This window comes from Streptomyces sp. NPDC034103, assembly GCF_055575395.1.
Window position 1 is genome coordinate 1 of record NZ_JBVISS010000016.1, and the last position, 57671, is coordinate 57671.

Sequence of the window (57671 nt, forward strand, 5' to 3'; positions counted from 1 at the left end):
GACGCCAGCAGGTCATACCCGAGCCGAAGCCCAACTCCTGCGGCAGGTACTCCCATTGGATGCCGGTGTGCAGCACGAACAGGATCCCGCACAACGCTTCCCGGTCCGGCACTCGCGGCTGGCCCGCCACCAGTTTCGGACCCGGTTCGGGCAGCAACGGCTCGATCAATGACCACAGTTCATCCGAAACAATCCATGGCTTCGGCTGGTGCTTCCCCACGACTGCACCAACGAGCCATCGCAACGACAGTCACATGATCAACTCACTTCTGTTAGGACCCCTAAGAGGGCATCTGATCAGGACTCAGGCCGATGTGGGTGGGATGTCCGTTTCGATTCGCCAGGTTGGTGTGGATTCTCCGGTCAGTTCGCGGGATATTTTGTTAGCCATGGCCCAGTGGATCATCGTGCGGGATCTCTGCGGCAGGGCTTCGTAGTCCCGGGCCAGGCGGCGGTGCTGCATCAGCCAGCCGAAGGTCCGCTCGATCACCCACCGCTTCGGCAGCGGTTCGAACCCCTTCGCCCGTGGCCGCTGAACCACCTCGACATCGATGCCCAGACCGGCGCCGTGGTTGAAGATGCTGTTCTGGTAACCGCCGTCGGCCCAGACCTTGGACACGCTGGGTGAGCCGCAGCCAGGTCATCGAGCAGGAGCTTGCCGCCGGCCGTGTCGTGCACGTTCGCGGCGGTGACCAGGACGGCCAGTACCAGACCGAGCGTGTCCGTGATCAGGCGCCGTTTGCGACCTTTGATCTTTTTGCCGGCGTCGATGCCCTGGCTGGTCTCAGCGACGTTTGCCGAGGTCTTCAGGCGCTTCTCGCGCCGGTCGAGCTCGGCGGGCAGATCGGTGTCCTTGCCGTCCGTGCCGGAGCTCTGGTCCTCGGCGGTGTCGGTGGCTTCGGCGTCGGCCAGCAGAGCCTGGGCCTTGGCCTCCAGGGCGGCGATCTCGGCTTCGATCCGCTCCTCCTTGTCGACCAGGCGGCCGTAGCCCATCGCCTTGTGCTTGGAGGCGTTCGCTTCGAGCTTGGTGCCGCCCAGTGCGACGCGGCCCATCTTGACCATGCCGAGCTTGGTCGCCAGGTGCAGCGACTGGGTGAACAGGTCGGCGAGGGCGTCCAGGTGGCGGTGGAACCGGGAGATGGAGCGGAAGTCCGGGGCCTGGTCGGCGGCCAGGAACCGGAACGCGATGTCGTCGGCGCACTTGCGCTCGATCGCCCGAGAGGAGCAGACCCCGGTGGTGTAGCTGTAGATCAACAGACGCAGCATCAGTCTGGGGTCGTAGGGCGGTAGCCGCGCTTCTCGGTGTAGTCCGCCAGGACAGGTCCCAGGTCCAGGACCTCGTCCACCAGGTCGGCGACGAACCGGGCCAGGTGGTCCTCGGGCAGCCAGTCGTCCAGCGACGGGGGCAGCAGGCGGCAACAACAGCTCCGAGTTGAGCGAGGAGCGCACACCGACAGCGCCGCGAAAGTCCACCGGCATCTCGAAGGTCGTCGACACGATGCTCTCCTGCCCCTCGTACCAAGTGGCTCCGGGGAGCACGGTCGTCGACATGGGCACCGAGAAATCGGCCGCGCCGGACCTCGGCGACGAGCAGTGGAGCCAGCTACTCACCCTCTCCGCAGGCGGGCAGCGCAGCGTCGTCAAGCAGACGGCGATCCGCACCGGCAACCTCCTGGTCATCGTCTTCGGCTCGCCGGGCCTTGTGGACACTCACCTGGACAAGGCGCTCACCAAGGCACGCACCGCCAGGGCCTCGCTCAGCGTCTGCCACTCCTCACGCCCGAGCCGCCGCCACACCCTGCCCGCGGCCCCGGCCGGGTCGGCGGTGATCCGCTCCAACTCCGTGACGACCACGGGCACCGCCGGGTGGTAGTCGACGGCCGTGAACCCGGCCCACGGGTACGGGGTGCCGGCGAAGTAGCGGCGTGCGGCCTGCTCCAGGCGCCGCATCCGGCTCGCCCGCTGCGCGGCGGTCTTCCCCGTGAACACGAACGCCACCGGCACATAGCCCTCCCGCCCCGTCGCCGGGTAGATCCGCGACCACAGCCGGAAGTCGTGCACGGCCGCACCCTGCCGACGGGCTGCCCGCTCACGGTCCTTGTCGGCCTTCGGCGCCAGGAGCTCGAACCAGTCGCTGTAGTGGCGCGGCTTCGCCGTCAGGTCGTCGACGGGCTTGTTGACGCGGTCGACCTCCAGGAGCATCGCGGGTACCCCGGCGTCCGGGCGCGCACCCGGTGATGTTCCGCACCGCGGACCGGTTCGGCTGCCAGGAGTGGATCCACGTTTCAGGGTTTCAGGCTGCCGCAAAGGCCAGGACCGTGTTGTGTCCGCCGAAGCCTAGGGAGTGGCTGAGGGCGAGACGGACGGGTTGCACCCGGGTGGTCGCCGTCACGATGTCGATGCCGGTGGTGGTGTCGTCCGGTGCTGTGAAGTTGGCGGTCGGTGGCACGGCGCCGTTGACGATGCTCAGGACGGTCAGGGCGGCCTCGATGGCGCCTGCGGCCCCCATGGTGTGTCCCAGAACTCCTTTGGCGGACGTGACCGATGGTGGTCGGCGGGGATAGAGCTTCCGGATCACGGTCGCCTCCACGCTGTCGTTGAGGGGGGTGCTGGTGCCGTGGGCGTTGATGTGGTCGACGTCGTCCGGGCGGGCTCCGGCCTGTTCGAGGGCTGTCAGGGTCGCGGCTCGCAGTCCCGCTCCTTCCGGGTGCGGTGCCGTGGGGTGGTGGGAGTCGCTGGTGCTGCCGTGGCCGGCGAGCAGGGCCAGCGGACGGGCTGCGCGGGCGACGGCGTGCCGCTCGCGCTCCAGGACGAGCATCCCGCAGCCCTCGCCGAGGACAAAGCCGTCGCGGTCCTTGTCGAAGGGGCGTGAGGCGCTGCCGGGGTCGTGGCTGCGCAGGGACAGTGCGCCCATCTTGGCGAAGGCGGCGGCACACAGGGGGGTGACCATGGCGTCGGTGCCGCCCGCGAGGGCGATGTCGCAGGCCCCGGACCGCAGGAGCAGACAGGCCGTGATCAGGGCCGTCGCTCCCGAGGCGCAGGCTGTGGAGGTCTGCAGGGAGGGGCCGGTGACGCCTAGTTCGAGGGCGAGATGGCCGGCGGTCATGTTGGGGAGGAAGGCCGGCAGCGTCATGGGCGAGAGGACGCCGGGGCCTGTGGTGAGCAGTTTGCGGTGTTGGGTTTCGAGGGTGCCGATGCCGCCCGCGGCGGTGCCGACGACCACGGCCACGCGCGCGGGGTCCCATGCGGTGGGGTCCAGGCGGGCCGCGTCGAGGGCTTCCCGGGCAGCGATGAGCAGGAAGCGGGTGCCAGGGTCGAAGCGCCAGAGCCGTCCAGGCCCGGGTTCCAGGCCTGGTACCCGGCAGGACATGGTCACCGGGCCGCCACTGAGAGAGGAGTCGGCCTGTGCGGTGGGGCTTCCTGCGCGCACGGCTTTCCAGGTGGCCTCGGTTCCGACACCTGCGGGTGTCACCAGGCCGATGCCTGTGACCGCGATCGTCTCGCTCACTGCGCGGCCTCGTGCCCGGGCGCGGATGCCGGCTCGTCCAGCAGCGCGGTCACCGAGAAGGCCACCTCGGCGACGGTGAGGTCGGCACTGGCGGTGGAGTCGTCGAGCGGGATCTGCCACTCCTCCTGAAGCGTGACGTACAGCTCCACCACGGCGAGGGAGTCCAGCTCCAGGTCGCCGAGGGTGGCTTCGGGGCCGATGCGTTCGGCGTCGACCTCGAACTTGTCGGAGAGGAGGGTCACGAGGTGCTCGTAGACGCGGTCCACGGGTGGCTCCTTGAGAGGTCGGGGGTGCACAGGGGCGTGGTGTCCAGGCCGGCGGGCGGTGGTTCGGACCGGGGGACGGCGGCGGGCCAGTTCAGCGCAACGGAGGCCCAGGTGAGTCCGCCGCCGAAGGCAGTCAGCAGTGACCGTTCACCGGCGGCGACTGCTTGATGTACGGCGGGGTCGGCCAGGACCAGCGGGATGGAGGCGGCCGCGGTGTTGCCGAGTTCGCCGATGTTGCCGAACCGGTGGGCGGGGGCGATGCCCAGGCGGTCGCCGACGGAGTCCAGGATGCGCTGGTTGGCCTGGTGGCCGACGAAGGCCCGTACGGTTTCCGCTGCCCACTCGGCCTGGCGGAGGGCGGATCCCGCGGACTGCGTCATCCGGCGGACCGCGTGGGCGTAGACCGCACGGCCCTGCATGCGGAAGCAGCGGGCGTCCGGTTCCGGCGGCGGCAGGCGCTGCGGGTGACGGGACCCGCCGTACGGGACGGTGATGAGGTCACTGCCGCTGCCGTCTGCTCCGAGGTCGACGGCGGTGACGGCTCCCGGTTCGTCCGGGGTGCCCGGCGCCAGCAGCACGGCGCCGGCGCCGTCACCGAAGATCGGCGCCGTCTCCCGATCCGCGGGATTGACGATGGTGGTGTAGGTGTCGGCGGCGATCACCAGGACGGTGGGGCAAGTGCCGCTGCGGACGAGGGCCGTCCCCGTGGCCAGCGCGTACAGGAAGCCGGAGCACACCGCGGAAATGTCGAAGGCGGGGATGGTGCCCAGGCCCAGCCGGTGGGCGACCGCAGGAGCCGTGGCGGGGCAGGGATGGTCGGGTGTGCCGGTGGCCAGCACGAGCATCTCGGGGCGGTGGTCTGGGGCGGAGGTGAGAGCCGCCCGCCCCGCGCCGACGGCCAGGTCGCCGGTGCTGGTGCCGGGGTCGGCGTGCCGGCGGCGTGCGATGCCGGTGCGGTCGCGGATCCAGGCGTCGTCCGTGCGCAGGGCCCCGCGCGCGACGACCGTGTCGTTGTCGACGACGCGCGGCGGGAGACAGGCGCCGATTCCGGTGATGACCGCGGTGGGCGGAGCCGGGCGCATGAAGGTCCTCTCGTGGGCGTTCACGCCGCGGCGAACGGCGAGGCCGGTTTCGGGTAGCCGGCCAGGCCGCCGTCGGGTACAGCCAGGCCGCCGTCGACGACGAGCGCGTGCCCGGTCACGTACGACGAGGCCGGGGAGGCGAGGAAGACCGTGGCGCCGACCACCTCGTCCGCGGTGGCCCACCGACCGAGGGGGACATGGCTGGTCAGCCAGTCCGAGAGGGGGCCGGGCCCGCTGGCGAAGGCGGTCATGTCGGTGCGTGTCCAGCCGGGGCACAGCGCGTTGACGCGGATGCCCTGACGCGCCCAGCCGACCGCGAGGCTGCGGGTGAGGGAGAGCTGGGCCGCCTTGGTGGCGGCGTACGCCTCCATCATCGGGGTGCCGACGAGTCCGGCGACGGAGGACATCAGGATCAGGCTGGCGCGGTCCGAGGCGGCCAGGTGGGGGTGGGTGGCCCGGCACAGCGCGGCCGTGGCGTTGAGGTTGACGGTGACGACGGTGTCCCAGTCCTTCTGACGGGCGTGCTGGAGCGGTGCCAGCAGAGGGTTTCCGTCCTCTGCCGTCGGGAGGGTGCCCGCGTTGTGGACGACGATGTCCAGGCCGCCGAGTGCGGTAGCCGCCCCCTCGACGAGGTCCGCGGCGACGCCCGGCTCCGCGAGGTCCCCGGCGAGGGCCACGGCCTTGCGGCCCCGGTCCTCCACCGCCCGCGCGGTGCCCTCGAGGGCGGGCAGCGTCCGGGCGGTCACCGCCAGATCGCAGCCCGCGTCGGCCAGGGCCTCGGCGACGGCCTTGCCGATGCCCCGGGAGGCACCCGTCACCAGCGCGCGGGCGCCGTCCAGGCGGAACAGGTCCATAGCGTTCATCGAACGACTCCTTCGGTTTCGGACGGCTGTGCGATCAAGGGTGCGGTCGTGGTGGCGGGCGTTACACCGGTCGCCTCCGAGGCGATGGCGTGCGCCCCGCTCCAGGTGAGGAATACGCTTCCCCAGGTCATGCCTGCGCCGAAGACGGCCAGGAGGACACGGTCGCCGGGCTTCAGCTGCCCGCGGGCCGCGGCTCGGGCGAGCGCGTACGGCGTGCTGGCGGCACCGATGTTGCCGACCTCGTCGCCGACGACGACCAGACGGTCGGCGGGGATGCCGAGATCGGCGCCGATGCGCCTGAGCAGTACGGGGTTGGGCTGGTGGGCGACGACGCAGTCGACGTCCTGGATGCCCAGCCCACACCGTTCGAGGGCATCGGTGATGAGCTGGGGGAAGACGTCGGTGATGAATCGGCCGATGGTGCGGCCGTCCATACGGATGCAGTGGTCGCGGGCGGCGAGCGTGGCCCCGCTGGCCGGCCGGCGGCTACCGCCCGCCGGGATGAGGACGCGGTCGGCGAGGGCTCCGTCGGAGCCGAGGCTGAAGTGGGTGAATCCCTGCGCGTCGGCCACCGGTCCCAGGATGGCTGCGGCAGCCCCGTCGGCGAACAGCACGGCGGTACCCCGGTCGGCCGGGTCGAGGAACTTCGAGTACGTCTCGACGCCCACCACGGCCGCGTACCGAATCTCCTCGCCGCCCCGCAGCCAGTCGTGCGCCACCTTGGCCGCGAAGAGCCAGCCCGAGCAGGCGGCGCTGACGTCGAGGGCGACGGCGCCGGAGGCACCCACCAGGGTCTGGATCCGGCAAGCGGTCGACGGTCCCAGTTCGTCGGGGGTCGAGGTGCCGCAGACCAGCAGGCCGATGTCGGTGATGGCGACACCGGCGGCCTCGGCCGCCGCCCGGACCGCGCGTGCGGCCAGGTCCGAGGCCGCCTCATCCGGTTCGGCCACATGGCGCTTGAGGACACCGGTGCGTTCGCTGATCCACTCCGCCGTCACGCCGGCGCCTTCCGCGACCTCGGCGTTGGTGCGTATCGTCGGCGGCAGGTGGGTGCCCATGCCGATGACGCCGATACGGCGCTCGCCCGTCATTTTGTGCCTCCTCGGGTCCAGGTGAGCGTGGCGTGCAGCGCGGTGTCGTAGTCCGTGGCGGCCAACGGGGCGCACACCACGTCGCCGGGATGGGCGAACGCCTCCGTCAGCAACGGCAGATGGGGCCCGACCGCGTCGCACAACTCGTCCGCGACCGCGGACAGCGCCCGGATGTCCTCCGCTCGCAGCGACTCGTGGGCGAGCAGTGAACCGGACCAGCGGCGGGCGGCCATGACACCGTGCAGGGCCGCCAGCGGCCGCAGGGCCTGGGCCAGGTCGTGATCGCGTATCGCGTCCAGTGTCCGGGTGACATCCTCGGCCACGAGCGCGTGCGCGTAGACCTCACCGAGCCGGCCGACGTCCTCCAGCAGCGGATTCCAGGCGTCGAACGGCGTGCTGGGGTCCGTGGTGCGCAACTGCTCCGCCAGATGCCGGGCCAGGCGGTTCTGATGCCGGCGTACGGTCACGGGCCACCAGTGTGGAGAGGCGGGTGGTACTGAAGGGGGTGCCTCTGACGGCTGTCCCCCCTCTTCGACGAGGGCGCGGCCGACGTCGTAGAAAATGAGCTGGCTGTCCCCGCCGGCAGCGTCGAAGGCGTGGTGGAAGCCGTGGTACGCGGCCAGGCCATTCACATCGAGGTGCCCGGAGAAGCCGCAGCGGCTCTGGCAGTCGGCCGCGACGCCAGCGGCCAGCCGGACCGTGGCGGCCTTGTACGCGGCCAGCGGCCGGTGGACAGCGGCCCACGGTGTGAACCCCATCGCCTCGGCCCCATTCTCGGCCCGATCCGCAGGGGCCGCGAGGGACCGCGTCCACATGGTGCGGGCCCCCTCGGCGGCGCACGTCAGGGCGAACGCGTCGGCCAACGCCCCCAGTACGGCGCGCTGCTGGGTCCGGTACGCGAGCAACGGGACACCGGGAGCCAGCCTTCCCTGAGTGCGGCGCTGCCGCGCGTAGTTGACGGCCTGGACGGCCGACTGGCGCGCGGTCGCGGCCGCGACCGAGGGGATGGTCGCCCACAGGCCCTGCCCCACCCGCAGGGTGCGCTGCAGGCGTCGCTCGCTCGATCCGGCCGGATCGTGGAACGAGCCGTCGGCTCCGATGCCCGCACCGTCGGCCAGCCAGTCGGCGTACGGCACCCGGACGTGATGGAAGCGCACCAGGCCGTAGTCGAGAGGCAGCGCGCCCAGCCCGAGCGGCGAGGAGACCTCGACGCCGGGAAGCAGTCCGTCGTCGCCGGTCAGGTCGACCACGAACGCGAAGACCCCGCAGTCGGTGCCGTCCGTGACCAGACGTGCGAGCACCACGGCCGTCTGCGGTACGTCCAGGGTTCCGGCGCTGCCGAACTTGGCGGCCTGCAGGTCCGGCGTGTGCAGGACGAACTCTCCCGTGGCCCGGTCGAGTTCCGCGCGCGTCCGGGTGGCGAGGTGGCTGTTGGCCTGGCCTGCCTCGGTGATCAGGTAGACGCCCTTGGACCGGCCTGCACGCAGCGCCTCCATCCGTGGCCTCAGGTGTTCGCCCTGACCGTCGGCGAGTTGGGCCATGGACCCCAGGCAGAGCAGATGGTGGACCAGGGCCGCCAGGCACAGGGACGGGTCGGCGACGGCAGCCCAGGCGTGGACAGCGGCCAGTCGCGCCGGATCGTCGAGGAGGAGGTCCGCCGTCGGCAGGGTTCCGCCCAGCAGCCCCAGGCGGTAGAGCAGTTGACCGCCGTCGTGGTCGCCTGTCCCGGCATCGGGGCCGTATCCGGCGGTGAGGGCCTTGTGCAGTGAGGAGAGGAAGGAGGAGTCGCAGGGGCCGTGGAGGAGTCGTCGTATCTCATCACGGGTGGCCGCAGGCAGGGACGCGAGGGGCATCGCTGGTTCTCCAGGTCGGGGAGCGGGGGTCACCAGGGGAAGTCGGGTTCCGAGAGAGGCGCGTGGACGGGTGGCGCGGTGTCCGCGGGCAGCACCCTGCGGGCACTGGTGGCCAGGGCGTCGCCGGTACCCGCTTCGAAGAGGACGTCCGGCAGCCGCCCGGCAGCCTGGCGCAGGACAGGGGGCACGACGGCGGGCCGCACCAGGCAGTCGGCCAGGCGCCTGGGCAGGTCGTCGTCCGGGCGGTAGCAGCGTCCGGCCACGGCGGAGTACACAGGGAAGCGGCCCTCGGACCAGGTGCGGGCGCGCAGCGACGCGGCGAACGCCTCGGCCTGAGGGGCGAGCGACGGGTGGTGGGAGGAGAACGGCAGGCGCAGCCGCGCGGTGGGCACGTCCGAGTCCGCGGCCGCCTTCTCGACGCGGACCAGGTCCGGTACGGGGCCGGCGACCACCACTGACCGATCGTCGTTGACCACGGCCACCACCGCGTCCGCCGCCCCCGCCCGCTCCAGCAGACGGCGGGCGGCGGGCTCCGAGCAGGAGAGAAGGGTCAGGCCGCCGGGGCAGGAGGCGAGCACGAGGGAGAGGTCATGGGCCGCGCGTGCGCCGTCGTGGACGGTGAGCACTCCGGCGGCGGTCAGGGCGGCAATTTCGCCGAAGCTCACTCCGACGACAGCCGACGGCGCTCCATAGGCATGGCACAACGCCCGGTGCACCGCCACCGACGCGCCGAACAGCGCGAGTTGAGCGACCCCGGTGGCCGCGTGGGCGAGCTCCCGGCCGCTGGGTGGACGCGGTCCCAGCAGCCACGGGCCGAGCGGAGGCAGACCGCGTTCGACCGCGATGGCGTCGACCTGTCGGAAGACCTGGCGGACGGCGGAGAGCACCCCGCCGTCGGCGCCGGCCGTGCGCAAGAGAGAGCTGACGGAGAAGTCCCCTTGTCCTGGGAACAGATGGACCGAACGCCTCCAGTCGGACGGACGACCCGGTCTGAGCGCGGTGCTGGTGTGCATCTCACACCCTTCCGTTCGGACAGGTCAGCTGTGCACAAGGGGCGTACGGCTGCACCGTGTGCTCGACCGGTGCGCACTGTGCACGGCCGCCAATGGAGCCACACCCTGAGCCTGCACGACCGAAAGCGCTTCCAGCGCGTATGCGGGAGGCAAACCTGTTGAACACATGCGCGTGTTGAACGCCAGCACTGACGAACGGTCGAGCGGGACAGGAAGAGCAGCGTGCGATCGCCCCGTACACCGAACCAGGCCCTGCGCGTCCTCCTGAACGAGGCCGGGTGGACCGGTGCCCACCTGGCGCGCCAGGTCAACTCGCTCGGCGCCGCCCAGGGAACCCCACGTCACTACGACCGCACCGCGGTCGCCCACTGGCTGGCCGGCAGCCGCCCACGCCCGCCCGTCCCCGACCTCGTCGCCGAAGCCTTGTCCCGGCACCTCGGCAGACCTGTCCGAGCGGAGGACACTGGTCTGCTCGGCCCCGGCCAGTCGGACCACGTCGTCGGGACGCCATCAGGCGAAGGGAGCGCCGTGGAACGCCTCGACCGGATACTGCGCGACACGGGTCGGCGCAGCGTCGCGCTCCTGGGCGTTTACTCTCTGGCGACGCTGGCCGTACCGCACGGACCGCCGTCCAGCACAGGCCCGTGGGCGTCCGCGTCCGAGCCGCTGACCCGCGTCGGCATGGCCCACGTGACCTCCGCGAGGGAACTGCTCACCCTCTTCTCCCGAGCCGACGCCTCCTTCGGGGCCGGACCGATACGCGAGCCCCTGCGCCAGTTCCTCTCGACGACGCTACTGCCCTGGCTCAGGTGCGACATGAGACCCGCCGTCCGACGCGAGCTGTTCACCGTGGCCGCACAGCTCACCTATCTCTGCGCGTTCGCCCACTTCGACATGAACCTCCATGCCGCCGCGCAGCGCCTCTACCTCACCAGCGTGGACCTCGCCCGCGAGGCAGGTGACCCGGTCGGACACGCGCTCGGCCTGCGCGGACTGAGCGTGCAGGCCCACGCTCTGGGACACTTCACCGAGGCCCAGCGTCTGGCCGAAGCCGCCGTACGCACGGGCGCACGCCATGTCCCACCACACCAACAAGCGTTTCTCTATGGCCAGTTGGCCGTCACCAGAGCGGGGCTCGGCGACGCCCACGCCACCACCCGTCTGTTGGCCACGGCCGAGCGGTGCCTGGAGAGGTCGTCGAGCGGCGCCTCACCGGTCGGAGCGTTTCATCACGGCTCCCTGGCTCTTCAGCACGCCGCCGTGGCCAGGGGCGGGAACGACAACCACGCGGCCGCCCGGGCGCTGGACCTGTCCTTAAGGTCTCGTCCGGCCGACGAACGCCGCTCCGGCGCCCTCGTCCTCGCCGAACTGGCCGAGGTCCAGCTCGCGGCCGGCCACCTTGAGCAGGCATGCCTGGCCTGGCACAGCTTCCTCGATGCATACCCCCACATACACAGCGCTCGCGCCGACGACCGGCTGCGTACCTTGACCTCCACACTCCGGCCCCACGCCTCACACCCCGCGGCCAGGGCGCTGCTCGCACGCACACGTCGGATGCGCTCAGGCGCCAGTGGCGGCGACCGGGGGCGTCGCCCCGGTCCCACCCTCTGAGCGCCTGCGCGGAGTGCCGCGCCCTCTTCGGCACTGCCCCAGCAGGGTGAAATCAGAAATCAGGGTGGAAAGGGCATGATTCGGGCCTGTTGGATGGTGATGCGGCCCGCACCTTTCCATCCTTCCTCCCACGACCGTGCTACTGACCACACCAGGAAAATGAACCGAAGCGTCCTCTTTGAAGCACTCCACGCCACCAGCCTGCCCGTCACTCCGGGTGCGCTGACAGTGGCCAGAGCCTTCAGGCACCCCACACGCGGCCTGGTCGACTGCCCGGCGCACCATTTGCTCGCCGAGCGCGCCCGGCGAGCGGGCTTCATCGCCGACAGCCTTTCGTTATCGAGCACGGACCTGTCGGACGCCCGACCGGCGGCACCGACCACGGTCTTCACCGTCTCCTACGAGAAACCGGAAGGTGGACATCGCGGACTCGCCCTCGCGGCGCACAGCCGCGACCCTGCCGCGATCGCATTCGCGTGCCGGGAGATCGAGTCCTGGCGGGCCGTACTTCGCACGCGCCGACTGCTGTACGTGGTCGCTCCCACCACCGTGGGCGCCGCCGACGGCGCTGGCAAGCCGGGTCCCCCTCTGCCGTCACAGACAACCAGCGCCCACGGCCCATGGCAGCCGTGCGGCTGCCCTGCCGACGCCGCGTGCCCCGCGACCGGGAACGCCCAGCGCGCGCTGCGCCGCTTCCTCGACCGGGGCGACGAAGTGGTTGTCACGGGAGTACCGGTCGCCGGCTCCGGGACATGGCCTTCGCAGGCCCTCAGGGGTGGCGCGGTCCTGCTGCGGACCCAACGGGAAGCAGAACTCCTCACCGTCACCGACCCTGACCGTGTGGCGTTCGTCGTCGCCCCCGGCGCCACCGTGTCGGCGGTGGCCGAGATCCTGCGCGTACTGCGACAGCGCTATCCCCGCCTGCGAGGCCAGCACCCACGGGAATGGTGCTACACCATGGACGATGTGCACACGGTCGTCGCCTCGGCACTGACCCAGTCCGACATGCTGCTGGTCACCGGCCAGAAATCCGCTCCCGTGGTCAGGACCGCGGTCACACAGGCCGCCCTGCTCGGCGTACGAGTCCGCGACGTGACCGACCTGGCGAATCTACGTCCCGGCGACATCGACGGCGCGACGGTCACCTTGCTGGACGCGACACCGGACGGGCGCGGGCGGCGGGAGATCGGCCAGGCGCTGGACGGTCTGGGGCCGGCGAGCCACGTCCGCCGAGAGGTGCGCTCATACACCGAGCCGTCGCACGAGGCCGCCCGCCGGATCACCGCGAGATGAAACGCTCGCGGCCACGGCCCGGATGCGGGAAAGGGAACAAGTTCACGTCAGTCAAGCTTGGTCATCTGTTGCCCTTCGCGTAGTGAGCAGTTACCTGTCCGAACCGATTCCCCCGGCATCGATGCGCGGTCGCGCGAGCACATCGGCTCCCCAGACCTGCCGTGCCTTCCACCCGGACCACAGTGACCGTGCACTACGGGCGGCGGATGCCGCGGCACCTGCCGCCCGTGCGTCTGTCCGTCGCACCCGCGGGCAATAGCCGGAGCCACGCGGCACCCGCACCCGTCTGGCGACCGCGACGAGCAGTCCCGCACGGCGCGCGGGGCCGCTCGTCGGTCGTCATCGTCCTGCGTGCACGTGGGACGGCGGCAGTGGGGTCCGGGCGTCGGACGAGTCTCGCGAGCAGGCCGTGGCGGGGTGCGAGACACCAGGTAAGGGCGAACAGGCCGGTGAGGACCGCGACCACCGAGCCGCCCGCGGCCAGGTCGTACGTGTACGAGACGTACAGGCCGGTAACATGCCGTAGCCGCGCCGAATACCCGCTACGTCGGCGACATCACCTGTCTGGCCGACGGTGGGGGCCAATTCCTACACCTAGTGACGGTGTTGACCGGTACTTGAAGCGGCTGTGGGCTGGCCCATCGCTCCCCACATGCGCACGGAGCTGGTCACGAACGCGCTCAAGGCCGCCGCGGCGATTCGGGGCGGATGCCTGGACTGGGCGGTCTTTCCTGTCAACCGAGCGCGATACGCCGCGAGGGACTTTGCGCAGTCTGCGAGGAGCTGGACGTGGTCCGCTCCCGCGCCGCGGTGGGGACCAGCGCGAACAATGCCGCCGCGAAATCGTTCAACGCGAGCCGTGGGCACCAGAACGAGACACTCCAGCATCGGTCAGATCAGCCCGATCGCCTACGAACAAAGATCCAAAACTCTGTGCCCGATGAGTGAGGCAGCCATGCCAGGTCTACAGCGTTGAAACCAGTCTGGATCGATACAACAGGAGACTGAAGTGTCTACATCAGTGCTCGATATGTCGGTGTCTCTCGACGGGTACATCGCCGACCCTGACGACTTCCTCGGTGGTGAGGACGGCGAGCGGCTGCACAAGTGGGCCGACGCCAAGGGCGAGTCCGCTCGCACCGCCGCGCGGTTCCAGGAGGAGTGGAACGCGGCCGGTGCGGTACTCGCCGGTCGGCGGACTGCCGAACTCATGGATCACTGGGGCGGTGATCATGGAGGTCTGCCGATCTTCGTGCCCAGTCACCGCCCGCCCGGCCCGGCCGCCCGTTGGGGCTATCCGTTGGTGACCTACGTGAACGACGGGATCGAAAGCGCGATGGCCCAGGCCAAGGCCGCCGCCGGCGACAAGACGGTGCAGGTGCGCGGTGCGTACACGGGGCAACGAGCGCTGGCAGCCGGCGTCCTGGACGAGGTGCAGATCCACCAGATCCCGGTGCTGCTCGGCCGCGGACGACGGCTGTTCGACGTCCTGCCCTCGGAGATCGAGCTAGAGATCGCCCAGGTGATCGACACGCCGGAGGCCACCCACATCCGTTACCGCGTCCGTCGCTGATCCGGTCGCCCGTGGGGCGGCGTCGATGGGCCGCGACATGGCGGCTGTTGTGCGTCACGATGTCGCTGACCGTCGCCTTCACCGCCCTGACCGCCTGATGGCTGCTGGACTGGCCGCCCGCAGCAGCACTGCTGCCGGCCGCAGTCCTGGCGCCGACAGAGCAGACCCAGGCGCACCGTGACCCGGGGCATCACGCGCAAACGCCGGTGCCCGGGCTGGGGCACCCGGTCCGGCGCCCCGTCGAACCAGTAGATCCGCAGCAGCGTCCGCCCGGTCTCGGTCTGCGCGCGGTTTCGGTGATGGTGGAGATGGTCGGTAACGTCGGCGCCATCTTGGAGCGTTTGCCGTTGGGGCGGCGCTCCCGGGCGGAGGCGCGCAACTGGTCGAGGTCAGTGTCGCGGAACCGGTTGACGCGGTCGTGGTTGTTGCCCATGTGAGAGATACCAAGCGGCATTGATCGAATCGTCGTTGCAATCACTGGGGCGTACGGAGTCCTTGCACCCCGCAGATGACAGCCATCAAGCCGGAGAGGATTGCAACGAGGTAGAGAGGGTCACTGTCGGATCCCGGGGTGAACAGGCATAAGACGCATGTGACAGCGCATAACGCCGCAACGGCGAACGCAACAGCGCGGGACATTGTTTGCCCTTTCCGAGTACGGGGTGGGGCTCCGAAACCGACGAACCGGAGCCCCACCTGGGGCCGGAGGAGTCGGGTTGGGCGAAGCGGCCGAGGGACGGGTCGTAGTAGCGGTGACCCATCCTGTACAGGCCCGTCTGGTCGGCGTATGCGCCGGTGTAGCGGTGGGGCTGGGGAACGACGGCCTCGGCGGTGGTGCCGCGAGGCAGGACGGTGAGGCCGTAGGCGTAGGTGTGCGTGCGCTTGCCCGCGTCGTCGACGAGGCCGAGGACGTTGCCGGTGGCGTCGGTGAGGTAGTAGTAGGACTTCCCCCCAGTCGTCATGGAATTCAACGTGCCCGCAGGTTCGCGGACGAGTCCGGTGTCGACGCCGTTGGTCGTCGTGGAGGCGAGGCCCAGGGCAGTGTGGTGGAACCAGGTCGAACCCAGCTTGGTGCGCTAAGAGTTGTCGGTTCCGGCGTGGACCAGGTCATAGCTCTTGCCGCCGGTGGTCGGTACTGACTTCGAGCGGCGGTGACGCGCCTCGGACGGGCTCGCCGTGATCAGTTCGGCCGCGGAGCCGGGCCCCTACCGGCCCGGACGAGGATGGCCGCGAGGCGAAGTGCGGCCTGGTGAGCGAGGGCGGGCAGGTGCGGTACTTCCCCTCGAGCGATGACCTCCGGCGTGCGGCGGAGATCCGATCATCGCCGCCCGCGGACCGGATCGATCGGCGTCATCGTGACATCTGTGCATCACGAGACTTTGTGTGACGGAAGCGTTGACCGGAGGAGACGCAGAACCTATCTTCTGACCGATTCTACGAACGATGTTCGAAATACCGACATCGACGGATCGACCACCGCACTGCCAGCACCAGAGGGAGCACCCCTGTGAGACCTGACCTCACCCGTCGAACGGTCCTCGGCATCATCGCCGGCTCGGCCGCGGCCACCGTCACCGGCGTCTCGACCGGAACCGCCCACGCCGCCGTGCCCGCGTCGCCCGGTGTGACGTACACGAACACCATCGCCGAAAAGCGGGCCGACCCGCACATCGTCAAGCACACCGACGGGTTCTACTACTTCACCGCCACCGTGCCGGAGTACGACCGCATCGTGCTGCGCCGGGCCACCACCATCCAGGGGCTCACGTCGGCCCCGGAGACGACCATCTGGACCAGGCCCACCACCGGTGAGATGGGCGGCTACATCTGGGCCCCGGAGATCCACTTCATCGACGGCAAGTGGTACATCTACTTCGCCGCCGGCGCCTCGTGGGACGTCTGGAGGATCCGGCCCTACGTGCTGGAGTGCGCGGACGCGAACCCGATCACGGGTACCTGGACGGAGAAGGGGCGCATCGTACTGCCGCTGAACACCTTCTCGCTCGACGCGACGACCTTCGCCGTGAACGGCACCCGCTATCTCGCCTGGGCGCAGAACGACCCGGCCGTCGGCCGCGGCACCAACATCTACATCGCACAGATGTCCAGCCCGTGGACCATCACCGGCACCCCGGTCATGATCAGCCGGCCGACCGCCTCGTGGGAACTCGCCGGAGGCCAGACGGTCAACGAGGGCCCGGCCGTGCTCCAGAAGAACGGCAAGGTCTTCATGACCTTCTCGGCCGCCGCCACCGACGCCAACTACTGCATGGGCCTGCTGACCGCCTCCGCCTCCGCCGACCTGCTCAGCGCCTCGTCGTGGGCCAAATCCGCGAACCCGGTCTTCGCCACTTTCGCCGCCACCAGCCAGTACGGCCCCGGGCACAACCAGTTCACGGTCTCCGAGGACGGCAAGTCGGACATCCTCGTCTACCACGACCGCAGCTACAAGGACATCACCGGTTCCCCGCTCAACGACCCCAACCGCCGCACCCGCGTCCAGAAGATCTACTGGAAGGCCGACGGCACCCCCGACTTCGGCATCCCGGTCGCCGACGGCCTCACCCCGATCCGACTCTCCTCATACAACTACCCCGACCGGTTCATCCGGCACTGGGAGTACCGCGCCAAGATCGAGGCGAACGTCGCGCCGCTCGCCGACTCGCAGTTCCGCGTCGTCACCGGTCTGGCCGGCACCGGCACCGTCTCCCTGGAGTCGGCGAACTTCCCCGGCTACTTCCTGCGCCACAAGAACACCGAGGTGTGGGTGGAGAAGAACGACGGAACGTCGCTGTTCGCCGGTGACGTCTCCTTCACCGCCCGGGCCGGCCTCGCGGACTCCGCGGGTGTCTCCTACGAGTCGTTCAACCTGCCAGGCAGCTACATCCGCCACTACAACTACCTGCTGTACGTCCAGGCTGTCAGCACGACGACCGCCCGGGCCGACGCCACCTTCTACACCCAGTGACCCACGCCGGCGTCCCGTAACCCCTCGGGCAGCCCCTACCGCCGCACGCGAAGAGTCTCCACGCCCCGGACGGGAAAGCCTGCAGAACCGGTCAGGACGCGGGTGACAAGACGCCGCCACGGGCGAGGCAGGCGGTGCCGAGGCCCACGAGCGGTAACAGGCCACCGAGCAGCGGGCCGACGGACGCGCCGGTGTCGACCCTTTGAGGCCGAACCCAGCGAGCCTCCATCCATCCACAAGTACGAACATTGAACGCGATCTCGAACGAGCGGAGCGGGGGAGCCGCTCGGACGAGACGCCGCTGAAAGGACCCCCCTTGTTGCGCACCATGAACCGTCAACGTCGAGTCGTCGCAGGGTGATGCTCGGGGCAGCCCTGCTGTCCCTGATCGCCTCCCTGTTGACCAAACCAGGCGAAGGGCCGCTCGCCGCGGTCGTGCTCGCCAGCAGCGGCTGCAACGGTGAGGGGCGGCTGCAGGACCCCGCCGCGAGTCCAGTGGTGCGCACTTTGACCGGCTACACCCATCAGGTGCTGTCGGCAGGGTCCAGCCCTTCGTGCTCGCGGTGGGGTGGGCCAGCCTCTTCTCCCCCGGGATGCTCGCGCTCACGTACGCCTTCCGCACCTGGTTCGGCCAGATGAGGTTCGCCAACGACGCATAGCACCACAACTCCCAATCGTCCGACCGGAAATCGTCGCTAGGTCGCTCCCCACCGGGATCAAACCCTGGACGTGTCCGGCGCGGAGCGACCGGCCGGCGGATGGCCATGTGTGAGTCCCGCGGCGTGGGGCAACGGAGGCCGGCTGATGGGCACCTGGCTGAGCGGGTTATGTCGGGGATCGACCTGCAGTCGAGCCGCATTGATGAAGTCCAGCCGTGCCGTTTCCATCCGGTCCCTGGCTTCCTTCCAGGCCGGTTCGCTGGTGGCCGTCTGCTGGATGAACTGCTCTCTGTGGTCCCAGAAGACCTGGTCCACGACCGCAGCGGCCGCCACAACGGCCGGGCTGCCGACCAGCCAGATCGCCCCCAAGGCCACATTCCAGGGGGCCCAGTCCACAGGTTCGTCATGACGCCACGCCCGGTGCAGGGCGAGCTGGATACGCGTGGACTCGGCAACGATGGAGGCACACGCGTCGATCTGCTTGTCGCGTGACCAGTGCATTCGATTGGCCCGGCTCGTGAGCAGTGAGCCAGCCAGCACGCCGATGCGCGGCTGCCACGCCGCCGATCGTGGTCACGGTCGTGGCCCAGTCCACAGACAGACGGCCCCCCTCGCGGCTGTCACGGTGAAGAGGAGTTCTGCCCGCCTTCGACCTGTTGGTATCCGCGCGCCCGGCCGCAAGAGGAGGAAACCGGCCATCGACCATTCGGGGTCCCTTGCGGGGCTCTTGAGGCAGTCGTGGACTGCACGATTGTGTCCGACAAATCGGTGGTCGCGCTGCCGTCGCAGGCCGACGTATCGGCGACGCCACGGGACCCACAGGGCGCCACCCCGCTGGCGTGCCCATTGCACGAGGACGCACTCCGCCTCGCCACAGCAGTGCCCGGCATCCGGCTACCCGAGACGGCCGAGCGACTGGGCACCGACATCGCCGATCTACGAGAACAGATCTCGGTGTACACAACGATTTGCGTGAGGTGCTAGAGGCAGACGTGCAGCAGGTCCACGGCCACTGGCGCCACCAATAGCGGTCGCGAGCCGGGCATTTGGCCAAACCCGGGCGGTGGGCAGCCGCCACGAGCACGGTCAGGAAGGCGGTGACCGGCTGGTCACGCCGGCGTCAGCGGCTGTCCAGGCGTGCGAACGCCAACGGTTTGCAGCGGCTGTCGACAGCCAGGGAGAAACAGGAGCATCTCCCTGCAACGGGACCGCTCAGTCAGCGTCGACGGAAGTGGAGGGAGGCCCCGACAGCCAGGGTGCAGAGCAGGCCCGTCACGCTGATCCAGAGTCCCGCCGACATCCCTGCGATCAAGGCGACGACACCGATGGCGACCAGGAAGATCGCCCCCGCGAGGGCCGCCCACAGCCCCGCGGCAGCGGCGGCCTCGCCCATCTGGTTTCCCTCGCCGATCATGTTGCCGTCGTCGGGCATGAGTGTTCCTCCCGTTCAGGTCAGGACAGTGCATCTTGCATCGCGCCCGCGGTCACGTGGCTGACCAAGTCGGCAGCGATCCAGTACCCCGCAACGGCCAGTGGGAACAGGTAGGGCGGCACTCCGGCAGCCTCCTGGCCTCCCGGCGGGCGGGGGCAGGCACTACCCCTTTGCGTCTTGCTCCCACCACGTTCAGTGCCCGCGATGACAGTGGGGCCTCGGGTGTCCTGGCATGAGGGCTGCCGGGGGACTAGGAGCTGCCTCCTTGGTGTTCACTGACGGGACGGTGCCGGTCGGGTGCCGGACCTGACGCATCCGCCCGATGAGGTCCGCTCACTGCATGCCTCCCTCGTAAGGCTGGTGGCACCGCCTCTATGATCGACCGGCCGCAGAACGACAACAGGGGGAGGGCGTGATGCCTGGTCAGGTCGCCGCAGTGAGCCGCAACGAGGTGTACTCGTTCAGCAAGCCCAATCGCGATGCCATCACGTTGCTCACGGGGCTCGGAGTGGAAGGAGACGTTCACGCAGGTGAGACGATCCGCCACCAGTTCCGCATGACCTACGAGCCGGACCTGCCCAACCTGCGCCAGGTCCACCTGATGCACGAGGAACTCTTCGACGAACTCGCGCTCAAGGGTTTCAAGGTCTCTGCGGGCCAGCTCGGCGAGAACATCACCACGCGCGGGGTGGCGCTGTTGGGCCTGCCCACCGGCGCTCTGCTCCATCTTGGGGAGCAGGCGGTGCTCGAGGTGACAGGACTGCGCAACCCGTGCTCGAAGATCAACGACTTTCGCAAGGGGCTGCTCGGTGAGGTCTTCGCCATGGACCCCTTGTCCGGCGAGTTCACCTTCAAGTGTGGCGTCATGGCTGTGGTCCGCCGTGGAGGGACCGTCCGCCCCGACGATTCCATCCGGGTCGAGCCCCCGCCCCTCCCCCACCGCCCGCTGGAACGGGTCTAGGTTCGTGTCCCGTGGTCATCGGCGTGCCCAGATGAGGATGGCGGCGAGGTAGCGCGCGGCCTGGTAGGCGATCGCGAGCTTGTGCGTTCGCGTGGCCAGGCCTCGCCACTGCTTGAGGCGGTTGCTGCACCGTTCGACGGTGTTGCGCTGCTTGTAGGCCTCGGCATCGAAGCCGGGTGGGCGGCCGCCTCGGCGGCCCCGCCGACGGCGGTGGCCGGTCTGGTCGGAGGGCTGCGGGATGACCGCGCGGATGCCCCGGCGCCGGAGGTGGTCGCGAATGGCGCGGGAGGAGTACGCGCGGTCGGCCAGGACAACCAGGGGCCGGGTGCGTGGCCTGCCCACGCCGCTTCGGTGCACGCGGATGCGAGACATCACCGTCTCGAAGGCCGGTGCGTCACCAACCTGGCCTGCGGTGACTGTGAAGGCCAAGGGCCGTGCATTGCCGTGCACCGCCGTCTGCGGCCAAGTGAACCTTAGTACTCAGCCCTCCGCGGGAGCGTCCGAGCGCGTGGTCATTGAGTTCGTCGGAGCGGGTCGCCCCCTTTTACGGGCTCCGGCGGCGTGCTGGTGAGCCCGGACGACGGTGGAGTCAACCGACACGCTCCAGTCGATGTCGTCGTCGGCGTCCGCCACTGCCAGGACAGCGGCGGGAAGCATCTCCCAGGTGCCGTCGACGGCCCATCTAATCAGCCGCTTGTGGGCGGTTTGAAACGAGCCGAGTTCCTCGGGAAGATCCCGCCAGGGCGAGTTGGTGCGGTACTTCCAGGCGATGGCCTCAAGGGTGCGGCGGCGGTCGGCCCATCGTCGCCCGCGGACCCGATCGGCCGGCATCAGCGGCGCGATCCGGTTCCACATCACATCGGTGATCACTCATCGGACAGACGTATCCGATCAACTGCCTAACCCATCAAAGAGACACCCGCTAGCCGTTCGACTCCACGCTGGCGGCGTTCCTGGCGAGGTCGATCGCCTCGCACCAGGCGGGAGTTCGCGATCGGTGGGCTATGCGTTTGGTCCCACGCTTGCGGCAGCAACATACTGCCGCTCCGGTGCTCTCCTACACAGGATCTGGTCGTGTACGGCTGTGGTGACGCCGGAAGCGCGGTCAACGCCGCACGGTCCCCGGCCTCCAGTCACGGAGCGCAGCTCTTCGCCCGACGGTCCCAAGGACGGGTTCTCAGGGCTTTTTCGTCATGGCCCGATTCGCAGGTGTGCCGCTGTTGCTGCTCACAGCGCTGCGCTTCGGCTTTGCGGGCGCCTTCTTGCGTGTAGCCGTGGTGGGCTTCTCCGCGGCTGCGCCCGTTTGTGATGGTGCTGTCTTGGGCGATGCGGTCGGCCAGGTGAACTCTATTTCCAGCTCGATCTCCCCGTCTCCGATTTCGACCTCTATCTCGGCGTGCAGGTCGTCGGGGATCCGCAGGCTCAGCGTTCCGGGACTGAGTTCCACTTCGGCATTTCCGCCTTTGCGCAGCGCCGTGGCCAGCGCCGTGAGTTGTTCGGCGGCCTCGATGCGTGTCAGGGAGCGCTTCCGCTCGAACTTGAGGTCTTTCATCATCTCTCCGATCCGCGTACTGCTCAGTGCCGCGTCGCACAAGCGGTGGTCGCGTTCGAGCGGCAGGGTCCCCTCCAATCTCGTCCCCTGCGGTCCGCCGCGCACGTCGTGGCCCGCAGAGGGTCGGCGCGCGATGCGCGGGCCCGGAATGCGCTCTACGGTTGAAGGGTCCCGTATACACGGAATGCGGTTCTTCCGCCTCGGGCCCCTCGGGCTCGACACTCACCGGCAGGGCATACGCCATGACCACTGCATCGGACACTCCTGTCCTGGACACCCTCGCCGCCATGACGGCCGACTCGATCGAGCGGTGCGGGCTTGCCCCGGACACCCTTCTCCTCACGCGCATCGCGGCACTCGCCGCTTCGGACGCCCCGCCCGTCTCCTACGCGGCTCACATCGACCCGGCCATCAGAACCGGTCTGACCGTCGAGCAGCTGCAGAACATCCTGGTCGCCATCGCACCCATCGTGGGCACCGCCCGCGTCATGACCGCGGCGGGCAACATCGCCACGGCGCTCGGCATCGCCATCGCGGTAGCCGATGTGGGTGCCGAGATCGAAGCCCAGGGCTGAGAGCCGCCGCCCACCCTCGGTGATCCGCACGCTCGACGTGGGACAGAGGGCCAGGGCACTGCCCGCCGGGTACGGCGTCCTCCGTGCCGGGCGTGCTCGTGGCGGCAGGAGCAGTCAGGATCAGGGAGGAGCGTCTCCGATGTCCCAGAACGCGATCACGGCCATGCGTGCCGCGCCCCACGCGACGCCCGAGGACCGTGCGGCTCTCGGCAAGGAGGCGCGGCGCCGCTCGCCGAGGTCAGGCCACGCCGTGTACACGCCGTCTCCCGGCCGGCCGGACCCGCTGTCGATCCTTGAGGCGCAGTCCGAGGCGCGGGTGCCCGAACTCGTCCCGATCCGTTACGGCCGGATGATGGAGTCCCCGTTCCGCTTCTACCGGGGCGCCGCCGCGATCATGGCATCCGACCTGGCCGACAGCTCGGTCTCAGGGCTCACGGCCCAGCTGTGCGGGGACGCACACCTGCTGAACTTCCGCCTGCTCGCCTCACCGGAACGGCGGTTGATGTTCGACATCAACGACTTCGACGAGACGCTGCCGGGCCCCTGGGAATGGGACGTCAAGCGCCTGTCGTCGAGCCTTGTCATCGCGGGCCGGGAGAACGGCTTCGACGACGACGAACGCGCCCTCATCGTGCGCGCCACAGTCCGTTCGTACCGCAAGGCGATGATCCGTTTCGCGCAGACAGGCAACCTCGACGTCTGGTACACGAAGATCGACGCGGACCTCCTTGAATCACTGGCCTCGGGCCGACTGCATGCGACCAAGCGCGGTCGCAAGAACCTGGCCCGCGCGATCGCGAAGGCCCGCACTCGCGACAGCCTTCAGGCTTTCGACAAGCTCACCGAGATGGTCGACGGTCGGCCCAGGATCGCGGCGGATCCCCCTTTGCTCATCCCGGCGGGTGACTTGCTGCCGGACGTGGAGCGCAGCGCGTTGGAGCGCCAGTTCCGCGGTCTGGTGGAGCGATACGGTCGCACGCTCGCCTCCGACCGGCGCACGCTTCTTCAGGACTACCGACTGGCTGACGTCGCCCGCAAGGTGGTCGGCGTCGGCAGCGTCGGAACGCGATGCTGGATCTTCCTGCTCCTTGGCCGCGACGACCAGGACCCGCTCTTCCTCCAGGCCAAGGAGGCCGACACCTCTGTGCTCGCCGCGCACGTCGGTGCAAGCCGATACCGCAACCAGGGCGAGCGGGTGGTCGCGGGCCAGCGGCTGATGCAGGCCGCCAGCGACATCTTCCTCGGCTGGGAGCGGGTGGACGGGATCGACGGCAAACGACGCGACTTCTACGTCCGCCAGCTGCGCGACTGGAAGGGCATCGCCATCCCGGAGAGGATGCGGCCGAAGGACCTCAAGGCGTTCGGTGAACTGTGCGGAGCCACCCTGGCGCGTGCGCACGCACGGTCCGGCGACCGCATCGCGATTGCCGCATACCTTGGCAGCGGCGACTCCTTCGACCGCGCACTGGTCTCCTTCGCGGAGTCATACGCCGACCAGAACGAGCGGGACCACCAGGCTCTGCTCGACGCGGTACGGGCCGGCCGGCTCCCGGCGGAGGAGCTGCCGGCAGCCTGACCCCGTGCAGGACGCCCGGCGCCCCGCACGCCTTCGCCCTTCCGCCACTCCAGCCAGGGCCGCTCGCGCTCGTTACTTCAGCACACCGGTGGTGAGCGCCGTGGCCCGCACCCACGAGTTCGGGACTGCCGACGCACGGGCTACGGCCTTCACCAGGCACATGCTCGGCATCGCCCGGCTCCACAGCCTGGCCCCGACTGGATGACGCACGCCCCGCACGGAACGGCTTCTAGCCGATCAGACGGCGGCGCCAGTCCAGGGGTGTGACGGTGATGGCCTGGCCGGGGTCTTGGTCCCATTCGACGTGGAGACCGGCTTCTTCGAGCGCGGCCACGACCTCGTGACCAATGGTTGCCGTGGTCTCCGACGACCCGTCGAAACCGCCGTACAGGAGCGTCAAACCGTGGCCGGCGGCGGCGGAATCCGTGCACTGGGTGTGGAAGTAGACGAAGCCGCGGGCGTCGGGAGCGCCTTCACCACCGATCTCGGACTGGCCACAGTTACGGCAACAGGTGAAGTTCTCGCGGGCCGTGATACCGGAGTCCTGCAGGGCGGTGAACGCGCGGGTCAGTCGCTCGGGGTCCGTCTCGCCCTGCCACTCGGTCTGCTCCGCGACCCGCTCCAGCCACAGCCGGTCAGCCAGCGACTGTGCCTGCTCGCGCGACACGGGCCGGCGGTCACTGGTGACCAAGCACTCCTCAGCGAGCTCGGCCAGTTCGGCGCGAGAGGCATAGCCGCCAACCACCTCCTGGCGCACGCGCCTCTCCAGCTCCTCGCGCTCGTCTTCGCCGAGGTCGAGCGGCGGCACCACCCGGGTGGGGCCCATGTCCAGCAGCGACCAAGCCAGACCACCGTCCCATCCGGCCTCCTGGCGTGCCCACCCGGTCATCGCCGCAATCACGGCCCCCGGCCCGTCGACCATCGCCTGGAAATGCCGGTCAGCGGCACCGTCGCGGTACTCCAGCGTGTAGTCGCCACCGGCCTCGTGCCACACCTGGGCGAAGACGTCAGGCAGGTCGGGTATCCGCTGGACGATCAGGAACCGGTCACCGTCACCACCGATCCGCCGGATCAGCCCTCTCAGCTCCTCGGCGGACACACGGACGTGTCGCTCCCAGTTCTCCGTCTTCACCACGATCTCGAGCATGCGCAGACTCTGGCACATCCCTCTGACTGCATCCCTACCCGGGACCCGCGATGCAGCCACTGCTGTCACGCTTGACCGGCCCTGAAACTGAACGGTATTGGCCGAGATTTGACGACCGTGCCGGTCGGGTCAGTTGGCCACGAAGGACACACGAGGGTTCGGTCAGGTACGGACCGATCCAGGGCGGTGTCGGAAGTGCTTTTTAGGTTGGCCGACGTGTGCGCGGGGGCGAAGTCACCGATACGTCGGACCGGTCGAGCTGAAAGCTGAGGTCCGGCCTGGCAGCGGCAGGTGCCGGATCAGCTCGGCAGCTGAGTTCGGCGACTGGATCGCCGCTGGCAACGCGTGCAGTACCTGAGTCTTCGATGAGCCGGACAGGGGCTCGGTTGTTCATCCACCGCACGAACCAGGAATGGGTCGACCTGCACGCGGACGACAGCCCTGGTTCGCTCATCGACGCCCTTGCAGCGGCAGGTACTCAGCTCGCCCAGCAATTCGCCACAGCCAGCCTTTTACGCGGCGGCCCTGGGCGTGTCATGGGCAGGCGTCGACCCCGCGCCAGCCTGGGGTGATCGCCGAGGGCCCCGCCGGCGGCACTTGGGCGGCGACTGCCACTGCGAACCTTTGGTAGTTGGCCGGAGCGCCGAGCGGCCGACCAACCGCAGCCCGCCGGTAAACGCCGCGTTCGGTGCCGGTATGTTCCACACCCCTGGAAGGCTCCCTGGCAGGCGTGGTCCGCTGACGCTGGCAGGGGACAGCATCCCCGACGGTCGCGACGGCGCGCTCGGCGAGAACGGAGACCGAGGCTTACGAAGGGGTTTCGGTCCGGCGGAAGACTCGTTTCGCGCTGCTGCTGTGGATCTGCTCATCCGACGCTGGGAGTGGTGAGGGGGTACAGCTTGCGCAGGCCCTCGTTTAACGCATACGACAACGCCGACCCATGGGTCTGCCTGGGGTACAGGCGGGAGGTGAGCTCCAGGGACGGGTAGTTGCGCAGTCGCAGCAGCTGCGACATGCGGGTCATCGACCCGACAATGTCGGCGGCGGCCACATAAGGATCGGTGAGCTCCGCCTCGCCCGCGCCGAGGAACACCTTCGCCGCCAGGTCGTCGTGAGTCGTGGCGTAGTCGGCCTCCAGCGTGAACAGCAGATCCTCACATCCGCTGAGGGCAGGGCTACTGGCCAAATAGCGGCCGAAGGCCGTCGGCCGGGAGAGCAGTGCGTAGCCGACGAAGTGTCCGCCGCCGGAGAAGCCCACGAGACCGTGGTCGTCGTCGAACCGGAACTCGGTCGCCAACCGCGGGCGCAACTCGTCGACCAGGAACGACAGCAGCGCATCGGCGCCGCCACCGCCCGTCGGCGTTTCGCTGGACAGTGCTTCCATGCGTGCGCCGCCGGACCCTGCATTGACCCATCTCGACCTCGGATAGAAGTCGTGCGTTCGACGCGCGCCGAACTCGGCGGAATCGCTGTCGTCGGGAGCGCCGAGGCCGATCACGATGAGCTCGGCGATCTCCTGCACGGTGTGGAGCCAGTTCATCAGGCCGACGACGAGCGGGAAGCTGAGGGAAGCATCGGTCACCCAGAGGACGGGGTAGCTGCGGTCACCGTGCTCGTACGACGGGGGGATCGCGATGTGCACGTCATGCGGCCAGGGCACATCGGTCCCCTGCGTCCGTCTGGTGGGCAGAACCTGATACGTGTGCCGAGGCAGGGACACAACTACCTCCCGCTGAAGCCAATGCCAGCTCGACGTCCGGCTGCAAGTCCCTCATCGTCGTCGGACCCGACGGCCACGGCGTCAGCCGCCCCGGCTCGACTGGCGTTCTGCCCTTGACCATAGGGGCAACCCCGCCTACGCGCAGAACCGGCTGAACATCACAAAGACCCATTCCGGTGACTTCACCCGGGGTCGGTAAGAGACCTTCTCGTCGAACGCCAGGCCGTCGCGAAGGGCGTTGGCCGGTCTCACCCACCGCACGGCAGTCGCGTCGTCGGCGGCCGCGGCCACCGTGCCGACGGGCACCCGCGCGAGGTGAGCGTCCGTGCTGACCGGTCCGCGCGAATCACGGCCGGGAGCATCGCAGGTACCGATAGACACCAGCTCATCAGTAGGCACCCTCACCCCCGTCTCCTCGGCCACCTCCCCGGCAGCTGCTGTCCTCGACGGGGGGACCCGGATGGAAATGGTGCAGGACGGACCGGTCACCGACGTGCCAGCGCCGGATGGACGCGGGACAAGGCCGCGGGCACGTCCAGGTCCCAACTGGCGCTGTACGCCGTACTGAAGGCCGTCTCTCCGAGCGCCGCTTCGGTGCGTGAGCGCAGTGCCCGGATGTGGGGGTCAGTGGGGCCGTGGGCGCCGCGGAGGCGTGCGGCTGCGCCGAGGATGACGGCCACGTCGTGATCCTGTCCGTAAAGTCCTGCGAGACCGGCCACGGTCACTGCCACCGCCGCCACGATGGGGAGGTCCTGGCTGTGGAGCGCGGCGGCGTAAGCGATCGGTGTTTCCGGGTGCACGGCGAAGTGGTCCTGGACTTCTCCGTACGAGGCGGTGCCGCCTACTTCGACCGGGCGGCGCAGCACGGCCCGGGCGCCGGGCACCACGGTGGCGATGGTGTCGAACAGCATCCGCTCCGTCCAGCCCTGACCCAGGTCCTCGCCGCTCAGACTCTCCGGGCCCGCCCGGGACACCGCCGCAGGGGCGTCGGGCCAACTGCTGGTCACGGCGGCGCGGTTGAGACCGTAGGCGGTCCGGCGGACGCACCGACCGCATCACCGGTTACGGGACAACCTCTGGTTCATCTCCGCACAGAGCTCGCCGGCGTGGGTCGATGCGTACCGATGGGGCGTCCTCAGAAGGAGCCTCAGGCCACCCACTCCGTATAGTCTCCGATGATCCTGTCGCCGAGGTTGCACCATGCGACGCTCTCCGCGGTCGCCCATACCCAGGGACCGTAGTGCCAGTACTGGTAGCCGCCCAGGGTCTCGCACTTGACATCTTCACGGTACCGTCCCGAGTCGCACCAGGTCTTGTTCCCCTGATGGCCCGCGCTGCCGGTCACCCGTTGGCCCCAACATGAGGCCAGAGCGGAGTCGCTGGACGCAGGGAGGGCGGCCACAGACGAGCCGCTGTCCGCCACCGCGCCAGGTGCAAGCGCCATCGCTCCCCCCAGGACGAGCACCGTTGATGCCAATGCCTTTGCGATACGACCTTTGATCATGCAGATCTCCCAGGTGTCGACGAGATGTGTATGCGTCGCCGGCTCACTCCGCCCGGCGATTGATCGCTCGTTGACGACCGTAGGCGCAACCCGCGATCCGCGAGCACCCAACTGTGCACCGTGCCCCTCCAGTTCGTGCACGGTGCACGATACGGATCGAGGGACCGCACCAGCACGCGCGTGGCCGCCGTGGAGTCAAAGGAACCGGTGAGGCGTGACGCGTCTTGCTCCCAGGGGCCGAATCTCAGCTCCTTCACGCGCCACGCGATCAGGGCCTGTTGGGCGGCGGAATCCGTGACTCCTGGGTCCACGTGAGCCCCGCTGCGGCCGCGGGCGCCCTGCCCCCTCGCGGCCGACGATGCGCAATCAGCCGCGCTGGCGTCCTCAGGGCAACCGGTCAGGACCAGTGAGGCCGACGCGGCCATCGTGTCCAGCGCGCAGGTCACCCGTCGCGTGATGCGGCCCGATTCGCGAACGGCGCCCAGGAAACAGCAAAGGCAAGGAGAGGTCATCCGCTCCTTGCCACTCTCAACTTATAGCGCGTGCGGGGGCTTGCCGCAAGACCCCCGTCATCGCGCAGAATCTCCGCCGCGCCATCGCACATGAATGCAGCTGGAGGTGTACCGGCATGGCGGAGCACATGGCTTCCCGATTACGCGGAACCGAGTCGTTCGAGGAAATTGCCTCAGCTCTGTTCGCACCCCTGCGGGTGGTCGATTCCAACCCGCGGGAGTTCGAAGCAGTGGTCGACCATGCCGCCGTCGGCCCCCTCGTCGTCGCTCGCATTCGGGCCACCGCCGCGACGGTGACGCGGGACAGACGCAGCATCACGTCGAGCGATGTGGAGTGGGTGCACTTCAACCTGCACCATCGCGGCCCCGTCAGCGCGACCCAGGACGACCGCACCACCACAGTGCAGCCCGGTGAACTGTTCGCATGCGACAACACCCGGCCGTACCGGCTCATCGGCGCCGACCCCAGCGACATGACGGTGCTGTGCGTTCCCCGGGCCAGTCTTGGCAGGCAGGTGGACGCCATCAGCCGGCGTACCGCGCTCCCCCTCCCCGCCCAAGGGGCGATCGGCAAGCTCCTCAGCCATGCGTTGTCCACCGTCGACGAGGACCTCCCTCGACACGGTGCGGTACGGATGCACCTCGCCGACGCCCTCACCGCGCTGCTCCTCGCAGCGTTCGCTGACACCACCCCTGAACGCGCTTCCGTCGCCAGCGACCTCGTCGACCGCATCCGGGCCTACGTGCTGGCCCATCTCGACGACCCTCACCTCAACGGGGAACGCACCGCACGCCGGCACAACATTTCGGTGCGACACCTCCATGCGCTCTTCAAGGGAAGCGACATGACCTTCGCCGCCTGGGTCCGGCACGAACGCCTGCGTCGCATCCGGCGAGATCTCCTCGATCCCGCCTCCGCCGGCGTCTCCACGGCGGCCATCGCGGCACGGTGGGGTGTACACGACGCCAAACACCTCGGCAGGGCGCTGAAGAGCGAGTTCGGCGAGACCGTGAGCGATCTGCGCCGCGGACCGTGCCGGACGAACCCCACCATGATCCACCACCCGATGATCTTTGAGGACGGACCCTGAGCTTCCTCACCGACCTGGCCGACGAGGCCGAACCGGTCAGCGTGAGGTGACTCCGGCGTTCTCCGCTCGCGTCGCTGCGTCCGGCACCGGTGCCCGCCTGAGCCGGCCGACCCCGACTCCGGTCCGTTGTCGTGCTCGTCTGTCCTCGGGCACGCTCCGGCACGTTACTGTCCCGCGCTCACCTGGTCCATGGGCAGCCACAGAACGGTGTCCGCCGGGGACGCCGTCCCGGCGGTGATCTCGGGGTGGGTGAGCGCCCGGTCCCAGACCCGGACGTCGTCGATCGCGCCGGTGAAGAAGGCGCGGCTGTCCATGCGCTGCCCGATATGCACCCCGAACGGCGAGTTGCGGCTGACGGAACCGGACACGTCCGCCGTGCCGGTCGCCGTACCGTCGACGAACAGAGTCAGACGTCCGCCGCCGCGGCGCAGGACCAGCCGGTGCCACCGTCCGTCGTTGCGGGCGCCGACGGCGGTCACGGACGCGGTGCGTACGGTCGTGGCGCCTTCCCGCACGGTGATCCCGGCTTCGATCCGGCCGCCCGCCGGGTCCGCGCCCAGCGAGACCTGCGGCTGGCTGTCGCCGACCCCGCCCATCCACAGCAGCGGCTGCTCCCCGGCCGTCGCCGTGTGGCGGAACCATAGCGACGCCGTGAAGTCCTTCCCGCCGAGGAGCAGCCGATCGCGGTGGGGCAGGCGTACGGCGTCGTCGGCGCCGTCGAATTCGAGGGCGCCGCCCCGCGTCCCGGCCGTGCGCCGGGCCCCGCCGAGCACGGTCGCGGGCCGGGCTCCGGGGGCGAGGTCGGCGGTGGTCGGGTCGGGGCCCCGGGGCGTCCCCAGCCACTCCTCGGTGAAGCGGCCGAAGCGGATCTCCTCACGGGCGTCGACGGCACCGCCCTCGTACAGCAGGCCCACCGTGGCGTCGTCGACCGGCACCAGGTCGGAGTAGCCGGACCAGTCGGTGGTCACGACCCTGCCTCGGTCGACGCTGTCCCAGGTGCGGCCGCCGTCGAAGGAGGAGCGGACCATCATGGTCCGGCGGCGGTCGGGGTCGCCCGGGCAGGACTGCAGAAGCCGCTCGCCGAAGGCGAGCGTCGCGCACTGCACCTGCGGCGCGTACAGGTCCGGGAGGCCGGTGAAGGGGGCGGTGAAGCTGTCGCCGGAGTCCAGGCTGACGGCCTGGGTGCGGTGGCCGGGGTCGATGCCGTTCTGTTCGCGGCCACTGACCAGCAGCGAGCCGTCGGGGCGCTCGGTGAGGGTGAGTTCGGACGGCCTCTGCCGGACGGTGCCGTCCGCGGGGACGGGCCAGGAGTCGGTGGCGCCGACCCTCCAGTGTTCGCCTCCGTCGTCGCTGACGGCGAGGGCCGCGTGGGCGGCGGTGACCCGACTGCCGTCCCACGTCTCGGTGTTGACGCCGAAGACCAGCCGCCCGGCGTGCGGGCCGCGGGTGAGCTGGACGCCGTGCGCGGGACCGGTGGCATACCAGGAGTTCCAGTGCGCGGGCCGGAGCTGGGCCCGCAGGTCGCGCGGTGCCGACCAGGTCAGGCCGTCGTCGTCGCTGTACCGCAGGTGCGGGACGCGGTCGCAGGGCACCGAGCAGTTCCGGGCGTCCGTGCGGCCGGTGTTGTAGGTCGCGGCGAGCAGGACGCGGCCGGTGCTCTGGTCCACGACCGGGGCGGGGTTGCCGTGGGTGTCGCCGCCGCCCTCGTCGACCACCCGCAGCGGGCCCCAGGTGCGTCCGCCGTCCGTGGAGCGCTTGAGGACGATGTCGATGTCGGCGGCGTCACCGCAGTTGAGGACACGGCCCTCGGCGAACGCCAGCAGGGTCCCCTCGACCGTCCTGACGATCGCCGGGATGCGGAAGCAGGCGTAGCCGGGGTCCTGGGAGGCCTCGAAGAGGACCCGCTGCTCGAACTCCGCCGCCACTGTGTCCGGTCGGTCATGGGCGGGAGCGGGGGACGCGGCCAGCGCGACCGTGGTGAGGGCCGCCGCGAGGGCGGGTCCCAGACGTGCCTGAAGCCATGCCGACATGGGGATCCTGCCCTTTCCGGTCCGATCATCAAGCATCGTATGTCTGATGGACCGTCAGGGCGGGAAATGTGTGCGGCGGGCGCGTCCGCGTAAGGCCATAAGGCCCGTGGGGGCTGGGGGGGACGAGAACGGCCGGCCGACGCGCCACCGCGTCGCCGGCCGCCTTGCGGCGCCACTCTTACAAGCGGCGGTGGGCGGTGCTCTCAGCTGGCTCCGGTCCACAGACCGCCCTCGGCCATGGTGGCGTGAAAGTCCTCGGTCATGGCCCGCACCAGGACCGCACCCTCCCATTACCCGCCGTACTCGCCTGCGGGCAGACGGCCCTCGCGAATCAGACGCTCTGCCGTCTCAGCGACCTCGCCGGGAGCGGCGAAGATGCGGTGCAGCGCAGCGATCGGACGCAGCTGCGTGGCGAGGGAGGAGACGGTGGCCCCGTGTTGGGCGTAGGCCCAGCCGGCTTGGTCATCCCATCGCAGGCGAAGGCCGTGCCCGCTCGCGGTGCGGCTCATGTCCCAGGTGAGCACGAAATACAGGGCGGCGCAGGGGCGCGGACGGTGTCAGGGCAGGCGAGACGGACCTCGCGCGCACCCGGCGGATCCGCCGGGTGCGCAGCCGGTTCAGGAGACCCGCTCAGGCTCCCTGTGCTCCGCCTGCGGGGCCGTCTGGAGGCGGGTGCCCTCGACGTCGAGGTCGGGCAGGAAACGGTCGAGCCATGCGGGGAGCCACCAGGCGTGGCGTCCGGCGAGGGCGAGGACGGCCGGGACGAGGGTCAGGCGGACGGCGAAGGCGTCGATGACCACGCCGAGGGCGAGGGCGAAGGCGATGGGCTTGATCAGGGCGTCGTCGAGGGGGAAGAAACCGGCGAAGACGGTGAACATGATCAGGGCGGCCGCGGTGACGACTCGGACGCTGTGCCGCGCTCCGTCGGTCACCGAGCGGCGGGCCACCCCGGTGTGCACCCACTCCTCCCGCATCCCGGAGACGAGGAAGACCTCGTAGTCCATGGCGAGTCCGAAGAGCACGCCGATCAGGATGATCGGCAGGAAGCTGACGACGGGCCCGGTGTGGGCCAGGCCGAGGACGTCGGCCAGCCAGCCCCACTGGAACAGGGCGACGACCAGGCCGAGCGATGCCGCCACCGACAGCAGGAATCCGACGGCGGCCTTGAGCGGGATGACCAGCGAGCGGAACACCATGGTCAGCAGGATCAGACTGAGGCCGATGACGATCGCGATGAACGGCAGCAGGGAGTCGCTGAGGCGGTTGGAGACATCGATGTTGACAGCGGTGGTACCGGTGACGGCGACCCTCGCTCCGGTGGTTTCCCGCAGTTCCGGGGCGGCGGCACGGATGTCGCGGACGAGCCTGTCGGTGCGGACGCTGTCGGGGCCGGTCTCGGGGACGACCTGGATGACGGTCTGCGCCGAGTCGCGCGTGGGAACCGCCGGCAGCGCTGCCTTGACGCCCTTGAGGACCCGCAGCTTGCGGGCGACCTCGGTGCCCGCCTGCGCGCCGGGACGGCCATCTGTCTCGGTCAGCACCAGGAGCGGGCCGTTGAAGCCGGGGCCGAACTTGTCGCTGATCGTGTCGTAGGCCTTGCGCTCGGTGGAGCCGACCGGGGCAGAGGCGTTGTCCGGCAGGGCCAGGCGCAGGTCGGCGGCCGGGAGGGCGAGTGTGAGGAGGAGGCCCGCGACGGCCAGGACGGTGAGCAGGGGCTTGGCGACGACGAACTTCACCCAGCGGGCGCCCAGGGTGCTCTGTCCGGAGGATCCGTCCGGGTCGGTGGCCTGCTGTGCCGCCTTGCTGCCGGGCTTCGGGGTCAGCCGGGCGCCGGCGAATCCGGCGAGTGCCGGGACCAGGGTGATCGCGGCCAGGACGGCGACGAGGACGGCTCCGGCCGCACCTAGGCCCATCACGGTCAGGAACGGGATGCCGATGACGCTGAGTGCGGCCAGGGCGATGATCACGGTGCTGCCGGCGAAGACGACGGCGCTACCGGCCGTACCGTTGGCCAGCGCCGCGGACTCCTGCGGCTCGGTGCCGCGAGCGAGTTGCTGGCGGTGGCGGGAGAGGATGAACAGGACGTAGTCGATGCCCACGGCCAGCCCCAGCATCAGCGCGAGGGTGACGGCGGTGGAGGAGATGTTGACCGCCGGAGCGAGGGCGAGCAGTCCGGCGAGTCCCACGGCCACGCCGATCAGGGCGGTCAGCAGCGACATGCCCGCGGCAAGCAGGGAGCCGAAGGTGACGACGAGGACGAGCACGGCGACGGCGACACCGATGATCTCGGACGGGCCTATGTGCACGCCGTCGCTGCCGTAGACACTGCCGCCGACGGAGGTTTGCAGCCCGTTCTCCTGGGCCGCGTGGGCGGCCCGCTCTATGGCGTCCAGCGACGAGGCGTGGACCTCGGCCCGCTGCACGGAGTACTGCACCTGCACGATCGCCGTGCTCCGGTCGGCCGAGACGGCCCCGGTGACGGCCGGGCCCATGACGGCCCTGACCTGGGGCGCCTTCGAGGCCGCGGCCTCAGCCTTGGCGATGGCCGCGGTGAAGCGGGCGTCGGTGACCCGGCGCCCGTCGGGTGCGGTGAAGACGATCTGGGCGTTCACCCCCGAGGCCTCGGGCAGTGTCCTGCCGAGCGTGTCCAGCGCGCGTTGTGACTCCGTCCCCGGCACGGTGAAGCGGTCGTCGAGCTTGCCGCCGAAGACGCTGACACAAGCGATGAACGCGGCCAGGGCCACGAGCCAGATGCCGAGCATCAGCTTGCGGTGGCGGTAGGCGCTGCGGCCCAGCCGATGGAGCAGGACTGCCATGGCGAACTCCCAGGGTCGGTGAGGCATTCCCGGTGGTCCTGACGCGGACGCGGGAGGAAGGACGGAACGGGTCGGCCCTGCGCCGTGGAGCGGCTACGGGCATGAGGCACGGAGGGTGCCGCCAGGCGGCATCCGAGCTGTTCGCCACCGACTTTATCAACTGCCCATGTCGATTGACCAAATCATTCGACTAAACCTTCTGACATTGTCACTCGACCATGTCGTGTGTATGGTGGTGGTCACCGGAGCGCACCACCCTCGGAAAGCCAGGTCACAGGCCTGCTCTCCTTTTCCCCACGGGCACATAGCGCGCCGGGACCACCCCCATGACAAGGAGTGATCATGAGCAGCACACAGGACCGGGACACCACCAGGTCACACCAGGCCCGCAGGGCGGATGTAGTCGTGATCGGTGCCGGGCTGGCCGGCCTGACAGCGGCGCGGGAGCTCATCGCGGCGGGCAAGTCGGTGGCCGTGCTGGAGGCCCGGAACCGGGTCGGCGGCCGACTGCTCAACCACCACCTCGGCGACGGCCAAGTGACGGAGATCGGCGGCCAGTTCGTCGGCCCCACCCAGGACCACATCCTCGCCCTGGCCAAGGAGGTCGGCGTGGACACCTACCAGGCCGCCGTCCCCGGCGAAACCGTCTACGTCAACGACGGCAAGGCCAAGCGGTTCACGGGCCACACCCCACCGGACCTGTTCGCGCTGCCCGACATGGGAATCGCCCTGGCCCGCATCGGCCAGGCCGCGGCCAAGGTGGACCCGGCCGCCCCCTGGAAGGCCCCGAACGCCCGTGAACTGGACGGCATGACCTACGAGACCTGGCTGCGCAAGGCCGAGATCACCGGCGACGCCGTCGACATGATCAACCTGTTCCTCAACTCCGCCTACGGCGGCGAGGCCCGCGACGCCTCCGCCCTGTTCAGCCTCTGGTACGTCTCCACCTTCGGCAACGAGACGCACCCCGGCACCATGGAACGCGGCACCGGCACCACCGGCGGTGCCCAGGACAGCCGGTTCGTCGGCGGCTCCCAGCTCGTCGCGCAGCGCCTCGCCGAGGAACTCGACGGCCGCGTCCACCTGTCGGCGCCGGTACGGCGCATCAGCCAGGACTCCACCGGCGTCACCGTGGTCAGCGACGCCGGCGACTGGCGGGCCGACCGGGTGATCGTCGCCGTACCCCCGCTGGTGGCCTCGCGGATCGTGTGGGACCCGCTCCTGCCCGCACAGCAGGACCAGCTCTTCCAACGGCTGCCGTTCGGCACCCTCATGAAGTGCGTAGCCGTCTACGACAAGCCGTTCTGGCGCGAGGACGGACTGTCCGGCATGGGCCTGCTGCGCGGCGGCTCCCCCATCCGGGAGATGTTCGACAACACCCCGCCCGACGGCGGACCCGGCGTGCTCATGGGCTTCCTCGGCGGCAAGGAATGGCGCAAGTGGGCCCACCGCCCGGCCGCCGAGCGCCGCGGCGCCGTCCTGCGCTGCTTCGCCCAGGTCGTCGGGGACCGCGCCTTCGACACCGTCGACTACGTCGAGCAGGACTGGACCGCCGAGCAGTGGACCCAGGGCGGCCCCACCTCCGTCGCCGCCCCCGGCGTGCTCACCGACTTCGGCCAGTGGCTGGGCCGACCCCACGGCCGCGTGCACTTCGCGGGCGCCGAGTTCTCCCCCTACTGGAACGGCTACATGGACGGCGCCGTGCGCTCCGGCCGCCACACCGCCGACGAACTCCTCCACCAGCACTGAGCGCGCAAACCACCGACCAGCAAAGGAACCCTGCCATGAACCGTTTCGTCGTCGCCGAGACCGCCGTCATCGACGCCCCCCTCGGGCGGGTGTGGGACGTCATCTCCCGCACCGACCGGTACGCCGAGTGGGTCGCCGGAGCCATCGAGGTCACCGACCACCACGGCGTCGCCACCGTCGGCAAGACCTACTCCGAGCGCAACCGCACCCTCGGCCCCCTCAAGACCGACTCGGTGTGGACCGTCCGGGAGATCGAGCCCTTCAAGCGCCGCGTCGACACCGGCAGCGGATTCGCCCCGCTCCAGGACGTCACCAACATCTTCGAGTTCCGCCCGGTACAGGCGGCCGACGGCCGGGAGGCGACGGAGATGCTCTACCAGGTCGAGTACACCATCGGCCTCGGGCCACTGGGCCTGCTCCTCGACTCCATACAGCAGCCCGCGATGCGCGCCGGCATGCGCACCTCCATGGCCAACCTCAACACCCTGCTCCGGTCCGAGCGCTCGACGACGGTACGTTGACATGTCGGCGACGCATGAGTCTGTCGAAGAACAGCCTCGCGCTGTGACGGTGGCGTGCCACCGCCTTGCCACCGAGGGACTGTTGATCGGCACGGCCGGTAATGTGAGCGTGCGCGACGGCGACCGGATCGCGGTCACCGCGACCGGCACGGTCCTGGAAAAGTGCACGCCCGAACAGGTGACGGTGGTCGGTTCGGACGGCGGGAGGCTCGCCGGGGACCTGGCGGCGACCTCCGAACTGGAACTGCACCTGGGGATCTACCAGCGGTACGGTCCCGGCGCGGTGGTGCACACTCACTCGCCCCAGGCCACCGCGCTGTCCCTGGTGCTCGACGAACTTCCGTGCATCCACTACCAGCAGTTGCTGCTCGGTGGTCCCGTACGTGTGGCGCCGTTCGACGTCTTCGGCACCCCAGAGCTGGCCGAGCACGTCCTGGCCGCGCTCGACGGCAGGTCGGCGGCGTTGATGGCCCACCACGGCGCCGTCACGTTCGCGCCGACGCTCGCCAAGGCCGTGGAGAACGCGCTGCTACTGGAGTGGCTGTGCGGGCTTTACCTGCGCGCCGCCCAGATCGGTACACCGCGGGTCCTGGATGACAACCAGCAGACGGTCGTCGCCACCGCGGCGTTGAGGAGATCTTCGGACCCGTCCTGCCCATCGTCGCCGTCCCCGACCTGGACACCGCCATCTCCTTCTCACCGAACGCGACAAGCCCCTGGCCCTCTACGCCTTCACCGCCTCCTCCCACAGCAAACACCGCCTGACCCACGCAGACCTCCTCCGGCGCCCTGGCCTTCAACGTCCCGAACGCCCATCTGACCGTCCCCGGCCTGCCCTTCGGCGGCATCGGCAAAAGCGGCTTCGGCCGCTACCACGGCGAACACTCCATCGACACCTTCAGCCACACCCAGGCCGTCCTGAACAAACCACTCTTCCCCGACCTGCTCCGGCTCGCCTACCCACCCTTCACCACCTGGAAAGAACGACTACTGCGCCTGCTGCTGTGACACTCGCAAGGCCCACTGCACCAAGGACGACGGCCGCTTCGGGAGCACGGCCCGAGTGGCATCCACCGTTCCTACGGGGAAGCCAGCCAGCGGCTGACCAGGCTCTACGATGTGAACCGGCGGTTGAAGGACCGTGCGATCGCCAGGAACGCGAGGACGAGCGCAGCGGGTATCGCGTAGGCGAGTCGGCAGTGGCCGGTGGACCTGAGGATGTTGCTGGCGGCCCCGTCGGCGAGCACACCCCCTAGTTGTAGGCGGTCATCCGGGCCAGGACCGCTTCTGCCGCCCCCGGTCGCAGGCGTCCGGCGCAGGCAAGGCACAGGGGGACGAGTGCGAAGACGCCGAGCCCGGTGTCCGCGGCGGCCAGGAAAGCGCGTTTCCGGGACGCCGTCCAATGAGGCGACCGCAGATTGTCGAATGACCTGATCAGCAGACTGAGTCACATAAGATGGAGTCATGGCTCACGTATCCGCGGCGGAGCGCCGCCCCCAACTGATCAAGGCCGCCATCGACCTGATGACCAGGGAAGGCGTCGCCGCCGGCAGCACCCGCGCCATCGCTGCCGAGCTGGGTGTGGCCCAGGCGACCGTGCATTACACCTTCGGCACGAAGGAAGACCTCTACCGAGCCGTCATGGAGCAGGTCACCTACAACCTGGTCGCCCAGGTGCAGCAGGCCGCGCCCACGGACGCGAGCTTCGAGGAAACCGTCGTCACCCTCGCCGAAGCGTTCTGGCGCACGGTCATCGAACAGCCTGAGGCACATCAACTGCTGACCGAACTCAGCACGTTCGCCCTGCGCACGCCGCACCTGAAGGAGGCGCTGCACAGCCACTACAGCCAAGTCCTGGCGGTGACGGCAAAGCTGATCAGCGACGCCGCCGAGCGCACCGGCCACCAACTGGCCCAGCCCGCCGAGACGATCGCGAGGTTCTTCCTCGCGGGCTTTGACGGACTCACGATGCAGCACCTCTCCCTGCCCGACGAGGAGGCCGAACGAGTCTGCCTCGAGGCCTTGATCTCGGCCCTCCTGGCCATGGCCTGAGGTGACTCCCCGGCCGGGCCGTGTCGTCTGCGAGCGGAGTTGGTCCTCGCTCGCAAGGCGAAGCGCAGGCCGCTTGCAACACCTCGGTCGCCTCACCACCCTCGCCCAGGCGGCAGGTGGGCGTTCGCTGGTCTGCTCGCTGCGGGACGGCGCGGGCATCCGTTGTGCTAGATCAAGGGTGTCGGCAGCGGCAAGCTCATGGAGGTCGCGGGTCTCTCCCGCACCGAGGGCGCCAACGTGGCCGTCTGGGCGGACGCCAACGCGCCCAGCAGCACTGGGCCGTCCACGCCCACAGGTGACGGCCACTACTTCCTCATCAACCGCTACAGCGGACTCTGCCGCGCCGTCGACGAGGGCAGCACCGCCGACGGAGCCAACATCGAGCAGCAGCCGTACGCGTCACTGACGCAGCAGCAACGGCAGATCATCCCCTCCTGACCCCACCCTCCGTCGCCGCTCTTCCTCAACCGCCTGCTATTACCGGACCGTCGTCGGCGCGGCCGTGACATCACGCGGCCGGGGGGACGTCGGCGTACGCCGCACACGTCCCCCGACTAGCCGTCGCCGGTACTGGTGACCATCCACGTCTGGAGCGCTCGTGCTCCAGGCGCGGGGCCGCGCCGTGTGCGTCCGTCGGCGCGCTCCCGCACCCGGAGGGCTCCACAGCGACCCAGGCCGCCCTCGCGACAACAGACCCGTATATCCACGGAATCCGAAGCCGCCTGGTTCAATCTGCGAGTTTGGCACGCGAATCGTGCGAAAAGTATTGACGCGGTTCACCGGAACCTTAAGATCCAGTCGATCGATACTTCGACCCTCGTTCGACATGTCGAACGCACGCACCATGGCCGCACACCGCTGGATTCCGGACAGCCTCGGACGAGCGAACCGGTACCGCCAGTTCAAAGGATGACGAAGTGCGCATGCACAGACGTAGTTTCAACCGCAAGCACCCGTCTGTGGTGCTCACGGCTACCGTGGCCGCCCTGGCAGCCCTGGCGGCGACGCTCCTCGCCAGCCCCGCTGAGGCGGCTACCACCAGCGCCGTGCGCGGCGTCGCTTCCAATCGGTGCCTCGATGTGTCGGGTGCCAGCCAGACCGACGGCACGAACGTGCAGATCTGGGACTGCAACGGCGGTACCAACCAGCGGTGGACGCTGACGGACAACAACCAGCTGACCGTGTACGGCAACAAGTGCCTGGACGTTCCGAACCACGCCACCACGGCCGGCACCCGGCCGGTGATCTGGTCCTGCAACGGCGGCACGAACCAGCAGTGGCGGGCGAACGCCGACGGAACGATCGTCGCCGTGGAGTCGGGGCTGTGCCTGGACGTCAGCGGCGGCGCCACGGCCAACGGCACGGCGGTGCAGCTGTGGAACTGCAACGGCGGCAACAACCAGAAGTGGACCGGCCTGGCCGGGACGTCCACCACGTGCGCGCTTCCGTCGACGTACCGGTGGTCCTCGACCGGCCCGCTGGCGCAGCCGCAGAACGGCGCGGTCGCGGTGAAGGACTTCACCACCGCGAAGATCAACGGCCAGAACCTCGTCTACGCCACCACCTCCGACGGAAAGGCGTGGGGCGCGACGATGTTCAGCCCCTTCACGAACTGGTCGGACATGGGGACAGCCACCCAGTCCAAGGTGAGCGGGTCAGTGATCGCGCCCGAACTGTTCTACCTCTCGACCAAGAACATATGGGTGATGGCCTCGAACGGGTGGGACACCGCCTGGCCCTTCACCTACCGCACGTCCACCGACCCCACCAACCCCAACAGCTGGTCCGCGCCGCAGCCGCTGTTCACCGGCAGCCTCCCTGTCGGCGGCCCGATCGACCCGACCCTCATCGCCGACGACCAGAACATCTACCTGTTCTTCGCCAACGACAAGGGCGGCATCTTCAAGTCGACCATGCCGCTGGCGAACTTCCCCAGCAGCTTCGGCTCGTCGTACGAGACGGTCATGAGCGACACCGAGGAGCGCCTGTTCGAGGCCCCGGAGGTCTACAAGGTCCAGGGCCAGAACCAGTACCTCATGATCGTCGAGGCGCGGGGTGCCAACGGGCGCTACTTCCGCTCCTTCACCGCCCCCAGCCTGAAGGACAAGTGGACCGAGCAGGCCGGCACCGAGAGCAACCCCTTCGCGGGCAAGGCCAACACCAACCAGACCTGGACCAACGACATCAGCCACGGTGACATGATCCGCGTCAACTCCGACCAGACCATGACCATCGACCCCTGCAACCTGCAGTTCCTCTACCAGGGCAGGTCTCCCTCATCGGACGGCATCGACTACCTGTCGCTGCCGTACCGGCCGGGCCTGCTCGCCCTGCAGCGCTGACCCCGCCCGCTCCACGGTGATCGCGACGCGGGTCGGCCCGCCGATGCGTGGACGAGCTGTCCACTACATGGGCGAACCCACCCGCTGACCGACCCACCTCCTTGAGGAACCCCAGCCGCACGTCGGCCGGGGTTCCTCCCTTCACCACCTCCACCGCGACCATCCAGCTGGACTGCGCGACGATGCACGACGGCCCGGGCCAGACTCGCCCTGCTGCACGGCCTCTCCGCGTGGACCGGCATCGAACGAGACGGCGGGACAACACGGTAGTGATGGTCAACGGCCCGACCACGGACAGCAATTGGAGCCCCTCCGGCACAGGCACCGAAGTCGCGAGGGCCAACGTCACGGGCGGTCGCATCTGGCTGCGCGCGGCCGCCGACATCCGCCCCGGCGTCTCCCGTCAGAGAACCTTCTCCACAGCACCGACGGCACCGAGTTCACCCGCCTGGGGCGCTGACCGGCTGTTCAGTCCCCGACCCGCAGCACCAGGAAGGACCACACCATGTCCAGTACCGATGTCCACAGGCCAATAACTCCCCCGACCGCAGTGAGACCACCCGCCACCGTTACGAGACTCGCCCGGGCAACCTGGGTGCTGATCCTCATGTTGGCGTTCGCCGTCCTTCCTGCCGCGGTGCATCCCACGGCGGCCAGGGCCGACAACCCGATCGTGCAGACCATCTACACCGCCGACCCAGCCCCGCTGGTGTACAACGGCCGGGTCTACCTCTACACCGGGCACGACGAGGACGGCTCCACCAACTCCTTCGTGATGAAGGACTGGCGGGTGTATTCCTCCGCCGACATGGTCAACTGGACCGACCACGGCTCACCGCTCAGCCTGAACACCTTCAGCTGGGCGGGCGCCAACGCGTGGGCGGGCCAGACCATCGAACGGAACGGCAAGTTCTACTGGTACGTGCCGGTGACGGTCCGGGCGACCGGCGCATTCGCCATCGGCGTGGCGGTGGCGGACAGCCCCACCGGCCCGTTCCGGGACGCCCTCGGCCACCCGCTGCTGGAGAACACGGAGTTCGACCCGACCGTCTTCATCGACGACGACGGCCAGGCCTACCTCTACTGGGGCAACCCCAACCTGTGGTACGTCAAGCTGAACGCCGACATGACCTCCTACTCGGGCAGCCCCACCAAGATCCCGCTCACCACCGCGGGATTCGGCACCCGCACCGGTGACGCCAACCGTCCCACGCTGTACGAAGAAGGGCCGTGGGTCTACAAGCGGAACGGTCTGTACTACCTGGTGTACGCGGCCAGGTGCTGCCAGGAGTTCATCGCCTACTCCACGGCACCCAGCCCGACCGGCCCCTGGACCTACCGTGGAACAGTCATGCCCGCCCAGGGCAACAGCTTCACCAACCACGCGGGCATCGTGGACTTCAAGGGCGGTTCGTACTTCTTCTACCACAACGGCGCCCTCCCGGGCGGAGGCGGCTTCACCCGCTCGGTTGCGGTGGAGAAGTTCTCCTACAACGCCGACGGCACCATTCCGACGATCAACATGACGAGCACGGGTGCCCCGCAGGCCGGCTCACTCGATCCGTACGTCCGCCAGGAGGCCGAGACGATCGCCTGGGGTTCCGGGATCGAGACCGAATGGACCAGTGAAGGCGGACTGGACGTCGGCTGGATCGAGAACGGCGACTACATCAAGGTCAAGGGAGTGGCCTTCGGGGCTGGCGCCTCCTCCTTCGCGGCACGCGTCGCCTCGGCCACCAGCGGCGGCACCCTCGAAGTACGCCTGGACAGTCCGAGCGGGTCGATCGTGGGCCGGTGCGGTGTGCCGAACACCGGTGGCTGGCAGTCCTGGAGAACGGTGACCTGCCCAGTGAGCGGCGTGACGGGAACCCGTGACCTCTACCTGACGTTCAGCGGCGGCAGCGGCTTCTTGTTCAATGTCAACTGGTGGCAGTTCACCCGCGCCGCGTAACCGCACCGCGTTGACTTGCTCCACGGGCTGAAGCCCGGGAATTCCGGCCTTCCGGTCCGTTGCTGTGCCGCTACGTGACACAGCAACGGACCGGAATCTTCGTCACGCTGTGCTGTCTTCCCCAGCCTGTCGAGTCGTGCCCGTGCCCTGCCTGGAGCGCAGGGGTGGTGGTGAGCCGTTCGATCGGCTCATGCAGGGGGTCGGCGCTTGCCTACGATGCAGACCCGGTAGACGCGGTAGCCGCGTTGCCGGGGCGGTGGTCGTAGTCGCGGGCGAGGCCCCGGTGCAGCCGCCGTCCCACAGCTTCCCCGACGCCTTACCCTCCGGCACGGCCACCAGCACTGTAGGACCCGCCACGAACAGCGACGGCTCCTGCACGCTGACCAACGTCCCAGCGGCCGGGCGCTGGAGATCCCTGGCGGTCGGACCGCCAACGGCACTCCCGTCCAGATCTGGGACACCAACGGGTCGAACTACTCGGGATCGTCCTACGGCTCGATGGCGTTCAGCCCCTTCACGAACTGGTCGGACATGGCGTCGGCCCGCCAGACCGACATCAGTTCCTCTACCAGGGTCTGTCCCCCAGCACACCGTCGGGCCCCCTACATCAGACCGCCGTATCGGCCGGGCCTGCTCACCCTTCAGCGCTGACCGTCAGCCCGCCGAAGACGACGAAAGGCGCCCCCATCGAAGAGATGGGGGCGCCTTTCGTGTTGAGTGCTGCACCGCTACTTGAGGGCTGTACCGCCCGAGTTGTGATAGGCGATCGTCTTGTTGATCAGGTTTTTGCCGTCGGACTCGACCGTGGTCTGTTCGTCCTGCCCCGGACCGAAGAACAGGCCTGCGACGTGGGCGTCCGCGACCTGGTCCATGTGGGCGAAGAGCCAGTCCACCTTGTCGTCCTTGTAGTGGTTGCGGGTGTTGTTCTGCGCCATGTTGCCCACGGGGATCTGCCACAGGACCACCGGCTTGCCGAAGGCCTCGGCCATCGTCTTGTAGAACTTCAGCGTGGCGGCGGCCTTCTGGTCGGTCCAGAAAGTGTCACGGCCGCCGTGGGCCGGCTGTGCGTACCAGCCCGCGTCGCGGTCCGACACATCCCTGACCAGGAAGTCGGCGTTCTTCGCCCCGAGGCTCGCGTAGTCCTTGACGCACGCCTGTGTGTTGGTCTCCCAGTCGAAGCAGGAAACGTGCAGCCCCACGGCGGTGTTCGGCGCGTACTTGTGCGCCATCGAGATCAGGCACTGGACGAGTCCGCTGGCGCTGTTCTCCTGCGATCCGCAATCCTTCGGATTCGCGCCCGAGACCTGTGCGGGAACCTTGTGCGGATCGCCGAGCGAGCGGACGTAGCCCCAGAAGTCGGGCTCGAGGTCGATCGCGTCGTGCGACGTGCCGATCTTCTGGAGGAAGAAACGGTAGTCGTTCAGGTACCGCGTGAGCAGGTCGAGCCGGTTGATGGCCTTGACCTCGCCCGGACCGTCGCCCTCGCCTGCCGCGTCCCCGAGGTCGCGCAACGAGTACCAGGTCCAGAGCATCTTCTGCGGACGCGTGCTGCCCTTGTACGTCGCCTTGGCCGCCACATCGTCCCGCCAGGTCACATACGTGCCGGGCGCCGTGGTGCTGCCGTTCCAGCAGCCCCACCAGCTCGACCACTCATCCTTGCACTTCGCTGCGGTGTAGTAGTCCGACGAGGGCGCGGGCTGGCTGTGCACATAGGCGTAGCGCGCGTCGAACGGCGCGGCGGTCGCCGAGGCGTCGGACATCGAGCCGCCGATGATCACCTTGTCACTGCCCATGAACCGCTTCGCCGAGCTGCCGCCACCACTCGCGGGCGACGAAGGCGAAGACGACGACGGAGGCGACGGTCGCGTGCTGCTCGGAGCCGGGCTTGCGGGAATGCCGCTGCCCGGCGCGGTGGGCGTACCGCCGCCGCTGACGTTCCCGACCGCGACGAGCTTCCACTGCTGGTCGGCGCCGCCCCGGTCGCGGTTCTGGACGACGTTGCCCCCGTCGGCCTTGACGGCCTTGTGGACACCGACAGCCATGCCGCTGAAGCGATTGACCAAACGCACGTAGCCGTTCGACGACTTGGCCAGTTTGAACTGCTGGTTGGTGGCGTTCAGGTCTTTCCACTGCACGATGGCGGAGTCGGCGGCCTTCGACCAGCCGAGGTCGTCCAGTACCTTGCCGGAGGTCCGGTTCTTCAGCCGGTAGTACCCGTCACCTGCGTCGATGACCCGCCACTGCTGGTTGGCCCCGCCGTGGCGAGCCCACTGCACCACCGCCGCGCCGTCGTTCTTGGCGGAGCCGCGGTCGTCCAGTACCTTGCCGCTGTTGCGGTTGACCAGCACGTACCACTTCTTCAAGTCCAGGGTTTTCTGCTTCTGCTCCGCCGAAGCCTGGCTGACCACGACAGCCGAGCCGGCCACGATCACCATGGCGAGACCTCCCCAGAGCCCCCGCCGTGCGAGCAACCGACGACCTCGATGCTTCGAACGACCACCGCGCGCACCGCCGTCGCCACGGTGGCCGCCGCCGCGGGACGCCTCCGATGCCGTGGGCGGGCCGGAGACATGTCTGCGCTCTCGTTCCAAGGACACGCCTGTGCTCTCTTTCAACTGTTGCATCTGACCGGACCACTTGGCGCCGGACAACACTGAGTGGTCAGAGAGGCCGAAAAGGTTGCCGCGAAGATCCACAGAAGTTCTTTCTGCGGGCCGGACGGTCACCCTGAGCTCGATGCGTGGAGGAAGTCCCGACCATCATCCGCTCGATCCGGGCCCGCCTCCTTGTGCTGCCACCGGCCACGGAAGTGCGTACCGGGCACGGACAGGGCACCACCATCGCGCTCCCCTGCGCCGAACGCGGTGCGGCCGCGGCACCCGGCAGCCTGGTCCAGTGCAGTACCGCGCCGTCCAGGACCTCACCGTCAACGACGGCCGTCAGCAGGGCGGGCCCAATGGTGATCTGCTCAAACCAGCCCCCACGCTGCGACAGGATGATGCGCCACAGGGCCCCACGACCCGCGGAACCGCCGTGGGGGCGCTGATGGAGGAACGTGCTGAGGGCCTGGTCGAAGTTCAGGAAAGAGGGGCCGTCGCCGACCAGCAGGTCGTGGCCGGGCTGGGGAGTGTCGCTGTCCCGGCTGATGGTCCACTCGGTCCGCGGCCACGGCGCGTGATCACCCGGCCCCACTCCTCCTGGCCGCGCAGCCGGTACGTAGAAGCGCTCGAGGCTGGCAGGCTGGGGGACGACGACTTGGAAGCCGTGGACATCCTGATCGTCCCCCCGCATCAGCGCGGCGACCGTCGGGCCGGGCAGGCGGCACTCCAGGAAGCACGCCCGTGTTGTAGCGCCAGGTCCGCTCCTTCACGGGGGTGGCGTCGTCCAAAGCGACCTGGCCGTAAGGCAGGCCTCGCTGCTGTGCGCCCGCAACCAGGGCCAGTCGGACGTGCACGGAAGCGCGCTCGCTGAGCATCGCCACGAGCTCGTCGCCGCGTTGCTTGGAGAAACTCGCCGGGTATCTCGAGCAGGGACCTGCCGCGCACGGCTGGGTGGAGGACGAAGCCGGGTTCACCCGACGGCCACCCAAAGGACGCACCCGGGGCCGGCACGGCCGCACCCCGGTCGCCGCAGCATGGGCGAGCGCGACTTCATTGCGCTGATCGACGGCGTCCACCACCTCGTCAAGGCACCGATCGTGCTGGTGTGGGACCGGCTGAACACCCACGTCTCCCACGCCATGCGCGAACTGATCGCCGAGCGTGAATGGCTGACGGCGTTCCTACTGCCCGCGTACTCGCCCGACCTCAATCCCGTCGAGGGGGTAGGGCGGCACGTCAAGCGCAGTCTGGCCAATCTCGCCGTAGTCGCCCTGAACCGACCCGAAGCCCTCGTACGCAACCGGCTCAAGCGCCTGCAGTACCGGCCGACACCCTCGACGGCTTCATAGCCGGCACCGGCCTGGCCCTCGACGATCCAGAGTCACCCTGACGAGCCGAAGTCACTTAACCTCCCACTTGCGTGATGGACCGTCAGCTTGCTGACGGACCCTTTCGGCTTGTTCAGGGCGGAGTTTGCTGCCGGTGTGCAGGTCGGTGGGCCGGCTGTCGCGTCGGGTGGGTGCCTGGCTGAGCAGCAATTTCCGTCCCTACAAGCAGCACCACCCAACCGGAGCCGTGGAACCCGGCGGCTCGGTAGAGCCGTGAGCCGTTGCAGGGCCTCAGTGATCACGTGAGCGGCCTTGGAGAACAGCCGTAGCCGTAGCCGGTGAGGCTCCCACCGGCGGGCCTGGCCATGCCGGTGGGCCAACCCTTGAGGCAGTCGCCGTCGAGTTCGGCCACCCAGGCGCCGTCACGGATCCACTGTCGGGCTCGACGGCCGGCGTCCAGGCCGTCGTGACGCTTCGCCGACGGAGTCGGTGGACCGTTTTCGGCAGGCCGCCCGCTTCACCTCGGGCGTCACGTGACCGTTCGCGCGTTGTCGGGAGCGTGCTCGTCAGAGCCCCGGTCCAGATCCCGTCTGGACCGGGGCACTTGGCGTTTTCACTGCCTGGCTGACCGTTGGCTCAGCCGACGCTCAACCCCGGACTGACGGGACCGCCCTGCTCTGACGCCTCGCCTGGTGGGCAGCCGCGGGCCTAAGTCCCATCACCGGCGCTGACGACTCCGGCGGATCAGTCTCAAGCCGGCGTCGAGGTCCAGGTCCTCGACTCACTTGGTCGTCTGGTCGTCGAAGATCTCCTGGGTGTACTGGCCCATGGTCTTGGCGTCGACGCCGTCACATGCGTCGGGGCGCTTGCCTTGTTCGCTCTCCTTGGCGTCCTTGAACTGCTTCTCCATGGCGGCCTTGCAGGCGGCGAGGTCGGGCTTGTCGCTGCTGCTACTGCTGCAGGCGGCTGTCGTAGCGGCGAGGGCGAGCAGGACGGCTGTGATGGCTGTACGGGTGCGCATGTTTCCTCCTGGGACTGTTTGGCACTGATGGGCATCGGCCGGCAGGTGGGAGCCTGGTTGAAGGTGCTGTGGCAGTTGTGGACAACACGTTCGCGGCCTGTTCGACGGGGCCGTCACCGGAGTGTCGGGCCGCGGTGAGGACCGCGGAGGTGAGCGGGGGCGTCGAAACCTCACCCGCTCGCCTCATTCGGCGGGTCGCGGAGAGGGAGTGCCCCCGCGGGGGTGTGAACGGCTGTTCAGACGAGCCGCTTACGACCCCAGACGAAGAGGAACGCCACGACGCCGGCCGTCAGGGCGAACACAATCGACGCTCCGTACCACTGCATACCGCTCATCTGCGACATGGGGATGTAATCCACCGACACGGCCACGATGTCCGCCTTCTTCATGCACAGCTGAGCCGCCTGATCCGACACCGCATCCGCACATGTGTTCAAGTCGATCAGTTTCCCGCCGCCGGTGAGATACGAACTGTCGAGCTGGTGCGCGGTGCGGGGCACATCCGGAAATACCACCGGGTCGCCGGGGCTGACAGGCTTGGTGGAGGCCGTGACGATGTCGCCGAGCGACAGCGTGAAGTAGCGCCAGATCGCCTGGAGGGCGACGGTGAAGCCGAGGGTCACGACCATGGCCACCAGCGTGCGGCGCAGCACCACACCGATCAACACCCCGCCGAACACGGAGAGGAGGGTGAGGGCGACGGGCACAGGGCCTGTGGTGTTGAAGAAGTCACTGGAGGCCCAGTCGAATTCCATGGACTGGGACTTGACGGGGTTCCACCACCAGGCGAACACAGCCGACAGCGTCACCGTGCTGACCACGACCACCAGCCCGGCCAGCGCCAGTTTCGTGGCAAGCCAACGGTTGCGGCTCACGGACTGGGCGGCGATCAGCTTGGCTGTGCCGTTCTCCAGGTCGCCCGCGAGCAGGGGGGCGCCGAGGAGGACACCGAGCATGATGGGGATCGCGGTGAGGCCAGTGGTGACGGAAGTGAACGCGGCGGCGTACGGCTGGAACTCCGTCTCCGCGTCGTTGAGGTTCTTGGCGGGAAAGCCGTAGGCGTCGAGGAAGTCCATCAGCTGACCGCGCTGGTAGACGATCCAGGCCGCGCAGAGGACGGTCGCGGCGAGGATGGTCCAGAAGGCTGCCCGGTGCTGGCGCCAGACGAGCCAGGTCATACCGCTGAGGCGGGGGCGCCGGGCGGTCCGCGTGGTGGTCGCGTTCCTGGCCCCGTGCCTGGGGCCATTCTTGGTCCCGTTCCTTGTCTCGTTCTTGGCGTCGGTCGAGGGGTTGGTGAAGGTGCTCATGCCGCCACCGTCCCGGTGCCGAACGTCTGGCCATGGACCTGGGCGGTGGGGGTGATCAGCGGTGGTGCATCGGGTGAGCGGAGATAGGCGAGCAGGAGTTCCTCCATGCTCGGGGCGGCCGCCTCCCACGGGCCGGTGACCGGGCCTTCCGGGCGGATGAGCGCGGTGAACTGGCGTCCGCTGGTCCGGGCCTCGACGAGGGTGTGGTATCCGAGGGCGGCGGGCAGGCCCTCGCCCTCCCTGGCCCCGGTGACCACGGTGTGCATGGTCATCAGCTCGTCCACGTCACCGGCGAGGCGCACTCCGCCGCGGGAGACGACGACGAGGAAGTCGCACACGTTCTCCAGTTCGGCGAGGACGTGGGTGGACATCACCACGGTGGTGCCACGCTCGCCGGCCTCGGCGAGGAGAGTGCCCATGAGCTCGTGGCGCACGACCGGGTCGAGGTCTGCCTGCGGCTCGTCGAGCAGCAGCAGGTCGGGGCGCTTGCCGAAAGCGAGGGCGAGGGCGACGCGGGTGCGCTGGCCGCCGGAGAGGGTGCCGACCTTCACGTCGAAGGGCACGTTGCCCGCGCGGACGATGTCCTCGGCGGCGCGCTGGTCCCAGCCGGGGTTCAGCTCCCGCCCCAGCCGCAGGGTCTCCGCGACGGTGAAGCGACGGAACAGCGGCTTCTCCTGCGCGAGGAAGGCCGTACGCCGACCGGACTCCACCGAGCCCGGCGCCTCGCCGAACAGACTGAGCGAGCCCTGCGTCGGCTTCAGGACATGGGCCGCGATGTTCAGCAGCGTGGTCTTGCCCGCCCCGTTGGGGCCGACCAGCCCGCAGATCCTGCCCGCCGGAAGCCGGAAGGTACAGTCCCGCAGCGCCCAGCCCCGCCGGTAGCGCATCCCCAGTCCGTGCGCCTCGATCGCCGGCTCCCCCGCGTACATGACGTTACTCACCTGTTGCTCCCAGTTCTCGTGGCTCCCGTGACCGCGGTGGTCCCGGTCGCGTACTGCTGCTCCAGCGCCGACGCGACCAGCGCGGCCACGTCCTCCTGCTCCAGACCGGCCTCGGCCGCCTTCGACATCCACGCCACCAGCTCCCCGTACAGCGGCGAGTCGGTGCCCGTCTCGGGACGGCCCAGCGTGCGACGTACGAAGGTGCCCTGGCCCGGTCGCGGTTCGACCAGGCCCTCACGCTCCAGCTCGCGGTACGCCTTGAGGGTGGTGTTCGGGTTGACCGCACTCGTCTCGGCGACGTCCTTGGCGGTGGGCAGCCGGTCGCCCGGCACCAGTACCCCCAGGCGCAGGGCCTGCTTGGTCTGCTGCACGATCTGCTGGAAGGCGGGGACCCCGCTCCGCCTGTCGATGCGGTACTCCACGGTCACCACTCCCCTCCATCATCATTCCACTACTTGATTAGTGGAATGATGATGGAAGGCGGTGGCGGCAGTTGTCAACAGGGACCGCGCGCGCCCTGCGCTGCCAGGCGCTTCGCCCGCCGACGGTCGTGAAGGGTGAGCTTGGCAACAGGCGATGAGTTCTGTCGGCTCATGCCGTCCACGCCGAAAAGGACGTTGCGTGGAGCGGGTGCAACCTCCGCCCGCCAGCCCCAGAGGGAGTCCGCCGTGGTCGGCTTGCCATCCACAACTCCTGACGATGGCTCCCGTCCGAGGCCAGGTGCACCTTCGTCGTCAGCCCGCCGCGCGAGCGGCCCAGGGCCTCGCCGGGTGCGCCACCGCCTCCCGGCGGCCGCAGCACATGTGCGCGCGCACGTGAACTGACCTTCGCGCAGCGTCGCTCCAGGCGAAGGTGTCGCGCCCGTTGCCTTGTGCTTGCGGTGGCTATGCGGCCGGTAGATCAGCCGGGACGGTCTGCCGGGCGGGAGAGACGGTGACCATGCCCGTCGTCGGCGGAGTCGGAGCCGGTGAAGTTTTTGGCCTTGAGGATTCTGCCCTTCAGGTCCGGGTGGGTGGCGTCGATGCCGGTGTCCAGGACGGCGACCTTGACGCCCTTGCCGTCGTAGCCCGCTTTCCAGGCCGTCGGGGCACCGATCTGCGCGACCCCTCCGTGCGGGTCGGGCGCGACGGCGTCCTGGGCGCTGATCCTGACCCGGCCGTCCAGCCACACCCGGTCGATACCGGGGGCGGTGGTCACGGCGGCCCGGCCGCCGACGGAGTCGGTCAGCGCCCGCCACACCGTGCCCGCGTCCGGCTTGTCGGAGATCAGCGCGTCGCCGTGGATGGCCGGCAGCCGGTGTGTCACATCCGCCTCGGCGGCGAAGAGGGATTCCCTGGCCCCCTTCTGCGCACGGCTGGAACCGTTGTACGAGACGATCAGCGGCACCTGCTCGCGGTGCGCGTCGTCGTAGCCGTCCTTGACCAACTGCGTGACGTCGAACAGCCGGCGGTCCAGCCGGCCGCTGCCCAGCAGCCTCGTCGCGTCCAGCGGAACGACGTAGGTGCGCGGCGAACCGCCGTACCGAATAGCCGATGCCGCTACGGCCCTGGAAGCAGACCGCACCCTCAGCCCCGCCGTACTCCGGTCGCAGTCGAGCAGCAGGTCCTGCGCCTGCGGCACAGACATCGCATCGGAACAGTGCGGCTGGCCGCCCGATGCGACGTCGCCGCCTCCACCGCCCACCGCATCCTGCATGCCACGTCATACGTGCCCTGGAGAGGGAACCGGCGCAGGCGTACTTCCCCTGGGCAACAACCGCGCTGGTTCGTACCCAAAGCGTCCCGCCCGCTTCGGTCTCCTCAGTAGTCCCCCGGAGCCTGGCCTCCCGATAGGGCAGCCGCGGTATGCGTGACGGAAGCACCCACCGCCATGACCCACCTACCACTGGCCCGGGGATCAGCGCATACGACCGAAGTCACGAACTCGAGCATGAACGAACATCAAGTTTGGACAGGATCCTTGACGGCGCCTCGGCGCCTTCCTACGCTCCGTGGGAGCGGTCCCATGCTCGACCGAGTGAGCGATCACCTTCTGGCCCCAAAGAGGCACCGGTTCGCTCGGCACCCCCCCACGCATTCGGAGGCCATCGTGATCGACGCACGCCTCGGCATCACGCCATCACTGCGAAGAGCAGCGATCCGGCTCCCAGGGTTGACTGCTTGACGGCATCACCACCGCCGCGCTGAAACGTCCAGGTGCGGTGCTGGTTGTCGGCGATGTTCTGCCAGGTCGGTGCGGTCTGGGTGTCATGGGGCGGAGGCGTGATGTGCCGCCCCGGCGTCTGCACTGCCTGACCCCGCACACCCGACCAGGGGTAGGCAGAACCAGGCGCGCTGACGTCGCGGGCAGTTACGTCGGCGACCAGGCAGGCAGCCACCGGACCGCACCTCTCAGAGCACTCCCGGCTCACGCAGGAAGGGACAGGCATGCGCAGCGCCCCGCACTTACCGTTCTTCCGGATTCTTCTGACTCTGCTTCTGCTCGCCCTCGGCGTGACCCTCGCTCCCGCGGTCGCCGCCGCGCCCGCAGCGGCCCCCGTACGCATCATGCCGCTGGGTGACTCGATCACCGGCTCCCCCGGCTGCTGGCGGGCGGTGCTGTGGAACCGCCTGCGCGGCAGCGGGCACGCGAACATCGATTTCGTCGGCACCCTCAAGGAGCAGGGTTGCCCCCAGTCGTTCGACGGCGACAACGAAGGCCACGGCGGTGAGCTCGTGACCAACGTGGCGAACCAGAACCTGCTCCCTGCCCGCCTCTCGGCCACCCGTCCCGACATCGTTGTCATGCATTTCGGCACGAACGACGTCTGGAGCAGCCTCGCGCCCGACCGCATCCTCGCCGCTTACACCAAGCTGGTCACGCAGATGCGGGCGTCCAACCCGAACATGAAGATCCTGGTCGCACAGATCATTCCGATGAACCCCTCCAGCTGCACCGGCTGTGCCGGGCGAGTAATCGACCTGAATGGGCGGATCCCCGGCTGGGCCCGAGCGACCAGTACAAGCCGCTCTCCGGTGACTGTGGTCGACCAGTGGACGGGCTTCAACACCTCGGGTGACACCTACGACGGGGTACACCCTTCCGCCTCCGGTAACACGAAGATCGCAGCCCGCTGGTATCCCGCCCTCGTCGCTTCCCTCTGAAGGGTGTGCCGAGCGGCCTGGCCAACCGTGGTCGAACCTGCCCGGCCGCCCTCGGGGCCGTCTCCTCATGGAAGGGCGGCCACCAGGGCGCGAGGACGATGAGCAGCACGTCCGCGTCCCGTGTCACGGCCATCACCCGCACCGCCGCCGTCAATTGCACGGCACGAGCCACCGCCTCCTGAACTCTTCCCCCTCTTGGAGCCGCCGCCATGAGATTCCGCACGCGAACCGCCCCACGAATGGCCGCCGTCCTGGCAGCTCTCCTGGGCCTGCTCGTCCCCCTGCTCGGTCTCGCCGCCCCGGCCCAGGCCGCGCCCACCGGGTTCCGTGTCCAGAGCGGCCGCCTGCTGGAAGCGTCGGGCAACGACTTCGTGATGCGGGGCGTCAACCACGCCCACACCTGGTATCCGAACCGGATCAGTTCCCTCTCCCATATCAAGGCCAAGGGCGCCAACTCCGTCCGCGTCGTCCTCTCCAGCGGTGACCGCTGGACTCGCAACAGCGCTGCCGACGTGACCAACGTCGTCGCCCAGTGCAAGCAGAACCGGCTCATCTGCGTCCTCGAAGTCCACGACACCACGGGCTACGGCGAACAGAGCGGCGCGACCACCCTGTCCCGCGCCGCCGACTACTGGATCAGCGTGAAGAGTGCCCTGACCGGCCAGGAGAAGTACGTCATCGTCAACATCGGCAACGAGCCGTACGGAAACAGCAACTACACGCGGTGGACCGCCGACACCAAGGCCGCCGTCCAGAAGCTGCGCAGTGCCGGGTTCACCCACACGCTGATGGTGGACGCGCCCAACTGGGGCCAGGACTGGGCGTTCACGATGCGCGACAACGCCGCGTCCGTGTTCGCCGCCGATCCGGACCGCAACACGGTGTTCTCGGTCCACATGTACGGCGTCTTCAACACGGCCGCGAAGGTCAACGACTACCTGAACCGTTTCGTGGCCGCGAAACTCCCCATCGTGGTCGGGGAGTTCGGCAGCAACCACTCCGACGGCAACCCCGACGAGGACGCCATCCTGGCCGCCGCCCAGCGGCTCCGCCTCGGCTACCTGGGCTGGTCCTGGAGCGGCAACAGCAGCGACGTGCAGTACCTGGACCTGGTCAACAACTTCGACCCCAACCAGCTCACCAGCTGGGGCCGGCGCCTCTTCAACGGAACGAACGGCATCGCCGCCACCGCCAAGGAGGCATCGGTCTTCTCCGCCGGCGTCACGAGCACCCGCCCCCTGGCCGCTCCCCCGCTCCACCGCTGACGCAACTCGACGTGCGCCTGTCATGCGCACGCCATGCACACCCGTCGACCGTTCGGCGCGACTCCCGTAAGCACCACAAAGGCATGGAGGAACAGGACGATGCACTCGAGCATCACCGACGTCCCGGTGTCCGGCGAGGCCCCCACCCGCCCGATGAGATCCGGCAGGAGGAACAGGACGGCTACGTTGAAGGCGGCCGTGGTGGCGGCTGTGGCCGGTCTGATCGCCGCGCTGGTGGCGATCCAGCCGGCTGCGGCGCAATCGCCGTCGGCCGCGGCCAACCCCTACGAGCGGGGCCCGGCTCCCACAGTCAGCAGCGTCGCGGCCCAGCGGGGCACGTTCGCGACCGCGGAAGTGACCGTGCCGCCCGGCAACGGTTTCAACGGCGGCAAGATCTACTATCCGACGGACACCTCTCTGGGGACGTGGGGTGCGGTTGCGGCCGTGCCCGGTTACACCGCCCGGTGGTCCGCCGAGGGCGCCTGGATGGGGCCGTGGCTCGCGTCCTTCGGGTTCGTCGTCATCGGCATCGACACCAACAGCCCCAACGACTACGACACCGCCCGCGGCACCCAACTGCTCGCCGCGCTGGACTACCTCACCCAGAAGAGCCCGGTGCGCGACCGCGTCGATCCCCACCGGCTGGGCGTGCTCGGCCATTCCATGGGTGGCGGCGGCGCCATCAGCGCGGCCGAACGCCGGCCGACGCTGAAAGCGGCCCTGCCGCTCGCGCCGTTCTCCCCCTCACAGAACCTGTCCACTCTGCGGGTCCCGACGATGATCATGGGTGCTCGGGACGACGGCACGGTCACCCCCTCCTACCTCAACGGACTCTACGGCGGCATGCCGGCCGCCACGCAGAGCGCCTACATCGAGCTCACCAGCGGCGGCCACGGGTTCCCCACCTGGGGCAACTCCAATGTGACGCGCCGTACCATCCCCTGGCTCAAGATCTTCCTCGACAACGACACCCGCTACACCCAGTTCCTGTGCCCGTCCCTTGCGGACAGCAGTGGGGTCTCCCGGTCCCAGACAAAGTGCCCCTACGTGCCGCCCGGCACGACCACTCCGCCGCCGAGCAGTGGGCAGATCGTCGGCGCCGGCTCCGGCCGCTGCCTGGACGTACCGAACGCGTCGCAGACCAACGGCACCCAGGCCCAGCTGTGGGACTGCTCGGGCAATGCCAACCAGAAATGGGCGCGCACCGACGCCGGGGAACTGCGCGTGTACGGCAACAAGTGCCTGGACGCCGAGGGGGCGGGAACCTCGCCCGGTACACGGGTCATCATCTGGGACTGTCATGGCGGGCAGAACCAGCGCTGGAACGTCAACGCCAACGGCACCATCACCAGCGTCCCGTCCGGCCTGTGCCTGGACACGAACAGCGGCGGCACCGGGAACGGCGCCCAGGCGGTCCTGGGGAACTGCAACGGCACGTCCACCCAGCGCTGGACCCTCCGATAACGAGGACACAACCCGATCCGAGGCAGAAGGAGACCGAAGTGCCGGGCAGCGCCCAACACTTCGGCCGTGCAGGCACCCCTGCGGCCCGGATACCTGGCGGGGACTTGAGGGGACGGCTGCGACGGCATCGCCGTACTCCAGTGGGCCGGCGCAGACCTGGGCATGATCGGTGCACCGTCGTGTGGCTGGCGAGGCCCAGTGCTCGGTACGGCACTCGCTGTGCATGACCGGCCTCGGACGCGTCTCGGCGACCAGTGACCGGCCGCGTTCGCAGCGGCGACGGCCGACCCGGTCACATTCCACTAGCTCGCGTCGCAAACGGCACGGCGCACAGGCCATCGCAGCTTGTCCTGACTGACCTCCTTAGACATCCACGCATATCTGCCTCAACGGCCGGGCGCGGGGCCCGCAGGCGCGAACTGACGCGGTAACTCTTCGGTACCAACCGCCCAGTTCGACCTGCCGGTCAGCGCAGACAACAGCCCGTCCGGGACGGCATCGGCCACCGGCGCACAACGGGATCGGGCCCACGCTCGACGCCCTCGGATACACATGACCGATCGAGGAGAACCCATGCTCAGACTCATCCGCGCGGTGCTGTCTGCGGCTCTTGTCGCCGCCGCGGTACCTCTCGCTCTCTTACCCGCCACCCAGGCTGTGGCGCTCGACAACGGCCTCGCTCGTACTCCGCAGTTGGGCTGGAACGACTGGAACAGCTTCGGCTGCAACGTGAGCGACCGTCTGATCCGGGAGACCGCCGACGCGATGGTCTCCAGCGGCATGGCCGCAGCCGGCTATGAGTACGTCAACATCGACGACTGCTGGTCGACACGGAACCGTGACGCCGGCGGCAACCTGGTCGCGGACCCCGCCAAATTCCCCAACGGCATGAAGGCAGTCGCCGACTATGTGCACGGCAAGGGGCTGAAGCTCGGCATCTACTCGTCGGCCGGCCTGACCACCTGCGCCGGTTACCCCGCCAGCCTCGGCAACGAGCAGCGGGACGCCAACTTGTGGGCATCCTGGGGCATCGACTATCTCAAGTACGACAACTGCGGTGACCACCAAGGCCGCAGCGGCCAGGAACGCTACACCGCCATGCGCGACGCGCTCGCCAGGACCGGCCGCCCCATCCTGTTCGCCCTCTGCAACTGGGGCCAGGACCAGGTCGGCACCTGGGGCCCCGCCACCGGCAACTCCTGGCGCAACACCGGCGACATCCAGGCCAACTGGAACTCCGTGATGGGCATCCTGGAAGCCCAGCCCGGCTGGGCGGGCTTCTCCCGCCCCG

General features: G+C 69.2%; 45 protein-coding genes and 11 pseudogenes (1 of these 56 running past the window's edge). 25 read left to right on the plus strand and 31 right to left on the minus strand.

The genetic code is table 11. The features are described 5' to 3' along the window. From ACZ56U_RS31670 to ACZ56U_RS31720, 11 genes and pseudogenes are all read right to left on the minus strand, one after another. Positions 1-193: transposase (locus ACZ56U_RS31670; RefSeq protein ID WP_469087515.1), on the minus strand; the 193-nt coding region annotated here is incomplete at its 3' end. 111 nt (positions 194-304) lie between these two features. Beyond that, positions 305-774 (minus strand): annotated as a pseudogene (locus ACZ56U_RS31675) (transposase); the annotation flags it as partial. A 33-nt stretch (positions 775-807) separates the two neighbouring features. Beyond that, a pseudogene (locus tag ACZ56U_RS31680) lies at positions 808-1451 on the minus strand (transposase); the annotation flags it as partial. Positions 1452-1710: 259 nt separating this feature from the next. Continuing rightward, positions 1711-2202 carry a hypothetical protein gene (locus ACZ56U_RS31685; RefSeq protein ID WP_469087370.1) on the minus strand — a complete coding sequence of 164 codons (492 nt, stop codon included), beginning with the start codon at positions 2200-2202 and terminating at the stop codon, positions 1711-1713. A 91-nt stretch (positions 2203-2293) separates the two neighbouring features. Then, on the minus strand, positions 2294-3508 hold the full coding sequence (locus ACZ56U_RS31690) for a beta-ketoacyl-[acyl-carrier-protein] synthase family protein (RefSeq protein ID WP_469087371.1): 1215 nt from the start codon (positions 3506-3508) through the stop codon (positions 2294-2296). After that, the gene (locus tag ACZ56U_RS31695) at positions 3505-3774 is read right to left on the minus strand and encodes an acyl carrier protein (RefSeq protein ID WP_469087372.1); all 270 of its coding nucleotides are present in this window, start codon (positions 3772-3774) and stop codon (positions 3505-3507) included. Before ACZ56U_RS31695 ends, ACZ56U_RS31690 begins: the two co-directional genes overlap by 4 nt. Continuing rightward, complete coding sequence (locus ACZ56U_RS31700) at positions 3747-4856, minus strand: beta-ketoacyl-ACP synthase III (protein ID WP_469087373.1); 1110 nt, start codon at positions 4854-4856, stop codon at positions 3747-3749. The genes ACZ56U_RS31695 and ACZ56U_RS31700 overlap by 28 nt, the downstream gene beginning before the upstream one ends. Positions 4857-4876: 20 nt before the next feature. After that, positions 4877-5719, minus strand: coding sequence for an SDR family NAD(P)-dependent oxidoreductase (locus tag ACZ56U_RS31705; RefSeq protein WP_469087374.1), 843 nt, complete (start codon positions 5717-5719; stop codon positions 4877-4879). Then, positions 5716-6810, minus strand: a complete 1095-nt coding sequence (locus ACZ56U_RS31710) for a 3-oxoacyl-ACP synthase III family protein (RefSeq protein WP_469087375.1) — start codon at positions 6808-6810, stop codon at positions 5716-5718. Before ACZ56U_RS31710 ends, ACZ56U_RS31705 begins: the two co-directional genes overlap by 4 nt. Then, positions 6807-8663, minus strand: a complete 1857-nt coding sequence (locus ACZ56U_RS31715) for an acyl-CoA dehydrogenase family protein (protein WP_469087376.1) — start codon at positions 8661-8663, stop codon at positions 6807-6809. The genes ACZ56U_RS31710 and ACZ56U_RS31715 overlap by 4 nt, the downstream gene beginning before the upstream one ends. A gap of 29 nt (positions 8664-8692) precedes the next feature. Further along, positions 8693-9676, minus strand: a complete 984-nt coding sequence (locus ACZ56U_RS31720; protein WP_469087377.1) for an acyltransferase domain-containing protein — start codon at positions 9674-9676, stop codon at positions 8693-8695. A gap of 222 nt (positions 9677-9898) precedes the next feature. Here ACZ56U_RS31720 and ACZ56U_RS31725 point away from each other — a divergent pair, with 222 nt between their 5' ends. From ACZ56U_RS31725 to ACZ56U_RS31735, 3 genes are all read left to right on the plus strand, one after another. Then, entirely contained in the window at positions 9899-11287 is a 1389-nt protein-coding gene (locus ACZ56U_RS31725) for a tetratricopeptide repeat protein (protein WP_469087378.1), read from the plus strand. A 228-nt stretch (positions 11288-11515) separates the two neighbouring features. Then, entirely contained in the window at positions 11516-12580 is a 1065-nt protein-coding gene (locus ACZ56U_RS31730) for a 4-hydroxy-3-methylbut-2-enyl diphosphate reductase (protein ID WP_469087379.1), read from the plus strand. 1009 nt (positions 12581-13589) lie between these two features. Further along, entirely contained in the window at positions 13590-14153 is a 564-nt protein-coding gene (locus ACZ56U_RS31735; RefSeq protein ID WP_469087380.1) for a dihydrofolate reductase family protein, read from the plus strand. Positions 14154-14305: 152 nt separating this feature from the next. On the opposite strand, the pseudogene ACZ56U_RS31740 reads toward ACZ56U_RS31735, so the two are convergent. Together ACZ56U_RS31740 and ACZ56U_RS31745 are read right to left on the minus strand one after the other, a co-directional pair. After that, positions 14306-14449 (minus strand): annotated as a pseudogene (locus tag ACZ56U_RS31740) (NYN domain-containing protein); the annotation flags it as partial. A 222-nt stretch (positions 14450-14671) separates the two neighbouring features. Then, positions 14672-15115: an RHS repeat-associated core domain-containing protein gene (locus tag ACZ56U_RS31745; protein ID WP_469087381.1), complete on the minus strand. Its 444-nt coding sequence runs from the start codon at positions 15113-15115 to the stop codon at positions 14672-14674. A 581-nt stretch (positions 15116-15696) separates the two neighbouring features. On the opposite strand from ACZ56U_RS31745, the gene ACZ56U_RS31750 reads away from it, so the two are divergent. Then, on the plus strand, positions 15697-17121 hold the full coding sequence (locus ACZ56U_RS31750) for a family 43 glycosylhydrolase (RefSeq protein WP_469087516.1): 1425 nt from the start codon (positions 15697-15699) through the stop codon (positions 17119-17121). 716 nt (positions 17122-17837) lie between these two features. Here ACZ56U_RS31750 and ACZ56U_RS31755 read toward each other — a convergent pair. Together ACZ56U_RS31755 and ACZ56U_RS31760 are read right to left on the minus strand one after the other, a co-directional pair. Continuing rightward, positions 17838-18281: a hypothetical protein gene (locus tag ACZ56U_RS31755; protein ID WP_469087382.1), complete on the minus strand. Its 444-nt coding sequence runs from the start codon at positions 18279-18281 to the stop codon at positions 17838-17840. A gap of 715 nt (positions 18282-18996) precedes the next feature. Beyond that, positions 18997-19212: a hypothetical protein gene (locus ACZ56U_RS31760; RefSeq protein ID WP_469087383.1), complete on the minus strand. Its 216-nt coding sequence runs from the start codon at positions 19210-19212 to the stop codon at positions 18997-18999. Between the two features lie 415 nt (positions 19213-19627). On the opposite strand from ACZ56U_RS31760, the gene ACZ56U_RS31765 reads away from it, so the two are divergent. After that, positions 19628-20173 (plus strand): MOSC domain-containing protein, encoded by a 546-nt coding sequence (locus tag ACZ56U_RS31765; RefSeq protein WP_391231338.1) that lies wholly within the window; start codon positions 19628-19630, stop codon positions 20171-20173. A 15-nt stretch (positions 20174-20188) separates the two neighbouring features. Here the strand turns inward: ACZ56U_RS31765 and ACZ56U_RS31770 are convergent. Together ACZ56U_RS31770 and ACZ56U_RS31775 are read right to left on the minus strand one after the other, a co-directional pair. Beyond that, positions 20189-21028, minus strand: a pseudogene (locus ACZ56U_RS31770) (IS5 family transposase). Between the two features lie 322 nt (positions 21029-21350). Continuing rightward, complete coding sequence (locus tag ACZ56U_RS31775; protein WP_469087384.1) at positions 21351-21803, minus strand: amphi-Trp domain-containing protein; 453 nt, start codon at positions 21801-21803, stop codon at positions 21351-21353. A 164-nt stretch (positions 21804-21967) separates the two neighbouring features. On the opposite strand from ACZ56U_RS31775, the gene ACZ56U_RS31780 reads away from it, so the two are divergent. Together ACZ56U_RS31780 and ACZ56U_RS31785 are read left to right on the plus strand one after the other, a co-directional pair. Further along, the gene (locus ACZ56U_RS31780) at positions 21968-22300 is read left to right on the plus strand and encodes a carboxymuconolactone decarboxylase family protein (protein ID WP_469087385.1); all 333 of its coding nucleotides are present in this window, start codon (positions 21968-21970) and stop codon (positions 22298-22300) included. A gap of 139 nt (positions 22301-22439) precedes the next feature. Next, on the plus strand, positions 22440-23876 hold the full coding sequence (locus tag ACZ56U_RS31785; protein WP_469087386.1) for a DUF2252 domain-containing protein: 1437 nt from the start codon (positions 22440-22442) through the stop codon (positions 23874-23876). 229 nt (positions 23877-24105) lie between these two features. On the opposite strand, the gene ACZ56U_RS31790 is transcribed toward ACZ56U_RS31785, so the two are convergent. From ACZ56U_RS31790 to ACZ56U_RS31805, 4 genes are all read right to left on the minus strand, one after another. Beyond that, positions 24106-25023 (minus strand): DUF6891 domain-containing protein, encoded by a 918-nt coding sequence (locus ACZ56U_RS31790; RefSeq protein ID WP_469087387.1) that lies wholly within the window; start codon positions 25021-25023, stop codon positions 24106-24108. Positions 25024-25888: 865 nt separating this feature from the next. Continuing rightward, on the minus strand, positions 25889-26683 hold the full coding sequence (locus ACZ56U_RS31795) for an alpha/beta hydrolase (RefSeq protein WP_469087388.1): 795 nt from the start codon (positions 26681-26683) through the stop codon (positions 25889-25891). A 545-nt stretch (positions 26684-27228) separates the two neighbouring features. Further along, positions 27229-27750 (minus strand): hypothetical protein, encoded by a 522-nt coding sequence (locus ACZ56U_RS31800; RefSeq protein ID WP_469087389.1) that lies wholly within the window; start codon positions 27748-27750, stop codon positions 27229-27231. Between the two features lie 140 nt (positions 27751-27890). Further along, entirely contained in the window at positions 27891-28388 is a 498-nt protein-coding gene (locus ACZ56U_RS31805; protein WP_469087390.1) for a hypothetical protein, read from the minus strand. Positions 28389-28875: 487 nt separating this feature from the next. On the opposite strand from ACZ56U_RS31805, the gene ACZ56U_RS31810 reads away from it, so the two are divergent. After that, entirely contained in the window at positions 28876-29850 is a 975-nt protein-coding gene (locus ACZ56U_RS31810; protein ID WP_469087391.1) for an AraC-like ligand-binding domain-containing protein, read from the plus strand. Between the two features lie 164 nt (positions 29851-30014). On the opposite strand, the gene ACZ56U_RS31815 is transcribed toward ACZ56U_RS31810, so the two are convergent. Continuing rightward, a complete protein-coding gene (locus tag ACZ56U_RS31815; protein ID WP_469087392.1) occupies positions 30015-31880 on the minus strand; it encodes an exo-alpha-sialidase in 1866 nt (621 codons plus the stop codon). 617 nt (positions 31881-32497) lie between these two features. Then, positions 32498-34696: an MMPL family transporter gene (locus tag ACZ56U_RS31820; protein WP_469087393.1), complete on the minus strand. Its 2199-nt coding sequence runs from the start codon at positions 34694-34696 to the stop codon at positions 32498-32500. A gap of 342 nt (positions 34697-35038) precedes the next feature. On the opposite strand from ACZ56U_RS31820, the gene ACZ56U_RS31825 reads away from it, so the two are divergent. From ACZ56U_RS31825 to ACZ56U_RS31840, 4 genes and pseudogenes are all read left to right on the plus strand, one after another. Next, positions 35039-36445, plus strand: a complete 1407-nt coding sequence (locus ACZ56U_RS31825) for a flavin monoamine oxidase family protein (protein ID WP_469087394.1) — start codon at positions 35039-35041, stop codon at positions 36443-36445. 35 nt (positions 36446-36480) lie between these two features. Then, on the plus strand, positions 36481-36966 hold the full coding sequence (locus ACZ56U_RS31830; protein WP_469087395.1) for an SRPBCC family protein: 486 nt from the start codon (positions 36481-36483) through the stop codon (positions 36964-36966). Position 36967: 1 nt separating this feature from the next. Beyond that, positions 36968-37513: pseudogene (locus ACZ56U_RS31835) on the plus strand (class II aldolase/adducin family protein); the annotation flags it as partial. Positions 37514-37596: 83 nt separating this feature from the next. Further along, a pseudogene (locus ACZ56U_RS31840) lies at positions 37597-37974 on the plus strand (aldehyde dehydrogenase family protein); the annotation flags it as partial. 104 nt (positions 37975-38078) lie between these two features. Here the strand turns inward: ACZ56U_RS31840 and ACZ56U_RS31845 are convergent. Further along, positions 38079-38213: a hypothetical protein gene (locus ACZ56U_RS31845; protein WP_469087396.1), complete on the minus strand. Its 135-nt coding sequence runs from the start codon at positions 38211-38213 to the stop codon at positions 38079-38081. A gap of 217 nt (positions 38214-38430) precedes the next feature. Here ACZ56U_RS31845 and ACZ56U_RS31850 point away from each other — a divergent pair, with 217 nt between their 5' ends. From ACZ56U_RS31850 to ACZ56U_RS31875, 6 genes and pseudogenes are all read left to right on the plus strand, one after another. Beyond that, positions 38431-39018 carry a TetR/AcrR family transcriptional regulator gene (locus ACZ56U_RS31850; RefSeq protein ID WP_469087397.1) on the plus strand — a complete coding sequence of 196 codons (588 nt, stop codon included), beginning with the start codon at positions 38431-38433 and terminating at the stop codon, positions 39016-39018. 171 nt (positions 39019-39189) lie between these two features. Next, positions 39190-39456: an RICIN domain-containing protein gene (locus tag ACZ56U_RS31855; RefSeq protein WP_469087517.1), complete on the plus strand. Its 267-nt coding sequence runs from the start codon at positions 39190-39192 to the stop codon at positions 39454-39456. A 485-nt stretch (positions 39457-39941) separates the two neighbouring features. Continuing rightward, positions 39942-41360, plus strand: a complete 1419-nt coding sequence (locus ACZ56U_RS31860) for a non-reducing end alpha-L-arabinofuranosidase family hydrolase (RefSeq protein ID WP_469087398.1) — start codon at positions 39942-39944, stop codon at positions 41358-41360. Positions 41361-41506: 146 nt separating this feature from the next. Next, a pseudogene (locus ACZ56U_RS31865) lies at positions 41507-41814 on the plus strand (xylosidase); the annotation flags it as partial. Between the two features lie 153 nt (positions 41815-41967). Continuing rightward, positions 41968-43311: a glycoside hydrolase family 43 protein gene (locus tag ACZ56U_RS31870; RefSeq protein ID WP_469087399.1), complete on the plus strand. Its 1344-nt coding sequence runs from the start codon at positions 41968-41970 to the stop codon at positions 43309-43311. A gap of 498 nt (positions 43312-43809) precedes the next feature. Further along, positions 43810-43962, plus strand: a complete 153-nt coding sequence (locus ACZ56U_RS31875) for a non-reducing end alpha-L-arabinofuranosidase family hydrolase (protein WP_469087400.1) — start codon at positions 43810-43812, stop codon at positions 43960-43962. 77 nt (positions 43963-44039) lie between these two features. Here the strand turns inward: ACZ56U_RS31875 and ACZ56U_RS31880 are convergent, their stop codons facing one another. Then, entirely contained in the window at positions 44040-46007 is a 1968-nt protein-coding gene (locus ACZ56U_RS31880; RefSeq protein ID WP_469087401.1) for an RICIN domain-containing protein, read from the minus strand. A gap of 53 nt (positions 46008-46060) precedes the next feature. Here ACZ56U_RS31880 and ACZ56U_RS31885 point away from each other — a divergent pair. Further along, positions 46061-46153: pseudogene (locus ACZ56U_RS31885) on the plus strand (MBL fold metallo-hydrolase); the annotation flags it as partial. 646 nt (positions 46154-46799) lie between these two features. Next, positions 46800-47301: pseudogene (locus ACZ56U_RS31890) on the plus strand (transposase); the annotation flags it as partial. 719 nt (positions 47302-48020) lie between these two features. Here ACZ56U_RS31890 and ACZ56U_RS31895 read toward each other — a convergent pair. The 5 genes from ACZ56U_RS31895 to ACZ56U_RS31915 form a co-directional block, all read right to left on the minus strand. Beyond that, complete coding sequence (locus tag ACZ56U_RS31895) at positions 48021-48260, minus strand: hypothetical protein (protein WP_469087402.1); 240 nt, start codon at positions 48258-48260, stop codon at positions 48021-48023. Positions 48261-48496: 236 nt separating this feature from the next. Next, positions 48497-49567: an ABC-2 transporter permease gene (locus ACZ56U_RS31900; RefSeq protein WP_469087403.1), complete on the minus strand. Its 1071-nt coding sequence runs from the start codon at positions 49565-49567 to the stop codon at positions 48497-48499. Continuing rightward, positions 49564-50496, minus strand: a complete 933-nt coding sequence (locus ACZ56U_RS31905) for an ABC transporter ATP-binding protein (protein WP_469087518.1) — start codon at positions 50494-50496, stop codon at positions 49564-49566. The genes ACZ56U_RS31900 and ACZ56U_RS31905 overlap by 4 nt, the downstream gene beginning before the upstream one ends. 8 nt (positions 50497-50504) lie before the next feature. Then, positions 50505-50939 carry a GntR family transcriptional regulator gene (locus tag ACZ56U_RS31910; RefSeq protein ID WP_469087404.1) on the minus strand — a complete coding sequence of 145 codons (435 nt, stop codon included), beginning with the start codon at positions 50937-50939 and terminating at the stop codon, positions 50505-50507. A gap of 469 nt (positions 50940-51408) precedes the next feature. Next, complete coding sequence (locus tag ACZ56U_RS31915) at positions 51409-52128, minus strand: S8 family serine peptidase (protein ID WP_469087519.1); 720 nt, start codon at positions 52126-52128, stop codon at positions 51409-51411. Here ACZ56U_RS31915 and ACZ56U_RS31920 point away from each other — a divergent pair. Then, positions 52060-52200, plus strand: a pseudogene (locus ACZ56U_RS31920) (IS481 family transposase); the annotation flags it as partial. The gene ACZ56U_RS31915 and the pseudogene ACZ56U_RS31920 sit on opposite strands and share 69 nt — an antisense overlap. A 418-nt stretch (positions 52201-52618) precedes the next feature. Here ACZ56U_RS31920 and ACZ56U_RS31925 read toward each other — a convergent pair. After that, on the minus strand, positions 52619-52885 hold the full coding sequence (locus tag ACZ56U_RS31925; RefSeq protein ID WP_469087405.1) for a hypothetical protein: 267 nt from the start codon (positions 52883-52885) through the stop codon (positions 52619-52621). Between the two features lie 49 nt (positions 52886-52934). Here ACZ56U_RS31925 and ACZ56U_RS31930 point away from each other — a divergent pair. The 4 genes and pseudogenes from ACZ56U_RS31930 to ACZ56U_RS31945 form a co-directional block, all read left to right on the plus strand. After that, positions 52935-53824: pseudogene (locus ACZ56U_RS31930) on the plus strand (SGNH/GDSL hydrolase family protein); the annotation flags it as partial. 36 nt (positions 53825-53860) lie between these two features. Beyond that, positions 53861-54916 carry a glycoside hydrolase family 5 protein gene (locus ACZ56U_RS31935; RefSeq protein ID WP_469087406.1) on the plus strand — a complete coding sequence of 352 codons (1056 nt, stop codon included), beginning with the start codon at positions 53861-53863 and terminating at the stop codon, positions 54914-54916. Positions 54917-55015: 99 nt separating this feature from the next. Further along, on the plus strand, positions 55016-56380 hold the full coding sequence (locus ACZ56U_RS31940) for a poly(ethylene terephthalate) hydrolase family protein (RefSeq protein WP_469087407.1): 1365 nt from the start codon (positions 55016-55018) through the stop codon (positions 56378-56380). Positions 56381-56953: 573 nt separating this feature from the next. Beyond that, positions 56954-57671, plus strand: partial view of a lectin gene (locus ACZ56U_RS31945; RefSeq protein WP_469087408.1) — the 5' portion only. It continues 863 nt past the right edge of the window; 718 of the gene's 1581 nt are visible here — the first part of the coding sequence; it begins with the start codon at positions 56954-56956; its stop codon lies off the right edge, out of view.

Excerpts from the sequence above, each read along its gene's own strand:
- ACZ56U_RS31870 (WP_469087399.1), top strand. The coding sequence starts at position 41,968 with ATGTTGGCGTTCGCCGTCCTTCCTGCCGCGGTGCATCCCACGGCGGCC.
- ACZ56U_RS31705 (WP_469087374.1), bottom strand. The coding sequence starts at position 5,719 with ATGAACGCTATGGACCTGTTCCGCCTGGACGGCGCCCGCGCGCTGGTG.
- ACZ56U_RS31765 (WP_391231338.1), top strand. The coding sequence starts at position 19,628 with ATGCCTGGTCAGGTCGCCGCAGTGAGCCGCAACGAGGTGTACTCGTTC.
- ACZ56U_RS31760 (WP_469087383.1), bottom strand. The coding sequence starts at position 19,212 with ATGCCCGACGACGGCAACATGATCGGCGAGGGAAACCAGATGGGCGAG.
- ACZ56U_RS31875 (WP_469087400.1), top strand. The coding sequence starts at position 43,810 with ATGGCGTTCAGCCCCTTCACGAACTGGTCGGACATGGCGTCGGCCCGC.
- ACZ56U_RS31715 (WP_469087376.1), bottom strand. The coding sequence starts at position 8,663 with ATGCCCCTCGCGTCCCTGCCTGCGGCCACCCGTGATGAGATACGACGA.
- ACZ56U_RS31685 (WP_469087370.1), bottom strand. The coding sequence starts at position 2,202 with ATGCTCCTGGAGGTCGACCGCGTCAACAAGCCCGTCGACGACCTGACG.
- ACZ56U_RS31850 (WP_469087397.1), top strand. The coding sequence starts at position 38,431 with ATGGCTCACGTATCCGCGGCGGAGCGCCGCCCCCAACTGATCAAGGCC.
- ACZ56U_RS31755 (WP_469087382.1), bottom strand. The coding sequence starts at position 18,281 with ATGCACTGGTCACGCGACAAGCAGATCGACGCGTGTGCCTCCATCGTT.
- ACZ56U_RS31780 (WP_469087385.1), top strand. The coding sequence starts at position 21,968 with ATGACCACTGCATCGGACACTCCTGTCCTGGACACCCTCGCCGCCATG.
- ACZ56U_RS31860 (WP_469087398.1), top strand. The coding sequence starts at position 39,942 with ATGCACAGACGTAGTTTCAACCGCAAGCACCCGTCTGTGGTGCTCACG.
- ACZ56U_RS31940 (WP_469087407.1), top strand. The coding sequence starts at position 55,016 with ATGCACTCGAGCATCACCGACGTCCCGGTGTCCGGCGAGGCCCCCACC.
- ACZ56U_RS31900 (WP_469087403.1), bottom strand. The coding sequence starts at position 49,567 with ATGAGCACCTTCACCAACCCCTCGACCGACGCCAAGAACGAGACAAGG.
- ACZ56U_RS31815 (WP_469087392.1), bottom strand. The coding sequence starts at position 31,880 with ATGTCGGCATGGCTTCAGGCACGTCTGGGACCCGCCCTCGCGGCGGCC.
- ACZ56U_RS31720 (WP_469087377.1), bottom strand. The coding sequence starts at position 9,676 with ATGCACACCAGCACCGCGCTCAGACCGGGTCGTCCGTCCGACTGGAGG.
- ACZ56U_RS31810 (WP_469087391.1), top strand. The coding sequence starts at position 28,876 with ATGGCGGAGCACATGGCTTCCCGATTACGCGGAACCGAGTCGTTCGAG.
- ACZ56U_RS31830 (WP_469087395.1), top strand. The coding sequence starts at position 36,481 with ATGAACCGTTTCGTCGTCGCCGAGACCGCCGTCATCGACGCCCCCCTC.
- ACZ56U_RS31820 (WP_469087393.1), bottom strand. The coding sequence starts at position 34,696 with ATGGCAGTCCTGCTCCATCGGCTGGGCCGCAGCGCCTACCGCCACCGC.
- ACZ56U_RS31785 (WP_469087386.1), top strand. The coding sequence starts at position 22,440 with ATGTCCCAGAACGCGATCACGGCCATGCGTGCCGCGCCCCACGCGACG.
- ACZ56U_RS31710 (WP_469087375.1), bottom strand. The coding sequence starts at position 6,810 with ATGACGGGCGAGCGCCGTATCGGCGTCATCGGCATGGGCACCCACCTG.
- ACZ56U_RS31745 (WP_469087381.1), bottom strand. The coding sequence starts at position 15,115 with ATGACGACTGGGGGGAAGTCCTACTACTACCTCACCGACGCCACCGGC.
- ACZ56U_RS31790 (WP_469087387.1), bottom strand. The coding sequence starts at position 25,023 with ATGCTCGAGATCGTGGTGAAGACGGAGAACTGGGAGCGACACGTCCGT.
- ACZ56U_RS31935 (WP_469087406.1), top strand. The coding sequence starts at position 53,861 with ATGAGATTCCGCACGCGAACCGCCCCACGAATGGCCGCCGTCCTGGCA.
- ACZ56U_RS31825 (WP_469087394.1), top strand. The coding sequence starts at position 35,039 with ATGAGCAGCACACAGGACCGGGACACCACCAGGTCACACCAGGCCCGC.
- ACZ56U_RS31700 (WP_469087373.1), bottom strand. The coding sequence starts at position 4,856 with ATGCGCCCGGCTCCGCCCACCGCGGTCATCACCGGAATCGGCGCCTGT.
- ACZ56U_RS31895 (WP_469087402.1), bottom strand. The coding sequence starts at position 48,260 with ATGCGCACCCGTACAGCCATCACAGCCGTCCTGCTCGCCCTCGCCGCT.
- ACZ56U_RS31905 (WP_469087518.1), bottom strand. The coding sequence starts at position 50,496 with ATGTACGCGGGGGAGCCGGCGATCGAGGCGCACGGACTGGGGATGCGC.